Source organism: Pseudomonas sp. A-B-19 (assembly GCF_019947515.1).
Taxonomy (GTDB): domain Bacteria; phylum Pseudomonadota; class Gammaproteobacteria; order Pseudomonadales; family Pseudomonadaceae; genus Aquipseudomonas.
Window position 1 is genome coordinate 56,023 of sequence record NZ_JAGYGN010000007.1, and the last position, 57,671, is coordinate 113,693.

Sequence of the window (57,671 nt, forward strand, 5' to 3'; positions counted from 1 at the left end):
CCGGCGCGGCAATCCGACGCCGGTCGACGATGCCGCCCGCGTGATCATTTCAGTGCTCAAGCAACTCGATTGTGCCGCGCCGCTGTGGGGCACCTACCACTACGCAGGGCATGAGGCGACCACGCCGCTGGCGCTGGGGCAGGCGATTCTGACCGAAGCCCGCAGCCTGCATCCGCTGGCCATTGAGGCCCCGACCGCCCAGGCTCACGCCGCGCGTCCGGATGCTGCCGAAGAACCGCAGCACGCGGTATTGGCTTGCAAAAAAATTCTGCACACCTTCGGGATCAAACCGCGCGCCTGGCGTGCGGCGCTTCCCGGTCTACTGGACAGGTTCTATCGCCATGGCTGACGGTCCCGTTTTGATCACCGGCGGTGCCGGTTTCATTGGTTCGCACCTGACAGACGCCCTGCTTGCCAAGGGCCATGCGGTGCGGATTCTCGATGACCTGTCCACCGGCAAGCGCAGCAATGTGCCGCTGGACAATCCCAGGGTCGAACTGATCGTCGGCGACGTGGCCGATGCGGCCTTGGTCGTCCAGGCGATGGCCGGTTGCAGCGCCGTGGCGCACCTGGCCGCCGTGGCTTCTGTGCAGGCCTCGGTGGACGATCCGGTGCGCACGCACCAAAGCAACTTCATCGGCACGTTGAACGTCTGCGAAGCGATGCGCCAGACCGGGGTCAAACGCGTGCTGTTCGCCTCCAGCGCGGCAGTGTATGGCAACAATGGCGAAGGTGAGTCGATCGACGAAGACACGCCCAAGGCGCCGCTGACGCCGTATGCAGCGGACAAACTGGCCGGTGAGCACTACTTCGATTTCTACCGCCGCCAGCATGGGCTGGAGCCGGTGATTTTCCGCTTTTTCAACATCTTCGGCCCGCGCCAGGATCCGTCCTCGCCGTACTCCGGGGTGATCAGCATTTTCAGCGAGCGCGCACTAAAGGGCTTGCCGATCACCGTGTTCGGCGATGGCGAGCAGACCCGGGATTTTGTCTACGTCGAAGACCTGGTCGACTTGCTGGTACAGGCCATCGAAAAGCCCCGGGTTGAAGTCGGTGCGGTCAACGTTGGCTGGAACCAGGCGACGACCCTCAAGCAAATGCTCGAAGCGCTGGAAGCCGTGGTCGGCAAGCTGCCACCGGTGAGCTACGGCCCGGCGCGTTCCGGTGATATTCGTCACTCCCGGGCGAACAACCGGCGTCTGTTGGAACGCTTCACCACCGCAGAGCAGACGCCGATGCGTGTGGGGCTGGCGCGGTTGCTGGGGCGCTGAGGTTCTTGCGGCCACAAAAAAGGCGCCCATGAAGGGCGCCTTTTTTGTGGCCGGAATTTACTTACAACTTGTGCAATTCCTGTGGCGAGGGAGCTTGCTCCCGCTCGACTGCGTAGCAGTCGTCAATCCAGTCAATGCGGTTTTTCTGAGTCACCGCTTCTGCCTGGTCTGGGGCTGCTTCGCAACCCAGCGGGAGCAAGCTCCCTCGCCACAACAGCCAGGTTCACCACCACGTGAACATTCTGTCAGCAATGTCGCTTAGAACTTGTAACCCAAACCCACCATGTAGATAAACGGATCTACATCGACGTCCACTCGTGCCCGGGTGCCCGGTGCAATCGAGTTGTTCTCGACGGTGGCACGGGTATCGATGTCGATGTAGCGCACCTGGGCGTTGATCATGATGTTGTCGGTCAGCATGTAGTCAGCACCGACCTGCCACGCCAGACCCCAGGAATTTTCCGCCTTGAAGTTGCTGAAACCGGCGGATTGCGCTTGGCTGCCAACGTGTTCGTCATAGATATACGTGTAGTTGATGCCGCCGCCGACGTACGGCTGGAAGGCCGACTTCGGATCCAGCGGGTAGTACACCAGGCTCAAGGTCGGCGGCAGCTGCTTGAGGGTGCCGAGTTTGCCGTTGGCTGCGCTCAGAGCCGTGCCCTTGAGTTTCACGTCATGTTCGAACGGTGTGGCCGCCAGCAGCTCGATACCCACGTGGTTGGTGAGCATGTAGGCGAAGTTCAGGCCCAGTTGCGTGTCGCTGCTCATGGTCGCCTTGCCACCCAGGTCGGCACCCGCCAGAGGACCTTGATCGACCTTGACGCTGGAGCTGTCAGACTCGGGGTTGACGGTGATTGCACCAGCACGAATGAGAATATCGCCGGCCTCGAAGGCTTGGGCGAGCGGGGCTGCGAGCGCGAAGGCAACCAGCGAAGCGCTGAGCATGGACTTGTTCATGGGGGGCTCCAGAGGACGTTAAAAATGTTCGATGTCCAATGGTAAGGTGCCTAACGAGTCGGTCTTTTGATGCAGCTCAACGAAAGTGGTAAGGACGGGATTTTGTAGCGATTTCGATAGCCTCTTCGCGAACAGGCTCGCAGGTTCTGTGTCTGTCAGGCGATGGGGCCACGGGGGTAGCGCTTGAGCTTTTCGATCAGCTCATTGCCCGGGATCGGACGATCGAACAGATAGCCTTGGCCGACGTCGCAGCGGTGACGGCGCAGGAACGACAATTGCTCGGCGGTTTCGATGCCTTCAGCCACGACCTTGAGTTTCAGGTTGTGGGCCATGGCGATCACCGCGGAGGTGATTTCCATGTCGTCCTGGTTGTCCGGGATTTCGTGGATGAAGCTTCGGTCGATCTTGATGATGTCGATGGGGAATTTTTTCAAGTAACTGAGCGACGAGTAACCGGTGCCGAAGTCGTCCATGGCCAGGGTCAGGCCCAGGCGCTTGAGTTGGTCGAGTTGCAAGTGGGTGTCTTCGGTGGCTTCCAGCAGCAGGCCTTCGGTCAGCTCCAGCTCCAGCAAATGAGCTGGAAGGGCTTCTTCCTTGAGGATGTTGGCTATGGAGGCCACCAGGTCCGGATCGGAAAACTGCTTGGGCGACAGGTTGATCGCCACTTGCAGGTTGCCCAGGCCGGCGGCGGTCAGCGCTTTGCTCATGCGGCAGGCCTGGCGGGCGATCCATTTGCCGATCGGAATGATCATCCCGGTTTCTTCGGCGACGCTGATGAACTGATCCGGGCGGATCATGCCCTTTTCCGGATGGTCCCATCGCAGCAGTGCTTCCATGCCCAGCAGGCGACCGCTGCGCAGGCACAGCTTGGGTTGATAGAACACGTCGAGCTCGTTCTGGGTCAGGGCACGGCGCAGGTTGTTCTCGACGAACAACTTGTAGCTGGCCTCGGCGTTGAGCGCTTCGGTGAACACTTGCACCTGGTGTTTGCCATTGGCCTTGGCCTTGTGCAGCGCCAACCCGGCATTGCGCATCAGGGTTTGCGGGTCGCGTCCGTGCAGTGGCGCGCAGGCCAGGCCCACGGAGCCGGTGACGCTGATCAACTGGTTGTCGACGAACATCGGTTTGTCGAGGGTCGCCAGCAACTGGTTGGCCACTTGCTGGCCCGCCGTGAGGTCGCTGTTGTCCAGCAACACGGCGAATTCATTACTGGCGAATCGCGCCAGGCTGCCGCTCGGAACCAGGCTGTTGCGCAGGCGCCGGGCGAGGCTGATCAGCAGCTTGTCGCCAGTCTGGTGGCCAAGGCTGTCATTGATCCGCTTGAAGTTATCGATGTCCACCAGCAACAGGCTGATTGGCGCATCGCTGTCCCGGGCGAAGCGTTCATCGAGGTTGCGAATGAAGGCCGGGCGGTTGCCGAGATTGGTCAGGTTGTCGGTGTAGGCCAGGCGTTCGATACGTTGCTGAGCGAGCTTGGTCTGGGTGATGTCTTCGTAGATGCCGATGTAGTGGGTCAGTTCGCGGTTGTCGCCGTATACCTTGGAGATCGACAACTGGCCCCAATAGGGTTCGAGGTTTTTCCGGCGGCTCTTGAATTCGCCCTGCCAACTGTTGTTCTTGGCCAGCGCCGAAGGCGCATCGAACAGCAGTTCGCTGAGATTCTCCAGGGCTGGTAGTTCTGACAGGCACTGGCCGTGCACTTCTTCGGTGGAATATTGGGTGATCGCGGTGAAGCTCGGGTTGACGTATTCCACCACGCCATTGCAGTTGACCAGCAGAAAGGCGTTGGCACTTTGTTCGACCGCACGCTGGAACAGGTGCAGGGCGCTGGTGGCGGTCCGCCGGTTGTGGTTGCTGATGACCTGGGCAAACTGGTCCGCCAGTTCTCCGGCGAAGGCGATTTCATCCGACTGCCAGGCGCGGGTCGCACCGGTCTGCTCCAGGCACAAAACGCCGACCACCTGGCCATCGACGCGGATACTGGCGTCGAGCATTGCGTTAACGTCGCGCGGGCGCAGGCTTTCGGCCATCTCCCGGGTGCGTGGATCGCGCATGGCGTTATGGGCGTCAATGGCGCGGCCGGTGTGCAAGGCGTCGAGGTAATCGGGGAAAACGCTGACGTCGATTGGCTGCGGCAGCAGGTATTCCTGATTCGCGCGGTGATAGGCCGAGATCGGCACCAGCCTCGAGCCTTCGAGGTGCCACAGGCTGGCGCAGTCGATTTCGTAAATGTCGCAGGCGCTGCGGGTGATTAGCTCGGCGGCTTCCTGCAAGGAATTGTTGCTGCTGTAGCGTTGACGGGTGAGCAGCAGGATCAGGTCCTGTTGGGCACGCGCCCGGTCCAGATGCAGCAATTGCTCCTGCTGGGCACGTTGATTGAGTTCCAGGGCAATTTGCAGGCGCGAGTTCTGGGTTTCCAGATCCAGCGCCGATTGCAGCGGGTCGTCCTCGAACAGGCCGTCAATGACCAACAGGTAGCCGCGCAACAAGTGGCGATTGTGTTGTTTGTAGGCTTCGCCCAGCTCCAGCAGATTCAGGGAGCCCGAGGCGGTGTGCAGGGTGTAGCGGATCAGGTAATGCGGGCTTTCAGTCAGCTGCTGCTGGACCGCGTCGTGCAGTTGATAGCGCGCTTGTGGCTCCATCAGGCTGGCGTAGGGCGAGCCCACCAGCGCACACAACTCGACGGCTGGCAGACCGAACTGGCGTTCGCAATTGGGATCGAGAAACAGCAGCGCCCAGCTGGGTTCATTAAGCCGTTCGAAACGCAGCATGCCGAGCCGCGAGGGCACAGGCAACTGCGTCACTACCTCGGCCACCATACGGCTGGCGGCATCGGGTTGGCTTTTCATGGAGGGGAACTCGCTTCGAATATGCTGAACGCGCTGGGCTCTCGCCCTCTTTGCTGTTGCCTGCGGCAAGGTTGCATCATTGCGACACCGACTGACAAGAGAGATGAAGGCCAAGTGCTATAAGAATATGTCGGCAGGCGACGGGATTTCTTCAGTCGGTGGCAAAAAGTAATTTTGTTCGCTGAAAAGTCGCAGTTTTGCACGTGTTGCCAATGGCTGCGATCGGTTTCCAGTTCAGCGAATCGGGATGCCAATGGATTGCAAAAGCTTGCCCTCCCGGTCGTGGAAATTCACCTGAAGCTGCCCCGCCTCGACGACCAGGTGTGCAAAATTATCCTGGCTGATCACGTTGCTGGTCAGCACATGACGATAGTCGCCGGCGGCAGTGCGGAGCAGGGGTTGATCGAGAACGAACGTGGCGGCCGTGGCATAGGGCAGCAATCTGCTGTTGCACAGCGGTGACGACACAATGGTGTGTACCTCGAAGTCTGCGTCCTCGCTGTGGGTCAGCCGACTGGTCAGCGAACCGTGGATATCGCCGCAAATGAAGAAGACATTCTTGATGCGGTGTGTGCGAATGGTTTCCAGCAACCGTAACCGTTGTTCAGGGAAGGCCTGCCAGGCGTCACCATCCGGGCGTTTGCGGTCAGGGTAGAGCATGACACTGGTGACCACGAATTTGATCCGCGCCGGGCTTTGGATCAACCAATTGCACAAGGCCTGCTCCTGGGCTACGTCGAGAATGCGTCGGTCAGTGGCTGACAGATTGCGCCGGGTTCTACTGTCGGTAACAAACCACTCGATATCGCCTTCGGTAAATTGATACCAGTATTTGTCCAGTCGTTTGTTTAACAGACCTTCACTGCTTAGTTCATGGGTGGGACTATGGCTGGCTTGGTACAACTCATAGGCCCTGATTGCGTTTGCATATAAATAGTCATCGGACTTGCTTCTGTTGGCTGGCCAGTTGTCTTCTATCTCATGGTCATCAAGGATCATGTAAGTTGACAGGTTGGACATTAGCCTGGCGATATTTGTTTGCGAAAACGCTACACGGTATTTATGCAGGATTTCCTTGAACTCCCGATCCGGTGCAATGATGTTCAAGTCATCAACATAAATCTGGTCGCCCGTCATCAAAAGAGCGCTGACGGGCGGGGAGGCTTGCTCCACCAAACGTGAAATCGAAGCGAAAATCGTGTCGCCCAGGTGAGGGGCGAATGCGATGCCCGCGGTCATCTGCAGGTATCGGCAGGAACCGACAATATAGGCTCGTGGCAGGCCGGACTGACTGGAGCGGGTGCGCAGGCGGTAAACCTGTTGCGGCCATTGCAGCGGCAACTCCCTCACCGTGTCGACGCTGTGAGCCAGGCTCATCGGGCTGAACCACCCGGCCTGGTATTCATAGTCGGAGTCGGCGGACAGGTTGTTCAGTGCAAAGACTTCGCACATGTCGCGCTCGGGGTCTAGTCTCGCAAAGTTGCCCTTTGACCAGTGATCTTCGCCTTGTCGTCTGTAGCGAATGCCGGCAAATACCAAGGTGTTTGTTTTATGTTCGCCGCGCAAAAAAATACGGGCGTGATTAGTTGTGGTGTGGCCAATAATCGGGCCGACAGTTGGTTTAAGCATGTTTGAGTCCATTCGGCTGCTTGTGAATTGGTTAGATGATTGTTTCGGGTGTAATAAACAGGCTTTCAATCAAGGCTAGTTATTTGGCCCGAAAAAATATCTGGCAGAAATGGATTCGAGTTGTGGGCAATATCAGCCACAAATGTAGGAAGACGTTTTAAGCAAGAACTTCAGGCAAAAAAAGCCCCGCCAAATTGGCGGGGTTGAGGTACGAGCGTGGCGCTCGGAAACGTGGAACGCAACTGGCCCTCCGGTGAAGGAGGGCCGGTCGGTGTTACAGGAGCATGGTGCGGATGTCGCCCAGCAGGTCGCTCAGACGCTTGGTGAAGCGTGCCGCAGCGGCACCGTTGATCACACGGTGATCATAGGACAGCGACAGCGGCAGCATCAGTTTCGGCTGGAAGGCTTTGCCGTCCCAGACTGGCTGGATGGTTGCCTTGGAAACACCGAGGATCGCCACTTCCGGCGCGTTGACGATCGGCGTGAAGCCGGTGCCGCCAATGTGGCCGAGGCTGGAAATGGTGAAGCAGGCGCCTTGCATCTCGTCCGACGAAAGCTTCTTGGTCCGGGCTTTTTCAGCCAGGGAAGCCGCTTCGGCCGCCAGTTGCAGCAGGCTCTTCTGGTCGACGTTCTTGATGACCGGTACCAGCAGGCCATCCGGGGTGTCGACGGCGAAGCCGATGTTCACGTATTTCTTGCGGATGATCGCTTTGCCGCTTGGCGCCAGCGAGCTGTTGAAGTCCGGCAGCTCCTTGAGCAGGTGCGCACAGGTCTTGAGCAGCAATGGCAGGATGGTCAGCTTGACGCCGGCCTTCTCTGCAACGGCTTTCTGCGCAACGCGGAACGCTTCGAGTTCGGTGATATCCGCCGAGTCGAATTGCGTCACGTGCGGCACGTTCAGCCAGCTGCGGTGCAGGTTGGCGGCGCCGACCTGCATCAGGCGGGTCATCGGCACTTCTTCGATTTCACCGAAGCGGCTGAAGTCCACGACCGGAATCGGCGGGATGCCCGCGCCACCGGTTGCGCCAGCAGCAGCGGCTGGTGCTTCCTTGGCCTTCTGCATCATGGCCTTGACGTAAACCTGCACGTCTTCCTTCAGGATGCGACCGTGTGGACCGCTGGCGCCAACGGCGCTCAGCTCGACGCCGAATTCACGGGCCAGTTGACGCACGGCAGGGCCGGCGTGAACTTTCGCGCCAGGCTTGGCTGGCGCAGCAACCGGGGCAGCAACAGGTGCGGCGGCGGCAGGTGCAGCAACGGCTGGCGCCGGAGCGCTCGGAGCAGCAGCGGCAGGTGCCGCAGCAGCTGGAGCGGCGCCTTTGACTTTCAGCTTGAGGATCAGGTCGCCAGTACCGACTTCGTCATCGAGCTTGATGGAAACGCTTTCCACCACGCCAGCGGCAGGCGACGGGATTTCCATGCTCGCCTTGTCGGATTCCAGGGTGATCAGCGACTGGTCGGCGGCAACGGTGTCGCCGGCCTTGACCAGGACTTCGATGATCTTGGCTTTGCCCGACGAACCGATGTCCGGAACGTGGATGTCCTGAACGCTGTCGGCCACTGGAGCAGCCGGAGCTGCTGCGGGAGCAGGCGCGGCGGCGGCAGGAGCGGCAGCCTGGGGCGGAGCAGCAGCCGGTGCAGCAGCACCCGCCACTTCCAGATCCAGGATCAGGTCGCCGGTGCCGACTTCGTCGTTGAGCTTGACGCTGATGGCCTTGACCACGCCAGCGGCTGGCGACGGGATTTCCATGCTCGCCTTGTCGGACTCCAGGGTGATCAGCGATTGATCAGCCGCGACGGTGTCGCCGACCTTGACCTGGATCTCGATGATCTGGGCCTTGCCCGACGAACCGATGTCCGGCACGTGCACCTGCTGAACGCTGGCAGCAGCCGGCGCAGCAGGAGCAGGGGCGGCGGCAGGCGCAGCAGCCGGTTTGGCTTCAGCCTTGGCGGCTGCCGCAGGAGCCGCAGCAGCGGCACCTTCGACTTCCAGCTCCAGCAGTTCGTCGCCTTCTTTCAGGCGATCGCCCAGCTTCACTTTCAGGCTCTTGATGATACCGGCCTTCGGCGCAGGCACTTCCATGCTCGCCTTGTCCGATTCCAGCGTCAGGATGCTCTGGTCGGCTTCGATACGGTCGCCGACCTTCACAAACAGTTCAATTACTTCACCTTCACCGCTGCCGATGTCAGGTACGCGAATGAGTTCGCTCACAAAATCTCTCCTCAGCAGTCCAGTGGGTTGCGTTTTTCCGGGTTGATACCGAACTTGGCGATGGCCTCGGCCACCACTTTAGGTTCGATGTCGCCACGGTCAGCCAGTGCTTCCAGGGCTGCCAACACCACGAAATGACGGTCGACTTCGAAGAAATGACGCAGTTTCTTGCGGCTGTCGCTACGGCCGAAACCGTCGGTGCCCAGGACTTTGAATTCCTTGGACGGTACCCACTGACGGATCTGCTCGGCGAACAGTTTCATGTAGTCGGTTGAGGCGATGACCGGACCTTTACGGCCGTTCAGGCACTCTTCGACGTAGCTCAGCTTAGGCTTCTGGCCCGGGTGCAGACGGTTGGTGCGCTCAACGGCCAGGCCGTCGCGACGCAGTTCGTTGAAGCTGGTAACGCTCCACACGTCGGCGCCGACGTTGAACTCTTCACGCAGGATCTTCGCTGCTTCACGGACTTCACGCAGGATGGTGCCGGAGCCCATCAGCTGAACGTGGTGCGCCGCTTCGCGGTTGTCTTCCTCGAGCAGGTACATGCCTTTCTTGATGCCTTCTTCGGCACCGGCCGGCATGGCTGGCTGCTGGTACGACTCGTTCATCACGGTGATGTAGTAGAAGACGTCCTGTTGCTCTTCGGTCATCTTCTTCATGCCGTCCTGAATGATCACCGCCAGCTCGTAGCCGTAGGTTGGATCGTAGGTGCGGCAGTTCGGGATGGTCGCGGCCAGCAGGTGGCTGTGACCGTCTTCGTGTTGCAGGCCTTCACCGTTCAGGGTGGTACGGCCGGCGGTGCCGCCGATCAGGAAGCCACGGGTGCGGCTGTCGCCAGCGGCCCAGGCGAGGTCGCCGATACGCTGGAAGCCGAACATCGAGTAGAAGATGTAGAACGGCAGCATCGGCTGGTTGTGGCTGGAGTACGAAGTACCGGCAGCGATGAAGGAGCTCATGGCGCCCGCTTCGTTGATGCCTTCCTCGAGGATCTGGCCTTTCTGGTCTTCCTTGTAGAACATCACCTGGTCTTTATCGACTGGCTCGTAGAGCTGGCCGACGGAGGAGTAGATGCCCAACTGACGGAACATGCCTTCCATACCGAAGGTACGGGCTTCGTCCGGGATGATCGGCACGATGCGCGGACCGATTTCCTTGTCCTTGACCAGTTGCGCGAGGATCCGCACGAAGGCCATGGTGGTGGAGATTTCACGATCGCCCGAGCCGTCCAGGATCGCCTTGAGGGTGTCCAGTGGCGGAGTCGGGATGTTGAAGCTCTTGGCGCGACGCTGAGGCACGAAGCCGCCCAGTGCGGTACGACGCTCGCTCAGGTAACGGGCTTCGGCGCTGCCTTCTTCCGGTTTGAAGAATGGCAGGTGTTCCAGTTCATCGTCCTTGACCGGGATGTCGAAACGATCGCGGAACAGCTTCAGGCTTTCGACATCGACCTTCTTGGTGTTGTGCGCGGTGTTTTTCGCTTCGCCGGCACCGGTGCCATAACCCTTGATGGTCTTGGCCAGGATGACGGTCGGTTGTTCTTTGTGGTTGACCGCTTCGTGGTACGCCGCGTAGACCTTGTACGGGTCGTGGCCGCCACGGTTGAGCTTCCAGATCTCGTCGTCGGACAGGTCTTCGACCATTGCCTTGAGTTCAGGCGTGTTGAAGAAGTGTTCACGCACGAACGCGCCGTCTTTGGCTTTGTAGTTCTGGTACTCGCCGTCGATGACTTCGTCCATGCGGCGTTGCAGGATGCCGTCGACGTCCTTGGCCAGCAGTGGGTCCCAGAAACGGCCCCAGATGACTTTGGTCACGTTCCACTGGGCACCGCGGAACACGCCTTCGAGTTCCTGGATGATCTTGCCGTTGCCGCGAACCGGGCCGTCGAGGCGCTGCAGGTTGCAGTTGATGACGAAGATCAGGTTGTCCAGCTTCTCGCGGCCGGCCAGGGAGATTGCGCCCAGGGATTCCGGCTCGTCGCACTCGCCGTCGCCCAGGAAGCACCAGACTTTCTGTTTGCCCGGCTGGATGAAGCCACGGTGTTCCAGGTACTTCATGAAGCGTGCCTGGTAGATCGCCTGGATCGGGCCCAGACCCATGGATACGGTCGGGAACTGCCAGAAGTCAGGCATCAGCCAAGGGTGCGGGTAGGACGACAGGCCTTGACCATCGACTTCCTGACGGAAGTTGTTCATCTGGTCTTCGGTAATGCGGCCTTCCATGAATGCGCGGGCGTAAACGCCTGGCGAGGTGTGGCCCTGGAAGTAGATCAGGTCGCCGCCGTGTTCGTCGGTCGGGGCCTGGAAGAAGTAGTTGAAGCCGATGTCATACAGGGTCGCACTGGAAGCGAAGCTGGAGATGTGACCGCCGAGGTCGGAATCTTTCAGGTTCGTACGCATTACCATGGCCATCGCGTTCCAGCGTACCAGCGAGCGAATGCGGCGTTCCATGAACAGGTCGCCAGGCATGCGTGCTTCGTGGGTAACGGGGATCGTGTTGCGGTAAGGCGTGGTGATGGCGTAAGGCAACTGCGAACCGCTGCGGGTCGCGAGTTCACCCATACGGGTCATCAGATAGTGAGCACGGTCTTCGCCTTCTTTGTCGAGAACCGATTCCAGGGCGTCCAGCCATTCCTGGGTTTCGACGGGATCGAGGTCTTGCATGGCTTGCTCCAGGGCGGAAAGGCTACCAGAATCGGTTGCCTGAGTTAGCGACTGGCCTTGTGGGCAGACGTTATGAATTCTTGGATTGCCGACAGGTTGTTCCGGCGGCGTGTAGTTTTACTACAAATCTTCCGGCATTTCAGCCTGTCTAATGTATATACGAGTAGTAAAACTACAGATGAGCGGCTTGTGGCCCCCGGCTGCGTTGTGAGAATAATCGTTAAGGTTGGTCTTTTTCCAACTACAAAAGGTAATAGCTTGATGCTGGCTGCCAAAATTAAAGAAATTTCAGCTATTTCTAACTTTTGTTCGACAGTCCCTCAGGTAGTGGGTTTTCGAAAATCACTACATGCAGTCCGTTGTACGCCGATCAAGGATAGACCATGAGCCTCCCTTCGCTTGCCGAACTGCCCGCCATTCTCCTGCCGTTGGTCACCCGCGCCGAGCAGTCGTTCCGCGCTGCCGTCGCCGCCCTGGACGATGACCGCGGGCTGTCCACCTGGACGCCGGAACGCTGGGCACAATTTGCCCGCGTCACCGCCGCCAGCGATTTCGTGATTGAACAGTGTGTTCGTGACCCTTTGATGTTGCTGGAGCTGGTGCAGTCCGGCGAACTGGACCGCCGCTTCGCTCCCGGTGAGTTGTGCGCGCAGATTGCCACCGCCGTGAGCGTGGCCGAGACCGATGATCAGCTTGCCCGCGCCTTGCGCCGTCAGCGTGCACGCCATCAGGTGCGGATCATCTGGCGCGACCTGACCCGTCAGGCTGACCTGGTCCAGACCTGCCGCGACCTCTCGGATATGGCCGATGCCAGCATCGACCAGGCTTACCAGTGGTTGTACACAAGGCATTGCCAGCAGTTCGGCGTGCCGACCGGTCGACGCAGCGGCGAGCCGCAGCAGATGGTTATTCTCGGCATGGGCAAGCTCGGCGCCGTGGAACTGAACCTGTCCTCGGACATCGATCTTATTTTTGCCTACCCCGAGGGTGGCGAAACCGTCGGTGTGAAACGCGCGCTGGATAACCAGGAGTTCTTCATTCGTCTGGGCCAGCGGCTGATCAAGGCCCTGGACCCGATGACCGTCGACGGCTTTGTATTTCGCGTTGACATGCGCTTGCGACCTTACGGTTCGTCCGGCGCTCTGGTGCTGAGCTTCAACGCGTTGGAACAGTATTACCAGGACCAGGGCCGCGACTGGGAACGCTACGCGATGATCAAGTCGCGGGTGGTGGCCGGCGATCAAGTGGCCGGGGCGCAACTGCAGGAGATGCTGCGACCGTTCGTTTACCGGCGCTACCTGGACTTCTCGGCCATCGAAGCCCTGCGCACCATGAAGCAGCTGATCCAGCAGGAAGTACGGCGCAAGGGCATGGCCGACAACATCAAGCTCGGTTCCGGCGGTATTCGTGAAGTCGAGTTCATTGCCCAGGCGTTCCAGCTGATTCACGGCGGCCGCGATTTGAGCTTGCAGCAACGCCCGCTATTAAAGGTGCTGAGCACGCTGGAAGGTCAGGGTTACCTGCCGCCGGCCGTGATCGGCGAGCTGCGTGAAGGTTATGAATTCCTGCGTTACACCGAGCACGCGATTCAGGCGATTGCCGACCGCCAGACGCAAATGTTGCCCGATGGCGAGCAGGATCAGGCGCGTATTGCCTTTATGCTGGGTTTCGCCAACTGGACGGCCTTCCACGAACAATTGATGTATTGGCGCGGCCGCGTAGCCTGGCACTTCGGGCAGGTGATCGCCGATCCTGACGAAGAGCAGGGCGCCGAAAGCGAAGTGGTAGTCGGCGGTGAGTGGTTGCCGCTGTGGGAAGAGGCTCAGGACGATGAGGCGGCTTGCCGCCAACTGGAGGAGGGTGGTTTCAAGGATGCCCAAAAAGCCTTGAAAGCCCTGGCCAGCTTGCGCAGCAGCCCACAATTGAGGGCGATGCAGCGTCTGGGGCGCGAACGCCTCGATGCTTTTATTCCGCGTTTGCTGGCGCAGGCCGTGGAACACGACAATCCGGACCTGGTGCTGGAACGGGTGCTGCCGCTGGTTGAAGCCGTGGCCCGTCGTTCTGCGTACCTGGTGTTGTTGACCGAGAACCCCGGTGCGCTACGACGCTTGCTGACCCTGTGCGCGGCGAGCCCGTGGATCGCCGAGCAAATCACCCGTTTTCCGCTGCTGCTCGATGAACTGCTCAACGAAGGCCGCTTGTTCAAGCCGCCACTGGCGCCAGAGCTGGCGGCCGAGTTGCGCGAGCGCCTGACGCGGATTCCCGAGGACGACCTCGAACAGCAAATGGAGGCCCTGCGTCACTTCAAACTGGCGCACCGCTTGCGGGTGGCCGCCTCGGAAATCGCCGGCAGCCTGCCGCTGATGAAAGTCAGCGATTACCTGACCTGGCTCGCCGAAGCGATCCTGGAACAAGTGCTGGCACTGGCCTGGCGCCAGACCGTGGCCAAGTACGGCACGCCGCTGCGCACCGATGGCACCTTGTGCGATCCCGGCTTCATCATTGTCGGTTATGGGAAAGTTGGCGGTCTGGAACTCGGGCATGGTTCGGACCTGGACCTGGTGTTCATCCACGATGGCGATCCGCAGGCTGAAACCGACGGACCCAAACCCATCGATGGCGCACAATTTTTCACCCGCCTGGGGCAACGGATCATTCACTTGCTGACGGCGCAGACCAACTCCGGGCAGTTGTATGAAGTGGACATGCGTCTGCGGCCGTCCGGCGCATCAGGGTTGCTGGTGAGTTCCCTGGGGGCGTTTGCCCGTTATCAGGAGAATGAAGCCTGGACCTGGGAACACCAGGCTCTGGTACGGGCGCGAGTGCTGGTGGGCAGCCAGGATGTCGGCCAGGCATTCGAGAAAGTCCGCGCCGCGATATTGGGCAAGACGCGTGATTTGCCGACCCTGCGCCAGGAGGTCAGCGATATGCGCGCCAAGATGCGCGACAACCTCGGCAGCAAGAGCACGGCGGCCGGCACCGGGGCAAATGCCTTCGAAGCCACTGCGCCGTTCGATATCAAGCAGGACGCCGGAGGTATCGTCGATATTGAATTTATGGTGCAATACGCGACCCTGGCGTGGTCCGAAACACACCCGCCATTGCTGCGCTGGACGGATAATATTCGCATTCTGGAAGAGCTGGAGCATGAAGGGCTGATGCCCGTCGAAGATGCCGGCCTGTTGCGTGAAGTGTATAAAGCATACCGTTCCGCCGCCCACCGGCAGGCCTTGCAGAAAGACCCCGGGGTGATTCCGGGCGACCAGTTCGCAGACGAGCGGCAGCAGGTGATGCGGATCTGGCGTGAGCTGGGGCTGAGCTGAAACGGAATATTTGATAAGCCAATATCCCCTGTAGGAGCGAGCTTGCTCGCGATGGTCGTTAACGATAACGCGGCGAGCCTGACACCCCGCGGAGTTCTCAGGTTCATCGCGAGCAAGCTCGCTCCTACAGTAGATTTGCGTTGTTCTGTAGAATTTTCGAGGCGGGGAGGCGTAGGCCTCCCCGGTTCGTTTATGGAAACCACATGAAAATTCTGATCGTTGGGCCCAGTTGGGTCGGTGACATGGTGATGGCGCAGACACTGTTCCAGTGTTTGAAGCAACGCCACCCGCAATGCGAAATCGACGTGCTGGCCCCCGAGTGGAGCCGGCCGATCCTTGAGCGTATGCCCGAAGTCCGCCAGGCCTTGAGCTTTCCGCTCGGTCACGGTGTTCTGGAACTGGCTACGCGTCGGCGCATCGGCAAATCCCTGGCCGGCCAGTACGACCAGGCGATCCTGTTGCCCAATTCCCTGAAGTCGGCGCTGGTACCATTCTTTGCGGGTATCCCGAAACGCACGGGCTGGCGTGGCGAGTTTCGCTATGGCCTGCTCAACGACGTGCGCGCGCTGGATAAAGATCGTTATCCGCTGATGATCGAGCGCTTCATGGCCCTGGCTTATGAGTCGGGCGTCGAGTTACCAAAACCCTATCCGCGCCCGACGCTGCAGATCGACCCGGTCACCCGCGAGGAGGCTCTGGCCAAATTCGGTCTGACCCTCGACCGTCCGGTGTTGGCCCTGTGCCCTGGTGCCGAGTTCGGCGAGTCCAAGCGCTGGCCGTCCGAGCATTACGCCAAGGTCGCCGAAGCGAAGATCCGTGAAGGCTGGCAAGTCTGGCTGTTCGGTTCGAAAAATGATCACGCCGTGGGCGAAGACATCCGCGCACGGCTGATTCCAGGTCTGCGTGAAGAGTCGGTCAACCTCAGCGGTGGCACCTCGCTGGCCGAAGCCATCGACCTGATGTCCTGTGCAGATTCCGTGGTGTCCAACGATTCCGGCCTGATGCACGTCGCCGCCGCGCTGAACCGCCCGCTGGTCGCGGTCTACGGTTCGACGTCGCCGGGTTTCACGCCACCGTTGGCCGAGCACGTGGAAATCGTACGCCTGGGCATCGAGTGCAGCCCGTGCTTCGATCGCACCTGCCGTTTCGGCCATTACAACTGCCTGCGCCAGCTTATGCCGCAGGCCGTGAACGAAGCCTTGCAGCGGTTGCAAGGCACTGTGGTCGAGGTCAAATAGCTTGCGGGTTCTGTTGATCAAGACTTCTTCGCTGGGCGACGTCATTCACGCGTTGCCGGCGTTGACCGATGCGGCGCGGGCGATTCCCGGCATCAAATTCGACTGGGTGGTGGAAGAAGGCTTTGCCGAGATCCCGACCTGGCATCCGGCGGTGGGCAAGGTGATTCCGGTGGCGATCCGTCGCTGGCGCAAAAACATCTGGCAGACCATCAAGAGCGGTGAGTGGAAGCGCTTCAAGCAAAGCGTTCGCGCCACCCAATATGACTTGGTGATCGATGCCCAGGGCTTGCTGAAAAGCGCCTGGCTGACCCGTTACGTCAAGGCTCCGGTGGCCGGCCTCGATAAAAGCTCCGCACGCGAGCCCATTGCTGCGCGCTTTTATGATCGACGTCTGGCCGTTGCCCGTGGGCAGCACGCGGTGGAGCGAGTGCGTCAGTTGTTCGCCATTGCGTTGGGTTATGACTTGCCCAAAGGACTGGGCGACTACGGACTGAATATCGAGCGCCTGGTGGAATTGCCGCGCAAGAATCCTTACGTGGTGTTTTTGCACGGCACCACCTGGGACACCAAGCACTGGCCCGAAGCCTACTGGCGCGAGCTGACCGAACGGGTTGGCTACCTTGGCGTCGGGGTGAAGTTGCCCTGGGGCAATGCCCCGGAGAAAGCCCGGGCCGAGCGTATCGCTGCGGGTTTTAAACACGCCGAAGTGCTGCCAAGACTGAACCTGGCGGGTGTCGGCAAGGTGCTGGCCGGCGCGCAAGCCTGCGTGGCGGTCGACACCGGTCTTGGTCATCTGGCTGCCGCGCTGGACGTGCCGACGTTGTCGCTGTTCGGCCCGACCAACCCGGGCCTGACCGGCGCTTATGGCAAGGTGCAGATTCACATGGCCAGCGACTTCCCCTGCGCGCCGTGCCTGCAAAAGAAATGCACTTATCAGCCGACGGCTGAAGATGCCCGTCAGTTTGACCTGAAACGCGAGTGGCCCCTGTGCTTCACGCGTCTGAATCCCGAGCGTGTCGCCAGCCGACTGAGCACGTTGTTGATGGCTGAGGAGCTGCGCTGATGCAATTGGCATTTGTCCTGTACAAATATTTTCCGTTTGGCGGCTTGCAGCGCGATTTCATGCGAATCGCCCTGGAGTGTCAGCAGCGCGGCCATCAGATTCGCGTCTACACGCTGATCTGGGAGGGTGACGTGCCGCCGGGTTTCGAAGTGCTGGTGGCGCCGGTCAAGGCGTTCTTCAACCATCGACGCAATGAGAAGCTTAGCGATTGGATGGACGCGGACCTGACCAAGCGTCCGGTCGACCGCCTGATCGGCTTCAACAAGATGCCGGGCCTGGACGTCTACTACGCCGCCGACGGCTGCTTCGAAGACAAGGCGCAGAACCTGCGCAACTCGCTGTATCGCCGTTGGGGCCGCTATCGCCACTTCGCCGAATACGAGCGGGCGGTGTTCGCCAGGGACGCCAAGACCGAAGTGTTGATGATTTCCGAGGTCCAGCAGCCGCTGTTCATCAAGCATTACGACACGCCGCTGGAGCGTTTCCACCTGCTGCCACCGGGTATCGCCCAGGACCGTCGCCGACCGGCCGACGCCGATGAAATTCGTGCAGGGTTCCGTGCTGAATTCAATCTCAAGGATGAGGAGCTGCTGCTGGTGCAGATCGGCTCCGGGTTCAAGACCAAGGGCGTGGACCGCAGCCTCAAGGCATTGGCAGCATTGCCTGCCGAGTTGAGGAAACGCACCCGGCTGTTTGTAATTGGCCAGGATGACCCCAAATTATTCCAGATGCAGAGTGCGACATTGGGGCTGGGCGACAACGTCACGTTCCTCAAGGGGCGCAGTGATATCCCGCGTTTCCTGCTGGGGGCCGATCTGTTGATCCACCCGGCGTACAACGAAAATACCGGCACCGTGCTGCTCGAAGCGCTGGTGGCTGGCTTGCCGGTGCTGGTGAGCGCGGTGTGCGGGTACGCCCATTACATTGCCGAGGCCGATGCTGGCCTGGTGCTGGACGAACCGTTCGATCAGGCGCAGCTGACGCAGTACCTGACCGGCATGTTGAACGACCCTCAAGCAAGGGCGGCCTGGAGCCGCAATGGTCTGGCCTACGCCGAAACGGCCGACCTCTATAGCATGCCGCAGTACGCGGCCGATGTGATTCTGGCGGAGCACGCTTAAATGAAGTTGATGCTGGCTGAACCGTTCAAGAGCCTCTGGGCCGGACGTGACCCGTTCGCCGAAGTCGAGGGGCTCAAGGGCGAGGTGTACCGCGAGCTGGAAGCACGCCGGACCTTACGCACGGAAGTCGACGGCAACGGGTTTTTCGTGAAAATCCACCGTGGCATCGGCTGGGGCGAAATCTTCAAGAACCTGCTCACCGCCAAGTTGCCGGTTCTCGGCGCAGGTCAGGAGTGGCAGGCCATTCAGCGCCTGCAGCAAGTCGGCGTGCCGACCATGACCGCCGTCGCGTATGGCGAGAAGGGCAGCAACCCGGCCGACCAGCACTCGTTCATCGTCACCGAGGAGCTGGCGCCAACGGTCAGTCTCGAAGATTTCAGTATCAACTGGATCAGGCAGCCACCGGAGCCAAAGCTCAAGCGTGCGCTGATTGCCGAAGTCGCACGCATGACCGGCATGATGCACCGCGCCGGGGTCAACCACCGCGACTGCTACATCTGCCACTTCCTGCTGCACACCGACAAACCGGTGACCTTTGATGACTTCAAACTTTCGGTGATCGACCTGCACCGCGCCCAGACACGCCCGGCGATCACCTCGCGCTGGCGCAACAAGGATCTGGCGGCCCTGTACTTTTCCGCGCTGGACATCGGCCTGACTCGCCGCGACAAGCTGCGTTTCCTCAAAGGTTATTTCCAGCAGCCGCTGCGCCAGATTCTGATTGAAGAGGCGTCTTTGCTGGCATGGCTCGATGGCAAGGCCAACAAGCTCTACGAGCGTAAACAGCGATACGGGGATGCGCTCTGATGTCGGGTTGGAAACTGGAGCCGGCCTACAGCGAACTGGCCGATGACTTTGGCAGCCTCGAGGCTGTGTTTGCGCTGCAAGGCGAGCGTTTGACCAGCGATCTGCTTTCGGAGGTCATCCGGGTCGAGCGCAATGGCGTCAACTATTACGTCAAGCGCTACGTGGGTGCTGGCAAAGGCCTGCGGCGTTACCTGGGAAAGCCCCGGGTGAAGATGGAGTGGCAGAACCTCAAGCGCTTCGCCAAGTGGGGCATTCCCACTGCCGAAGTGGTGGCCTGGGGGCTGGAGCGGCGCGGTGCGGCCTACGCTCGCGGCGCGATGATTACCCGGGAACTGCCGCGTACCGAAGACTTGTCGGCACTGGCCGAGCGACGTGACCCGAAATTGTCGGATCGCGCCTGGGTCGATACCGTCAGTCGTCAGTTGGCCCAATACACCCGGACCATGCACGACCACCGTTTCACCCATAACGATTTGAAGTGGCGCAACCTGCTGATCGACGATGAAGCTCGAGTGTTTTTGATCGACTGCCCCAACGGCGATTTCTGGCGCGGTTTCTGGCTCAAGTACCGCATCACCAAGGATCTGGCGTGCCTGGACAAGGTCGCCAAGTATCAATTGTCGGCGACCCAGCGGCTGCGCTTTTACCTGCAATACCGCAACCGGACCCGGCTCAACGCTGCGGACAAAAAACGCATCCGGCATGTGGTGAGATTTTTCGAGGGGCGCGAATGACTGATTTTCTGGCCGCTGAAGACCGTGCCCTGCTTGAACGCCACGGTCTGGGCACATTCGAAGCACTCTGGGCCAGGCAGCTCGATGCGGTGGACGAACCCAACACCGGTCGCGGCGGCTGGAGCAGCGTGTTTCGGCTGGATCTGGAAGGTCATGGTTTCTACCTCAAGCGCCAAAGCAACTACCTGACCCGCACGTTGCGCGCACCGTTCGGCGAGCCGAGCTTCGCTCGCGAGTTCCGCAACATCTCCCGTTACCGGAAGATGGGCATACCGGCGCTAAAAGCGGTGTTTTACGGTGAGCGCAAGGTCGATGGTGAAGTCCGCGCGATCCTGATGACCCGTGCCCTGGACGGCTGGGACGACCTTGACTCGCTGTTGCAGCGCTGGGCTCAATTGAGCCCTGAGCAGCAATCGGAGATCCTCAAGGCCAGTGGCGAACTGGCCAGGCAGTTGCACGCTGCACGCCAGGTGCATGGGTGCTTTTATCCCAAGCATATTTTCATGCGCGCCACAGGCAACGGCTATCAGGCTCAATTGATCGACCTGGAAAAGACCCGACCACTGCTGTACGGGCAGCGTGACCGAATCAAGGACCTGGAGCCGCTGACGCGCCGCGCGCCCGAGTGGAGCGAGTCGCACCTGCGGCAATTGCTGGCCGCCTATCTGGATCAACCGCAGGACAGCTCGTTGATCGACAGCTGGCTGCTGCGTTTGACTGCGCGGCGCAGCCAAAAGAGGCCACGCTGATGCTTTTGTCCGAACTGAAGACCTCTGGCCGCAATCCGGTTTTACCGCTGAGCGTATCGCTGGCTGATGCCGCCGGCCCTGCCGATCTGCAACTGCTGAGCCTGTTGCGGGTGTTGCCGGGGCAGCGTTATGTCGGTGCCGGCATCTGGCGCGGTCGGCCGGTGTTGGCCAAATTACTGGTCGGCAGTAAGGCCGCACGGCATTTTCAGCGTGAACTGGATGGCGTGCGTTTGCTTGCCGCTCAAGGATTGACCACGCCGCAGCTGTTGGCCGATGGCCTGAAAGAGGGCGAGGGTGGTTGGCTGCTGTTCGAGTTTCTGGAGGGTGCCGAAAGCCTTGGTGATACCTGGAAACAGGTTGAGCAGCAACCGGTACTGTCCGATGGGCAAGGAGCAGTGCTGGCCGAGGCGTTAGGAGCGATCGGTCAGATGCACCGCAAAGGTCTGTGGCAGGAGGACCTGCACCTGGACAACCTGCTGCGTCAGCGTGGTCGTCTGTACTTGATCGACGGCGCCGGGATTTGCTCCGAAACGCCGGGCCAGCCGCTGTCGCGGCAGAAAGTCCTGGAAAACCTCGGGGTGTTCTTCGCCCAGTTGCCGAAGTCGATTGAACCCTTCATTGAAGAGTTGCTGGTGTATTACCTGCTCAGCAACGGCGAACACGCCCTGCCCATGGAAGCGTTGCAAAAGCAGATCGACAAGGTCCGCAGTTGGCGCCTCAAGGACTTCCTGATCAAGGTTGGCCGCGAGTGCACGTTGTTCAGCGTCCAGCGCGGGGCCTTCGGATTGCGGGCGATTCGCCGCGAGGAAGAGCCATCGATGGTGCCGGTGCTGGAGCAGGCCGATACCCTGCTCGATCAGGGGCATCTGTACAAGACCGGCGGTGCGGCGAGCGTCGGCAAGGTCGAGGTGGGTGGCCGCACGCTGGTGATCAAGCGCTACAACATCAAGGGCTTCGCCCACTGGCTCAAACGCTTCTGGCGCCCGAGCCGGGCCTGGCATTCATGGCGCGAAGGCAACCGACTGGCGTTCCTCGGGATTGCCACCCCCAAGCCGCTGGCATTGCTGGAAAAGCGTTTTCTGTGGCTGCGCAGCCGGGCGTACCTGATCACCGAGTATCTGGCGGGGCCGGACATCATCGAGCGTTTTGCGCCCTATATTGAAAACGGTGATGCGCCGGAAGTCGAGCTGGCGGCGCTGGATCATTTGTTTGCCGAGCTGATTCGCGAACGCATCAGCCATGGCGACTTCAAGGGACATAACCTGTTTTGGCAACAGGATCGATGGGCGTTGATCGATCTCGATTCGATGTGCCAGCACAGCTCCCTTGGCAGTTTCGCCCCGGCGTATGCCAGGGATCGCGCGCGGTTCATGCGCAACTGGCCTGAAGGCAGCGCCCTTTACCAGGTGATCGATCAGCGCTTGCCCAAAGACATCTCCAGCGCTGCTTAAACCGCTATCGCGAGCAAGCTCGCTCCCACAGGGATTGGTGGTGAACACAAAGCCTGTGAACACCTCAGTTCAAATGTGGAAGCGAGCCAGCTCGCGATGAGGTCGGAACTGCCACCGAGAAAGCAGACAAGTTCTTGTGAACCGTCCTACGCGATCTTGGGAAGTCATGAACTGTGGTCGAAATCGCCTCGATGCTAGTTTGCCTGACGTTCTCGGAGGGCAGGCTGTGACGATCAAAATGGCAGTTTCATCGGGTGTTTTATCGCTGTCTCTCATGGGGTGCGGGACCGCTGCTACAGTCCTGCAGGATGAAGCCGAAGCGGCGCAAGGGCTGCGTCGGCAGAAGACCTATTGCCAGTCCATCCCGCGAATCTACAGCGGCCTGGCTTACGACTTCTGCGTATTGAATGCACCGCCAGACCCTACGGGTATCCTTGTGCCGCTCGTATTGATGGACTTGGCCGTGTCTGGTGCGCTGGACACCGTTGTCTTGCCGTATACGATTTACCGGCAAAGCGTGGACGGCAATATTTCCATCTATTGGCGACCAGCGCGCGGATAAAAATGCCGCGAGGTCCCCGCCGCAGTCGCTGGCCGTTTGCGGCTAGAGGTTTGCCGCCGCTTTTACGCTATAATCCCGCCCTTTAGCTGTCTCTCGCCCCTTGCGAGGGCACATTAATTTTTGAGGCGCTTGCGCCTGCATGCAGACTAAAGAGGCTAGACCCCTGTGGCATTGACGATTCTTGGCCTGTCCGGCGCCCTTAGCCATGATCCTTCCGCAGCCCTGTACATCGACGGCAAGCTGGTCGCGGCGGCTGAAGAGGAACGCTTCGTACGCGATAAACATGCAAAGAACCGCATGCCCTACGAATCGGCGAAGTTCTGCCTGGAACAGGCCGGCATCAAGCCGTCCGACGTTGACGTGGTAGCGATTCCATTCGCACCGATCAGCCTGTTTGGCAAGGCTCGCTGGCAGTACGCCAAGCGTTACTGGTACGCCCCGGACCGTGCACTCGACGCGATCCTGATGGGCAACCGCCGCTACAAGCGCTATCGCAACAAGATCGTCTGGTGCCTGGAGCAACTGGGTTTTGATCCGAAGAAGATCAGGATCGAGCCGGTCGAGCACCACCTGGCCCACGCCTCCAGCGCTTATCACTGCTCCGGTTTCAAAGAGAAAACCGCGATCCTGGGTATCGACGGCAAGGGCGAGTACGCCACGACCTTCTTCGGTTACGGCGAAAACGGCAAGATCCACAAGATCAAGGAATTCTTCGATCCGGACTCCCTCGGCGGCCTGTACGGCGCGATCACCGAGTTCCTCGGATTCGATATGCTCGACGGTGAGTTCAAGGTCATGGGCATGGCGCCGTACGGCGACGCCAGCAAATACGATTTCTCGCGCCTGGCTTCGTTCGAAAACGGCGAGCTGGTGATCAACACCGACTACGCCAACGTTATCGGCCTGCGTCGCTACAAAGAGAAGGGCAAGGGTTACTACTTCTCGCCGAAGCTGATCGAGTGGCTGGGTCCAAAGCGCGAAGGCGACATCGCCGATGAGCCGTACATCCACTACGCTGCGAGCATTCAAGCGCTGTTCGAAAAAATTGCGCTGCAGATGATCGACTACTATCTGGGCGACGTGCTCAAGCAAACCGGCAAACTGGCCTACGCCGGTGGCTGTGCGTTGAACGTCAAGCTCAACCAGAAAATCATCGCTCGCGACGACGTCAAGGAGCTGTTTGTTCAGCCTGCCTCCGGCGACGCCGGTACCGCGGTGGGCGCGGCAGCCTATGTGTCCCACGCCCGTGGCGTGCCGGTCGAGAAGATGGAACACGTCTACCTCGGCCCGTCGTACAGCAACGAAGACGTGATCGCCGCGTGCGCCCGTCACGCCGACAAGCCGACGTGGCGCAAGCTCGACAACATGCCGGAGCAGATCGCCAAAATCATGGTCGATGGCAACCCGGTAGCCTGGTTCCAGGGCCGCATGGAGTTCGGTCCGCGTGCACTGGGCGGGCGTTCGATCATCGGTTGCCCGAGCGTGCCGGGCGTGGCCGACCGCATCAACCATCAGATCAAGTTCCGCGAGCGCTGGAGGCCTTTCTGCCCGTCGATGCTCGACACCGTGGCGCCGCAGATGATCAAGATCGATCACCCGGCTCCGTTCATGACCTTCACTTTCGAAGTGGCGGAAGAATGGAAGACCCGCGTGCCGGAAGTCGTCCACGAGGACGGCACCTCCCGCGCCCAGGTGCTCAAGCGCGAATACAACCCGCGTTACTACGACATGATGAAAGCGCTGGAAGTGCTCACCGGCAACGGTGTGTCGCTCAACACCTCGCTCAACCGTCGCGGCGAGCCGATGATCTGCTCGCCGACCGACGCATTGAACATGTTCTTCGGCTCCGATCTGCAGTACCTGATCATGGAAGACATCCTGGTGGTCAAAGAGGGCGCAAACGCTTATGACTCGCTCGGCTGAACGCCATGTGCTGCAGTTCTGCCACGGCTATGACGGGCCGTTCCTGGACTGCGCACGGCAGTATGCCAGCCTGTTCGCGGGCACCGGTTATCGGGTGACCACGGTCTTTCTGACCGGGGTTGCCGATAGCGAGGTGGCCGCAGCGTGTGCTTGCGATGAAGTGTTGTTCATGGAATACAGCTCCAAGGCCATCCGTGGCCTGAAGCTGGGCGCCATCGGCGATCTGCGCAAGATCGCCGCATCGCGCAATTTCAGTTTCTGCATCGCCCACCGCTTCAAACCGATCTATATCGCCTTGCTCGGCACGTCGTTGCCGGTAATTGGCGTGCATCACGCTTTTGACGATTACAAGCGTGGCAGCCGCAAACTGTTCGCGCGTATCTTTCGCAAGCGTCTGAGTCTGCTCGGTGTGTCCGACGCCGTGCGCGACGACATGCGCCAATGCCTGCCGAAGTGGCCGGCTTCGCGGGTCCAGACCTTGTACAACCGTATCGACGTGGATGCCTTGCAAGCCATGCAGGTGTCGGCTCGCGAGGCTCGGGAAACCCTCGGGCTGGCGGCGGATGCCTGGATCGTCGGCAACGTCGGACGGCTGCATCCGGACAAGGACCAGGCCACGCTGTTGCACGGTTTCGCCGAGGCGTTGCCGGGGTTGCCAGCCAACAGTCAGTTGGTGATTCTCGGTAAGGGGCGTCTGGAGGAAAACCTCAAGGCTCAAGCCCGGGAGCTGGGTATCGGTGACCGGGTGTTGTTTCTCGGTCAGGTGCCGAATGCGCGCAACTACTTCCGGGCCTTCGATGTGTTTGCCCTGAGCTCCGATCACGAACCGTTCGGCATGGTGCTGCTGGAGGCCATGGCCGCGGGTGTACCTTTGCTGGCAACGGCGTGCGGTGGCGCGAAAGAAGTGGTCGAAGGCGTGGGCATCCTGTTCCCGTTGGGCGATGCCGGGCGTCTGGCCCAAGGGCTGCAACATCTCGCTGGCATGGATGATCAGCAACGCCGACAGTGTGCCGAGTTAATGCTCGAGCGCTTGCGCGAACGCTTCTCCGATCACGCGGTGCGCGATGCTTTCTGGCATTTGCCACACGTTACCGAACTGGCACAGAGGGGCTGATGCTCAACCGATTTCAAGGCTGGCGCGAGCGTGGCTGGGCGGTAGTCGACGCCTCGACTTACGCCGAAACCTGGCAGCGTTATGGCGGCAGCGTCGCAACTCATCCCATGGTGGTCGAGCGGCTGGCGAAACTGGCCGAGATTCCAGTGCGTTACCTGGCCTGGGTCCAGGGTGACGAGGTCAAGGCGGCGATCCCGACCTGGGGGCGCGACCTGGCCTTGTCCAAGGACGTGCTCAAGCGTCGCGGCAAAAAAGGTCTGTTCGACCTGGGCAACGCCGAGATCATCCTGCCTGCCGCTGCCGATACCCAGGCGCCTTTGCGCCATCGCGCGCGGTATCTGTCGGCGCTGAGCGAAGGTCGTTTCACTGGCATCAAGTTGCAAGCCGAACAACTGGCCATGGCCCGCACACCCGAAGAGCTGTCGAAAAAATTTCGCTATAACCAGCGCCGCGAATTGCGCTTGCTGGAAGAGGCCGGTGGCGTGGTGCGGCCGGTGTCCGAATTTTCCAGCTTCGATCTGGCGGCGATTTATTGCGACCTGTTCCAGCGCCGCTGGGGTTTCCCGGCGACCGGTGCCGAACGCATGGCCGATGTCATCGAGTTGCTGCGCGAGTTGCTGATCGGTTCGGTGATTTTTCTCAACGATGCGCCGATTGCGATTCAACTGGTGTACCGCGTCGAAACCCCGCAGTGGATCAGCGTCGAGTACATCAACGGCGGGGTCGATCCCGAGACTCGCGAGTTCAGCCCTGGCAGTGTGCTGAGTTTTCTCAATACGCAAAGCGCCTGGGAGCATGCCCGGGCGCAGGACAAACCGTTGCGCTTTTCCTTCGGTCGCGCCGACCGTGAATACAAGGATCGCTGGTGCAACCCCGTGCCGGTCTTCACCGTATGAGCCAAGCCATAAGCCGCAAACAGCAACTGCTCAAGCGCCATCGGCGCAATAAACGTATCGTCTTGCTGATTGCTCTGGTGCTGTTGATCGTCATGGGCGTGCTGGTGGCCTGGTGGTTGCCGCTGGTGCTGGCGGTTCTGGGCTGGATTGCCCACGAAGCCTGGTTTGCCGACCATTTGTTCTACTCGCCGAAAGACGATTACCAGTACAGCTTTCCCCCGTATACGCCACAGCCCAAGGTGCACCTGAGCGGTGAACACTTGCGGCTGGACGAGGGCGTGATGCTGGTCGACGACGCGACGTTGGTGCTGGCTCTGCGGGTGAAAAGCACCTGGCTGGGTCGTTTTCTCGATCCGGTGGTCGAGTTGGAGGGAGGCGAAAACCCTGACCGACAAACCTTCGAGCGGGGCGTGAACGGCCTGCGCTACCTCAATCTCAGTGGTCAGGCTCAGGCGCTGTCCCGTGGTGACCTGCGCTTGCGCGGACGTTTCTGTCGCGTGTTCGGTGAGCCTGTGCTGTGGGCACTGGAGCATCCGGATTACCGGCGTCAGCGGGTGATGGTCATCGCTCCCCACGCCGATGACGCCGAGCTGGCGGCCTACGGTTTGTACAGCCAGGCCGACGAAACCTGGATCGTCACGCTGACCGCCGGTGAAATCGAAGCCGAACACTATCGGCAGATGGGCCTGAACAAGGTCGATGCGGCCCGCTTGAAAGGCCGGCTGCGCACCTGGGACAGCATCGCTGTGCCACGTTGGGCCGGTGTCCCCGAGGCTCGCTGTGTACAACTGGGTTATTTCTGCCTGCAACTGGCGAGCATGCAGGCCGCGCCTGCGGTTGCGGCGGGATCGCACGAAGCGGACCTGAGCGACACCCGGCTGTTCCGCCAATTGAATCCTTTTGCTCTACCGGGCGATGTCGATGGCGCACCGACCTGGAACAATCTGCTGGCGGATCTGCGCGAGCTGTTGCTGCGGGCCCGGCCCGAGGTCGTCGTCCTGCCGCATCCGACCCTGGATCCGCATCCCGATCATATCTGTGCCCAGGCGGCAGTCCTCGAAGCCTTGCAAGGCCTGGACTGGCAACCGACCATGCTATTGGGTTATGCCAACCACCTGCACGACAACGACCGCTGGCCGATGGGCGATACCGGTGATGGCATCGCCTTGCCGCCTGCCTTCGATCCGGCCCGACCGATGCAGCCTTATTGCCTGCCCTTGTCTCTGGAGCAGCAGCGAGACAAGGCCATGGCATTGGGCATGATGCACGACCTGCAACCGGCGATGCCGTTCAAGCGTCGCTTGCGCCGGTTGATCCAGCGGTTGTTGGCCGGCCGCTTGCCGCCAACCTATGGCCAGAACGAATTCTTTCGCAAGGCAGTCCGGCGCCACGAGCTTTTGTGGTCGCTCAAGCACACACCAGGCAACGTTTCTCAGCGGGGAGAGTTATGAGTCAGCGGTCAAAGGTCCTGCAACTGCAGCCTGACTACAACGTCAAAGCCCATGATTTCGCCGACCTCGCGGAGCAAATCGTCAAGGCCCTGCCCAGTGATCGCTATGAAGTGACCGCCGCGTTTCTGCGCGGCAAACCCGGGCCGGGCGAAGCGGTGAGTCGAGCCGACCATTCGGTGTACTTCGAATTTTCCGACAAGTCCCTCAAGGGCATGCGCCTGCGGGCCATGTGGCAGCTGTACAAGTTCTGCCGCCGGGAAAAATTCGATGTGGTGATCTGCAATCGCTTCAAGCCGGTCAACATGATGCTGGCCCTCAACCGCTGGTTGAAAGTGCCGTTGTGCATCGGCATTTCCCACGGCTTTGGCGAGTACGACCGTTTTTACCGGCGCCGCCAGACCCAACGCCTGATCGATCGTCACTGGCGCTTCGTTGGCGTGTCGCCTGCGGTGAAACAGTATCTGCTGGACTGTGACTGTGGTTTCACCGACCAGAATACCTACGCCATCACCAATGCCATCGACATCGAGCAAGCCGAAGGTCTGCAACACAGTCGTGAAAAAGCCCGTGAAATGTTGGGCATCGATCCGTCGGTGCGGCTGATCGGTGCGTTGGGGCGACTGGTGCCGGTCAAGGGCCATATCTATTTGCTGCAGGCTTTCGCGGCACTCAAGGACAAATACCCGAATACCCAACTGGCGATCATCGGAGCCGGCCGTGAAGAGTCGCGCCTGGCGGCGGAAATCGACCGCCTCGGCCTCAGCGGTCGCGCTCATCTGCTGGGGTTCAAGGAAATTGCCCTGCAGTACATTCGCGCTTTCGATATCTGGACCATGCCTTCCCTGGCCGAAGGCCTCGGGCTGGCGCTGCTCGAAGGCATGAGCGGGCATTTGCCGGTGATTGCCTCGAATGTGCCGGCCATGTTGCCGCTCATCGAAGGGGCTGGTGGCCTGGCGATTACGCCGAAGGATGTGCCGACGCTGCAGGCTGCGCTGGACACCTACCTGGGGCTGTCGGATGACGAGCTCAAGGCCAAGGGTGAGCAGGCCTTCCGTTATTTGCAGCAACACCATGACATCGAGGAGTTCCGTCGCGAATACCTCAGTCTGATCGACTCCGGCCTGGAACAGGCCCGCAAGGAACAGCCATGAACGACGCGCAACCCATCGTCACGGTCATCATCGCGTCGTATAACCATGCCCCTTACATCGAGGAAAGCATTCTCAGCGTCCTCAACCAGACCTATCGGAACATCGAGTTGCTGGTGGTCGACGATGGCTCGAAAGATGACAGCGTCGAGCGGATCAAGGCGCTGCAGGCCATCCATGGTTTCGATTTCCGGGTGCAGGAAAACCAGGGGCTGACCAACACCCTCAATGGTGCGATTGCCCGGGCCAAGGGCAGCCTGATCGTGCCGTTCGGTTCGGATGACATCATGTTGCCGGAGCGAATCGCCACCCAGGTGGCCCATATGGACGGCAAACCCGAGGTCGGCATTTGTGCCGGTAACATCGAACTGATCGATGCCGACGGCAATCTCTACCCCGAGAAGCGCCAGCGCCGGGATGTACCGTTCCGTCGCCTGGACTTCGAAGACATGTTCCTGGAGCGCAAGCCCTATCCCCCGGCACCGACCCTGATGATCCGTCGCGAAGCGCTGGAGAAGGTGGGCGGTTTCGACCCGACCATTCGCCTGGAAGACTTGCTGATCGAGTTGAAGGTGACCCATGCCGGTTACTTCATCGATGGTCTGAATGTGTTGATGGCTCGTTATCGCAAGCACGCCACCAACTCCTACAAGAATCACCGCTTCATGATCGACAGCATCCTGCGCACCTACGCGCTCTTCAGCGATCACCCGCTGTATGACGAGGTGCGCTACAAATTTCTCAACTCCATGTTCCTCAAGACCGCCAACCGTGATCGCAAGCTGGCGCGGGAGCTGCTGGCGCAGATTCCGTTCAAGGCCTGGAACAAAAAAACCTGGCGTGGGCTGGGGCGGATGTATTTCTCGCGGCTGGAGAAAGACTGAGCCAAGGGCTGGGTTCAGGAGGAGGCGGAGCATCGACCTCGGTGACATGTCCCGGTTGACGGCTCAACGTTGTTGAGCTGTCTCCTGCGCAAGCACTCTTCTCGGCTTCCTGTTCTGGCGCAACCAGCGCAGGGTTATCTTGCCGGCATTGATACCGGGCTTTTCGACGTACAGGTAAGTCAGGCTGCTGATGATGATCAGCAGGCAACTGCACACAGCCAGCAACGGCAGGAAAACCCAGGCTTGCCGGGCATCAAGATGCAATAGCGGCGGCAGTCGCTGCACCAGTACCCAGAGCACGAAACCGTGCAGCAAATACGTGCTGTAGCTGATTTCCCCCAGCCAGCGAATGCTGTGTGGTCTCAGGGCGCCGAACAAGGTGTTGCCGGACGCGACGATCACAAAGAACAGTGACAGCAGCAGCAGTGCTCCCAGGTTGAAAGCCCGGTTGAACGCCGTAAAGGCGATCGCCAATGCGAGCAGGGCGATGGTGCCCGCCAGCGGAGACTGGCTCCAGGCGACCCATTGTGGACGGCGAACCCAATACGCCGCAGCGATGCCGCCGAGGAAGCTGGCCAGGAAGTGCTTCTTCAGCGAGTGTTCCCAGCCGACCACCTGGTACAGCGCGTAGATGCCGATCAGGCACAGCACCGTCTGCATCCAGCCTGCGCGATAAATGAACACCATGGCAGCCAGTGGCAGGGCCAGGTAGAAGAACACCTCGTACCCCAGCGTCCAGGTGACGTTGGAGATCAGCATGCCGGTCTGGTGGTACTGGTTGACGTCTGGCCGGTCGAAGACCAGCCAGGCCAGGGTCTGGCCAATGAATTGGGTGGCGGAATCCTTGAGTTCCCAGTCCTGCAAATAGAACACGCAGACAAATACGGTCAACATCAGCGGCAGGTAGAGCGGGTAGAGGCGAAACAGTCGAGATATCGCAAATGCCAGCCAGTCGTGTTGCCGCCCGTGGGTGAGCAAGCGGTCCCAGAACAGAAAGCCGGTGATCATGAAAAAGAGGGCGACGCTGCCCTGGCCCAGCTGCGAGTAGAAGTTGCTCGGCGGAAAATCGGTCACACCGGTTTGCAGAAAGATCCAGGTAATGATCGAGTGATGGACGAACACGCCGAAGGCCAGATACCCGCGTAAGCCGTCGATGCTGGCAAAGCGGCTTTCGCCGCGATGCTCCAGCTCTCGGGTGAGTCTTGGCACGCTGCGCAACAGTAGTGCAGCAGTCGCGATGGCGAGCAGGTAGGCCGTCATCGCGATAAGCGGATTGGTTTCTATCATCGGTGAGCCTGGGCCGGAGGACTCCCGGCCAGCACGTGCCTGTGCAAATTATCCACGTCGGATTTCGAAGCCACCGCAGCGTATCCCTGCAGCAGCGCTTCGAAGTGATCCTCGAACAGCCAGTGCCGATCTGATGCGTAGCGCTGCATGTGGCGCAGATTGCGCCGACGCAGCGAAGGGCTCAATGATGAAGGGTAAATCCGCAGGTCGGCCAGGTCGATCAGGCCGAACTCGCCGTCCTCCAGCACCAGCACATTGCCCAGGTGCAGGGAGCGGAAGTAGACCCCTTGCTGATGCAGTTGGGCCATGAATTTGCCGAAGCGCTCCACCAGCGCCTGGCGCACAGCCGGGGCGGTGATGCCTTGCAGGATCTGGCGCAGCGTGTTGCCCGGCAAGGGAGAGTAGTGCACAGCGGTGCTGCCGTCTTCGAACCGGTAAAGGTCGAGGATATGCGGTGTCGGGATGCCCATGCTGCGCAGTTGCACGCTGTTGACGGCAAAACGATCGGAGTAGGGCGTGAAACTGCCCGAGGTGTACCAGCGGCGACGGCGGAACAGCTTGAGAAAGCTGCCATCGCTCAGGCGCAGGACTTTGGGGCCCAAACCATCTTCTTCGATGACCCGGGCATCGGCCGTCAGCTGTTGCAGGGCGCTTGGCGTCGCGGTCTTGATCGGTCTGTCCAGCAGGCGCCTGGCCCGTTGATTGATGCTCAATGCGGCAATCAGTGCCAACGGGATCCACAGCAGGAACCAGTGCTCCTTGGGGCGAGAGATAATCCCGCCGCCTTCGGTCAGCCCCGCACCGATACCGAAGGCCAGCCAGGTCGAGGCAATGATAAACAGCGGTTGCACGCGATGGCGCCGGCTGCTGATGAAGCTCCACACAAGGAAGAACAGCCATGGCAGCAGACCGATAATGCCGACGTAGTAGAGCACGCCCAGAGCGAAGCTATGGGGCTCCTGAAGGGGGGAGCCGGCGCCGGGGTCCAGGCTCAGTCCGGCGTTGTAGCCGTGCCCGATCCATGGATGTTCAGCGATCCTGTCCAGGGCCATTTGCCAGAGTTCGATACGGAAGGAACTGCCTCTTTCGAAGATCTTGTCCGCAAACAACGCGAAAGTCGCCGTTTCGGCGATGAACATGGAACCAAGCATGAAGACCGACTGTCGATTCCAGCAGATGTAACTCAGCCACAGCGCGGCCAGCGTCAGTGCAACCAGTGGAGTCCTTGAGCCGGTGGCCAGGACGGCGGCGAACATGATCACCATCGCCGGTATGCTCAACCAAAGTACCTGGTGTCGCTTGCAGGTCATGCTCAGGCTCAGCCAGTAGGTACAGAAAAAACCGAAAACGTGGGAGCTGAGCAGAGGGTTGTCGAACGCACCTACTCCGATCAGACGCATTTCCGGTTGGTAGATCAGGCCGAACCTGTACAGGTTGTAGACAGTGGCGACCAGCGCCACGATCGCGGCGCAGAACAGCAGGGGCTGAATGATTTCGCTGCGATAGCGCACCAGCAGGTAGCAGCCGACGAACAGAAACAGAGTGTGCAATGGGGGTTTGAACTGACCGAAGTCGATGTCGCCGCCCGGTCCCCAGCGCAGGCTGAGCAGTGCCCACCCCACAAACAGCAGGGCTGCAATGACGATCGGTTCGCGCAGCAGTTCTTTGCTGAACCGCGGACGCAGGCACAGCGCAATCAGTGCCGGAATGCTGAACAGGCCATAGTAAAGCTTGTGATGCGCACTGCGCCCAGGCAGGAAAAACAGCGCACAAAGCAGCAATAAGTAACCGAGCGGAAGGATCCACAAACAAATGAAATCGAAGATTCTATTGGACGTGCTGTTCAAAGCGTTTGATTGCATGCTGAGTAACTTATTCCTGAATTGAGCGAGCGTACCAAGGCAGGGACATCTGGTGGGTATTTGACGCGCCACAATACACAGACTGTATGCGATTGCCAGAACCCTGGGGAAGCTGTGCTAAAGTCAGCGTCCTTTTTATCGACATTCGCGTGATATGACCGACTCCAGTCTCAGTGCAAGCCCATCGAGCTTGAAAATCTATTTCCGTCTGCTCGGCTATGTCCGGCCGTACATCAGCCTGTTCCTGATCAGCATCGTCGGTTTTCTGATTTTCGCTTCGACGCAGCCAATGCTGGGCTACATCCTCAAGTACTTCGTCGACGGTCTGTCCAACCCTGAAGCGGCGCTGTTTCCAAACGTGCCCTACCTGCGGGATCTGCAACTGCTGCAGGCGGTGCCGTTGTTGATCATCCTGATCGCTGCGTGGCAGGGATTGGGGTCGTACCTGGGCAACTACTTCCTGGCCAAGGTTTCCCTGGGCCTGGTCCATGACTTGCGGGTGCAGTTGTTCAACAACCTGCTGGTGTTGCCAAACCGGTATTTCGACAAGCATAACTCGGGGCACCTGATTTCACGTATCACCTTCAACGTGACCATGGTCACGGGGGCGGCAACAGATGCAATCAAGGTCGTAATTCGTGAAGGCATGACGGTGATCTTCCTGTTTGCCTCGCTGTTGTTCATGAACTGGCGCCTGACGCTGGTCATGGTCGCCATCCTGCCGCTGATCGCCCTCATGGTGCGCACGGCCAGCAAGAAATTCCGCAAGCAGAGCAAGAAAATCCAGCTGGCCATGGGGGACGTGACGCATGTGGCGTCCGAAACCATCCAGGGCTATCGCGTGGTACGCAGCTTCGGCGGCGAAAAGTACGAAGAGAAACGCTTCTTCGACGCCAGTCAGGGCAATACCGACAAGCAGTTGCGCATGACTCGCACCGGCGCCATCTACACGCCGCTGCTGCAATTGGTGATCTATACCGCCATGGCCGTGCTGATGTTCCTGGTGCTGTTCCTGCGTGGCGATGCGTCAGCCGGCGACATGGTGGCCTACATCACCCTGGCCGGCCTGCTGCCCAAGCCGATTCGCCAGTTGTCCGAAGTCAGCTCGACCATCCAGAAGGGGGTGGCTGGTGCTGAAAGTATCTTCGAGCAACTGGATGTCGAACCTGAAGTCGATACCGGCACCGTCGAGCGTGACGTCGTCAGCGGTCGCCTGGACGTGCGCAACCTCAGCTTCACCTACCCTGATACCGAGCGTCAGGTGCTCAATGACATCAGTTTCTCGGTCGAGCCCGGGCAAATGGTGGCGCTGGTGGGCCGTTCGGGCAGCGGCAAGTCGACCCTGGCCAACCTGATTCCGCGTTTCTATCACCACGACAAGGGCGAAATCCTCATCGATGGCGTCGAAGTGGAGCAGTACAAACTGTTGAACCTGCGTCGGCATATCGCCCAGGTGACCCAGCACGTGACCCTGTTCAGCGATACTGTGGCCAACAACATCGCCTATGGCGACCTGGCTGGCGCCCCCCGTGAAGACATTGAAAAAGCGGCCAAGGATGCCTACGCAATGGACTTCATTGCCCAGTTGCCTGAAGGCCTGGACACCCAGGTCGGGGAAAACGGTGTGCTGTTGTCCGGTGGTCAGCGCCAGCGCCTGGCGATTGCCCGGGCGCTGTTGAAGAATGCTCCGCTGCTGATTCTCGATGAGGCAACCTCGGCACTCGATACCGAGTCCGAGCGGCATATTCAGGCAGCCCTGGATCAGGTCATGAAAGGTCGCACCACGCTGGTCATCGCTCACCGCTTGTCGACCATCGAGAAGGCCGACCTGATCCTGGTCATGGATCAGGGGAAAATCGTCGAGCGCGGTACCCATGATCAACTGCTGGCGCAAAACGGCTACTACTCGCGCCTCAACGCGATGGGCCTCGACGCCCCGGCCGAAGACATCGCCTGATCCCGAAAGGGCGAGCCTGGCTCGCCCTTTCAGGCGGGTGTCTGCATGTTGCAACGTTATCTCTGGAAACTGTTGCCCAAGCTACGAGATGCCTGGTTATGAATGAAGCCGATGCGTGTCGTCGTCTGGCGGGTTTGTGCTCAAAAAATGAGCAATAAATGCTGACGAATCATCCGGTTGCAGCCACCGCACAAGCCGACGCCAACCCTGTGCTAATATCGCGCCCCTGTTCATTCTGTATGTGGGTTGCACCATGAAGTTGTCCATGCCGCGATTCGATCAAGCCCCTGTCTTGGTAGTCGGCGATGTCATGCTCGACCGTTACTGGCATGGTGGTACCTCACGGATTTCTCCTGAGGCGCCGGTGCCGGTGGTCAAGGTTGATCACATCGAGGACCGTCCGGGCGGCGCTGCCAACGTTGCCTTGAACATTGCCGCCCTGGGGGCTCCGGCCTCGCTGGTCGGTGTCACCGGCGACGATGAAGCCGCCAACAGCCTGGTCAACAGCCTCAAGGGCGCTGGCGTGCGGGCCACCTTCCAGCGCATTGCGCACCAGCCGACCATCGTCAAGCTGCGGGTCATGAGCCGTCACCAGCAATTGCTGCGTATCGACTTCGAAGAACCCTTCGCCACTGACGCGCTGGCGCTGGCCGCGCAGGTCGATGAGTTGCTCGAAGGCATCAAGGTGCTGGTGCTGTCCGACTACGGTAAAGGCGCGCTGAAAAACCATCAGGCGCTGATCCAGGTCGCCCGTGCCCGTGGCATTCCGGTGCTGGCCGATCCCAAGGGCAAGGATTTCTCGATCTACCGCGGTGCGAGCCTGATCACGCCGAATCTCAACGAGTTCGAAACCATCGTCGGTGGTTGCGCCGATGAGCACGAATTGGTGAGCAAGGGCGCGCAGCTGATGCACGACCTGGACCTCGGTGCCTTGCTGGTGACACGTGGCGAGCACGGCATGACCCTGTTGCGTCCGGATCACCCGGCACTGCACTTGCCGGCCCGTGCCCGTGAAGTGTTCGACGTGACCGGTGCCGGCGATACGGTGATTTCCACTCTGGCGGCCGCGATTGCCGCTGGCGAAGAACTGCCTCACGCTGTGGCCCTGGCCAATCTGGCGGCCGGTATCGTGGTCGGCAAACTCGGTACGGCGGCCATCAGTGCGCCGGAACTGCGTCGTGCGATCCAGCGCGAGGAAGGTTCCGAACGCGGTGTGCTGGGTCTTGAGCAACTGTTGCTGGCGGTCGACGATGCCCGCGCGCACAAAGAGCGGATCGTGTTTACCAACGGTTGCTTCGATATCCTGCACGCCGGTCATGTGACCTACCTCGAACAGGCGCGGGCCCAGGGCGATCGTTTGATCGTTGCGGTAAACGACGATGCATCGGTCAGCCGCCTGAAAGGGCCGGGTCGTCCGATCAACAGCGTCGACCGGCGCATGGCGGTGCTGGCCGGTCTGGGGGCGGTGGACTGGGTCATCAGTTTCCCGGAAGGCACTCCGGAAAACCTGCTGAGCGCGGTCAAGCCGGATGTGCTGGTCAAGGGCGGTGACTACGGGATCGACCAGGTGGTCGGCGCGGGCATCGTGACGGCCTACGGCGGTACTGTGAAAGTGCTGGGTCTGGTGGAAAACAGCTCGACTACCGCGATTGTCGAGAAGATCCGCAAGTCCGAATAGCGCAGCTTTTGTAGGAGCGAGCTTGCTCGCGATGGAGTCAGGGCGCACGCGTTGAATCAGCAGATACGCGTCATCGTTAACGACCATCGCTGGCAAGCCAGCTCCTACAGGGTTATGTGCACGCTTTCAGGAACTGACTTTTTTACGCGGCACGATTTTTTTCAGCAACAGCCTGGCCTTGCCACGTAACCGCGCCAACCCCGAATCCTTCCCCGGCGGGGTCAATCCCTGCTGTCTCACCCAGTCCTTCCAGCGAATCCGCTCATCGCGCACCAACCAGCCTTCCTGTCGGGCAAAACTCTCGGCCAGGTACAGGCCGCGCGTGCTGGCCGGGTACAGTTGATCCTTTTTCAGGGTATAGAGCTCAGCCATCGGGTGGCCGTCCTGCAAGGGCATCAAGTACAGATCGGGTCGCTGGCGGTCGAGGCGGGCGACGAGTTGATCGCCTTCCAGTCTTTCATCGACATGGAACAGGCTCAGGGATTTGGCTTCCTTGGGAACGTCCAGGCGCAAGTCGTAAATCAATTGCAGCGACGCCGTCGGTAATTGTACGTAAGCCCGAGGACGCTCTATCAGCATCAGATTGGCGCAACGTACCGGCCGCGCCGAGCCGGACAGCGGCGACAAGCGAAACGGCAGAGCTTCACGGTAATGCAGGGCGGCCGAGTAGGGCGTCGGCAGCCAGGTGTTATTGAACCGCCCACCGAGCCAGCCTTCCGGAGTTTCCAGCAGGCATTCTTCGGCAATCTCCTGGATCGCCGTGTGCAAGGGCAGGTTCAGTTCATGGGCCGGCACGTAACCGGAGATCAGCTTGAGCACCACATCGCCACGGTCTTGCCGGCGTTGGCGCACCAGCACCCAATAGTCGCGATTCTGCCAATGCAGGGTCAGGCGTACCGAAACCCCTAGGTTGGCCAACTCCAGGGCAAACCGTTCGCTGTCGCCGACCGTCACCGGACGACGACGTTGCAGGGTCTGGGAGAAATTCAGCGGCCTGCCGACGCTCTGATAAGCCAGGCCTTCGGGGGTCGCTTCGACGAATAACGGCAGGGTCTTGAAGTTGCTCGGGTTCTTTCTGATGAGCGTACGCGACATGTCGGCTCCTGCTTAAGGCCGCGTGGGCGGCGTCAGTGGCTATGTAGGACCTGGGCAACGGTCGCGACATTGTGGGCGAGGTGCAGCGGATTGATGGTCCCGACAATAGCACTGGCAACACCCGGATGTTCAAACAACAGCTCGAAACTGGCGCGCACCGGATCCACGCTCGGACTCAGGCAGACATGACCACTGGCGAGGGCTTTCTTGACCAGAATGGCTTTGCCGTGTGCAGCAGCATAGTCAATGACGGCCTTCTCGTTTTGTTCGTTCAGATTGTAGGTGACCATCGCGCAGTCGCCTTGCTCCAGCGCCTTCAAACCGCCTTCGACGGTTTTGCCGGAAAAGCCGAAACCGCGAATCTTGCCTTCGGCCTTGAGCGCGGCGAGGGTCTCGTAGACTTCGCAGTCATTGAGGATCGCCAGATCGTTACCATCGGAATGTACCAGTACCAGGTCGATGAAGTCGGTTTCCAGACGTTGCAGGCTGCGCTCCACTGACATTCGCGTGTGCGCGGCGCTGAAATCGTGGCGGGACTGGCCGTCGGCAAACTCTTCGCCGACCTTGCTGACAATCACCCAGTCCTGACGCTGGCCGCGCAACAAAGGGCCAAGGCGTTCTTCACTGCGACCATAGGCCGGGGCGGTGTCGATCAGGTTAATGCCCAGGTCGCGGGTAAGCTTGAGCAACATGCGCGCTTCATTGTCATCGGGAATCCGGAAGCCATTGGGGTACTTCACTCCTTGGTCGCGGCCCAGTTTCACCGTGCCCAGGCCCAGGGGTGAAACCAGCAGGCCGGTGTTGCCCAGCGGGCGATGCAGGTCGTGCAGGGTCGGTTGGCTCATGGCAGCAGTTGCTCCCAGGCTGGTACGCCCATCGGCGGCTTCGGCAGTTCAGGCAGTGCTGCCGGGTGGCTTGGCTGGATACCGTCGCGGGTCAGGCTGGCGATCACGCGGTCGGCGAAGTCCGGCGCCAGGGCGAGCTTGGTCGGCCAGCCCACCAGCAGTCGGCCTTCCTCGGCAACAAAGGCGTTGTCGGGACGTGTCAGGCCTGATTGCAGCGGCTCGGCGCGATCTACGCGCAAGGTCGCCCATTGCACCGTGCTCAAGTCGATCCATGGCAGCAATTGGCCGAGTTCTTTCTGTGCGGTGGCGATCTGTTCGGCGGGCTCACGGGCCACGCCTTCAGATTCCGCGATGTCGCCGCCCAGGTACCAGACCCATTGGCCATCCGCCGCCGGGTGCGTGGTCACGGTGATGCGTGGTTTGGTGCCGCCACCCAGGCAATGGGCGTAAAGCGGTTTGAGGCTCGGCCCCTTGGCGATGATCATGTGCAGCGGGCGGCGCTGCATGGCGGGCTGGCTCAGGCCCAGTGCCTCAAGCAATGCCGCCGTCCCGGCACCGGCGCTCAGGACGATGCGCTGGGCACGGATCTCGCGCCCGTCCACCTTCAGGCCGACCAGCACGCCGTCTTCCAGCAATGGCTCGATCTTTTGCCCGGCGAGCAAACCATCGCCCGCCAGATCGGCCAGGCGCTGGATCAGGCTCGGCACATCGACCACCAGTTCCGCCAGGCGATAGACCTTGCCCTTGAAGCGCTTGTCTTGCAGGGCTGGCGGCAATTGTTCGCCCTTGACCTGATCGACGCGACCGCGCACGGCCTTGCTGGCAAAAAAACTGGTGAGGTTGCCGGCGAGGGTGCCGGGGGACCACAGGTAATGGGCCTCGGACAACAGGCGCACGCCGGACAGATCCAGCTCGCCGTCACCGGCCAGGGCTTTGCGCCAGCGGCGCGGCATGTCGGCGATGGCTTCCGAGGCGCCGGTCAGGGCGCCATGCAGCGCGTATTTGGCGCCGCCGTGGATGATGCCCTGGGACTTCACGCTCTGCCCGCCGCCGAGGCTGGCGCTCTCCACCAGCACGGTCGAAAAACCCTGGCGGCGCAGGCGTGCATTCAGCCAGAGGCCGGCGACACCGGCGCCGACAATCAGAACGTCGGTGGAAATAACGGATGGCATTCGGCGACCTCTGTGTTCAAGACGAGGGCGCAGTATACAGACTCGAAGATTGGAGGGGCTGACGTCAGTGCTCTCGAGCCAACGCGTAACCCTGTGGGAGCGAGCTTGCTCGCGATAGCGGTGGGTCAGTCAACATTGATGTTGAATGCCATACCGTCATCGCGAGCAAGCTCGCTCCCACAGGGGATTGCGTTTCAAATGTTAGTGACCTGCGGTTTTGGAGAAGAGCTGGATGACCACAACACCCAGCACAATCAACGCCATCCCCAGCATCGCCGGCACGTCCAGCTTTTGCCCGTAGATAAACAGCGCCGCAACGCTGACCATCACGATGCCCATGCCGGCCCACACGGCGTACGCCACACCTACCGGAACGCTGCGCACCACCAGGGTCAGCATCCAGAAGGCAATGCCGTAGCCGAGGATGACCAGCACCAGCGGCAGCGGGGTGCTGAGGCCCTTGACGGCTTTCATCGAAACAGTGGCAATCACTTCGGCGCAGATGGCAATGGCCAGGTAGTAGTAAGCGGTCATGGGTCAATCCTCGTGTGAAGTGTCGCTCTCTGAGGTCGGCATTCTAGTGATTCGCCAGATGCGGTAAAGTCATTACCTATCTGTTTAAAAGATGGGTTGAGCCATGAGCATGCAATGGAATCTGGAGCAACTGCGGTTGTTTGTCAGCGTAGCGGAGCAGCGTTCGTTTTCTGCCGTGGCGCGGGATCAGCGCAAGGCGCAGTCGGCGGTCAGCAGTTCGATAGCGTTGCTGGAGGAAGACCTGGGTGTCAGCCTGTTCGACCGTAGCAGCGGGCGTCAACCGAAGCTCACTGAAGCCGGTACCGCTTTGCTGGATGAAGCGCGGGAGGTGTTGCGCCAGTGCGAACGGCTCAACGGCCGGGCGCTGGCGATGATGCGCGGGCAGGAAGCGCGATTGCGTGTGGCCCAGGATGAGGCGATGCCGTATCAGCCGATCATCGAAAGCTTCGAGGCCCTGGCGGAAAAATTCCCCAGCCTTGAAGTGCAACTGACCAGCGCCGCCCAAGGCGATGTCGCGCGCAAGCTGGTGGAGCGGCGCGCCGATCTGGGGCTGCTGTTCTTTCATGATCAGATTCCCGAGGCACTTGAACGGCGGGTGCTGGGCAGCGTGGAAATGGTCACGGTGTGCGGCAAGGATCATCCGTTGGCGCGTAAAGGCGCAGTGGACAGCCAGCAATTGGCGCAACACCGGCAATTGCTGATGTCCACGGCGTCGAGCATTTATCCAGGCAGTGATCCCGCCAGCCCGCAAGTCTGGCGCGCCGACAGTTTCTATGTGATGGCCGAATGGCTGGTGCGTGGCCTCGGCTGGGCCTGGTTACCGCGCCACGTGGTGCAGTACCCGACTTATCAGAATCAGATGGTCGAGCTGGTCAGCGAATGGACCCCGCCGGCCCTGGTGGTGGAGCTGGTATGGCGCCGGGATGAGCCGCTCGGTCCGGCCGCGCGCTGGCTCGCCGAACGTTTTGCCGTGCACTTGCAGACGATTGGCGAAAAAAGCCGATAAACTCCGCCGCCATGAATAGAACTCTCTACACCGCGCTGTTTTATCTGGGGCTGCCATTGGTAGCGATTCGGCTTTGGCTGCGCGCACGCAAGTCTCCGGCCTACGCCAGGCGCATCGGCGAGCGCTTTTCCTTCGGGATGCCCGCGATGAAACCGGGCGGCATCTGGGTGCACGCTGTGTCGGTGGGCGAAAGCATTGCTGCCGCGCCGATGATCCGCGCCTTGCTGGCGCGTTATCCGAATCTGCCGATCACCGTGACCTGCATGACGCCGACCGGGTCGGAACGCATCCTGGCACTGTTCGCCAATGAGCCGCGCATCCAGCACTGCTACCTGCCTTACGATTTGCCGTGCGCCGCCCGGCGCTTCCTCGATCGGGTCCAGCCGAAACTGGCGGTGATCATGGAAACCGAACTGTGGCCCAACCATATCCATCAGTGTGCCAAGCGCGGGATCCCCGTGGCGCTGGCCAATGCGCGACTGTCCGAGCGTTCGGCCAAGGGCTACGGCCGGCTCCCCAGGCTGACCCGGCCGATGCTGGCCGAGATGAGCCTGTTCGCGGTACAGACCGAAGCCGAAGCCCGACGCTTGCGCGACCTGGGTGCTCGGGCGGAAACCGTCGAAGTGACCGGTTCGATCAAGTTCGATTTGACCATCGACCCGCAACTGCTTGAGCGCGCCAGCCAATTGCGCGGGCAGTGGCAGGCGCTGGAACGACCGGTGTGGATTGCGGCCAGTACCCATGACGGCGAAGACGAGGTGGTGCTGGCGGCCCATCGTCAGTTGTTGGCCGGTCATCCCGATGCCTTGCTGATTCTGGTGCCGCGTCATCCGGAACGCTTCAATTCGGTGTACGGGTTGTGCCAGCAACAAGGGTTTGCCACGGTCCGGCGTTCCAGCGGCGATGCGGTCAGTGCTAATACGTCGGTGCTGCTGGGCGACACCATGGGCGAGTTGCTGTTTCTCTACGCCCTGGCGGACAGTGCATTCGTCGGTGGCAGTCTGGTGCCCAATGGCGGGCATAACCTGCTGGAGCCGGCGGCCCTCGCTAAGCCGGTATTGAGCGGGCCGCATCTTTTCAACTTCCTCGAAATCGCCGCGCAGTTGCGCAGTGCCGGGGCGTTGCAGGAAGTGGAGGATGCCGAAGGGCTGGCGGTGGCGGTGCAGCGGCTGTTCGAACTGCCCCGTGATGCGCAGCGCATGGCAGAGGCCGGGTTGAACGTGATGCGCGCCAATCAGGGTGCGTTGCAGCGCTTGCTGGATGGATTGGGGCGGTTGATCGAGCGTTAGACCGAGTCGTCGGACAGAAAAAGATCGCAGCCTGCGGCCCCTCCTACAGGATGAACATCAATCCCGTGGTAGGAGCTGCCGCAGGCTGCGATCTTTTGCTTTTACTGATCAGGTCGTGCTTTCAACTGCTCAGCCGCCGCCTTGGCCAGATCCGGTGGCAGGAAATCCTTGTCCGGGTTGTAGTTCGGATTGAGCCAGCGCGCCAGGGTTTGCAGATCCCCCGGATTCAACGTCCCGGCCTGTTGCTTCAAGCGCAGGTTGTCGAGGATGTAGTCGTAGCGGGTGTTGTTGTAGTCGCGCACCGAGGTGTAGAGCTGACGTTGCGCATCCAGCACGTCGACGATGTTTCGCGTACCCACCTGATAGCCGATTTCGGTCGCTTCCACCGCGCTCTGGTTGGAGATGATCGATTGCTTGCGCGCCTGTACCTGCTCGACATCGGTGTTCACCGCGCGGTGCAGGTCGCGGGTGTTTTCCACGATCTGCCGGCGCAGGGATTCGCGTTGCTGCTCCGTCTGGTCCAGCTGTGCATAGGACTGACGCACCTGGGAGCTGATCAAGCCACCACTGTAGATCGGGATGTTCAGTTGCAGGCCAACGGTCGTTTGCTCGGCATTGCCACCGAACGGCACGGGCTGGTTGTTCGGGTTGCTGAAGCCCAGTGCATCGTTGTCGCCTTTCTCGTACTTGGCTACCGCATCAACCGTGGGCAAGTGCCCGGACTTGCGCTGCTTGAGGGTTTGCTCGGCGGCGCTGACGGCATAGTTGCTGGCCAACAGATTGAGGTTCTGCCTGCCCGCCGTTTCGACCCAGGCCTTGGCGTCGTTCGGTATTGGCGGCAGGATCGGCAAGTTATGGCTGATGCCCCAGATCGAGTTGTACTGGCGGTTGGTCAGGGTGATCAATGCCTCAAAGGCGTCGTCCACCTGGCGCTGCGCAACGATCCGGTTGGCGCGTGCGGTGTCGTAGCTGGCCTGTGAGTTCAATACGTCGGTCTTGTCCGAGAGGCCGACATCGAAACGCTCGTTGGATTGATCGAGCTGGCGTTTGAACGCCGCTTCTTCAGCCTTGGTCGAGGCCAGGTTGTCCTGGGTGCGCAGCACGTTGAAATAGCTGTCAGCGGTCTGCAGGATCAGGTTTTGCTCGGTCGCCGAGAGTTGCAGGGCGGCCTGTTCGTTGACTTCCTTGGCGGCCTGGAACTGGAACCAGCGATCAGCCCGGAACAGCGGCTGCGCCAAAGTGGCCTGGTAAGAATGAGCGTCGCGGTTGAGCGTGGCGGACGGCTGATCGAGATCCGTACGCACCTGGGACATATTCGCGCCGGCCGAGAGGTTCGGCAGCAGCCCGGCGCGGGCCTGGGGTACGACTTCCTTCTGCGCGCCATATTGGGCGATGGCAGCCGCCAGATCGGCGTTGTTGTTGACGGCTTCCTGATAAACGCTGACCAGGTCCGTCTTGTTCGATAAGGGCGCATCTGCTGCCCAGGCCATTCCGTTGGACGCACAAGACACGGCAAGGGCCAGTGAGAGTTTGCGCAGCATAGACGATCCCTAGAATTGATATTACGAAGGTAATTTGAGCGCCAAGGCTAAGGCCCCGCTTTGACAGCGTCAATGCGCGGCTCAGCGTAGCGAGTGTAGTTGTGCATTGGGGCAGCAACAATCCTGATACTGCGTGTAATTACGCCATTCATCATGGTGTTTGCCGTGGGGTTGGCGTTCTTTGCCAGTTGTGTCTAGACTGGCCGGGTTCTTGTCGGGGTGCCTTGCTATGAGGCTGAGATCGAATAATTTCGGATCCCGTTGAACCTGATCAGGTTAGCGCCTGCGTAGGGAACAAGATTTCTCGTCACCCGGCGAGTCCTCTTGTGCTTCGTCCGGGATGTTGTTCGACAATCGAACACCCCTCGAGCATCGAGCACAGCACAGCTGGTTTTCCAGCACCCGTGCGCCCATTCGTTTACAGGTTCGCTCCGACAAAAAATCCACTGCCTGGATGTGTGTCTGGAGAGCCCGTGATGACTACAAAATCAAAAATCGCAACCAATCTGAGTGACTCGGCCCAGGTCGATCAGCAATCGGTTCAGCCGTTTACCCGCTCGCAAAAAATCTATGTCCAGGGCACTCGCCCGGACATCCTCGTGCCGATGCGCGAAATCAGCCTTGACGTGACCCCGACCGACTTCGGTGGTGAGGTCAACGCGCCGGTGGTGGTGTACGACACCTCGGGCCCCTATACCGACCCCAATGTCATCATCGACGTGCGCAAAGGCCTGGCCGACGTGCGTTCGCCGTGGATCGAATCCCGTGGCGACACCGAGCGCCTGAGCGGCCTGAGTTCCAACTTCGGCCAGGAGCGCCTTGCCGATCCGGAGCTGACCAAACTGCGTTTCGCCCACGTGAACAACCCGCGCCGCGCCAAACCGGGTGCCAACGTCAGCCAGATGCACTACGCGCGCAAAGGCATCATCACCGCCGAGATGGAATACGTCGCCATCCGCGAAAACATGAAGCTGGAAGTGGCTCGCGCCGCCGGCCTGCTGGACCAGCAACACGCCGGTCACAGCTTCGGTGCCAGCGTGCCGAAAATCATCACCCCTGAATTCGTCCGTGACGAAATCGCCCGCGGCCGCGCGATCATTCCGGCCAACATCAACCACACCGAACTGGAACCGATGATCATCGGCCGTAACTTCCTGGTGAAGATCAACGGCAACATCGGCAACAGTGCCCTGGGTTCGTCCATCGAAGAAGAAGTGGCGAAACTGACCTGGGGCATTCGCTGGGGTTCGGACACGGTCATGGACCTGTCCACCGGCAAGCACATCCACGAAACCCGCGAGTGGATCATCCGCAACTCGCCGGTGCCGATCGGTACCGTACCGATCTACCAGGCCCTGGAAAAAGTCGGCGGCGTGGCCGAAGACCTGACCTGGGAGCTGTTCCGCGACACGCTGATCGAGCAGGCCGAGCAGGGCGTCGACTACTTCACCATCCACGCCGGCGTGCTGTTGCGCTACGTGCCGATGACCGCCAAGCGCGTGACCGGTATCGTCTCCCGCGGCGGTTCGATCATGGCCAAGTGGTGCCTGGCGCACCACAAAGAGAACTTCCTCTATACCCATTTCGAAGACATCTGCGAAATCATGAAGGCCTACGACGTCAGCTTCTCGCTGGGCGATGGCCTGCGTCCGGGCTCGATTGCCGATGCCAACGATGAGGCGCAGTTCGGCGAACTGGAGACCCTCGGCGAGCTGACCAAGATTGCCTGGAAGCACGACGTGCAGTGCATGATCGAAGGCCCGGGCCACGTGCCGATGCAGTTGATCAAAGAGAACATGGACAAGCAGCTGGAGTGCTGCGACGAGGCACCGTTCTACACCCTCGGCCCGCTGACCACCGACATTGCCCCAGGCTATGACCACATCACCTCCGGCATCGGTGCGGCGATGATCGGCTGGTTCGGTTGCGCCATGCTTTGCTACGTGACGCCCAAGGAGCACCTGGGCCTGCCGAACAAGGATGACGTGAAGACCGGGATCATCACCTACAAGATCGCCGCGCACGCCGCCGATCTGGCGAAGGGGCACCCGGGAGCGCAGATCCGCGACAATGCCTTGAGCAAGGCGCGTTTCGAATTCCGTTGGGAAGACCAGTTCAACCTGGGCCTCGATCCGGATACCGCTCGCTCGTATCACGATGAAACCCTGCCGAAGGATTCGGCCAAGGTCGCGCATTTCTGCTCGATGTGCGGGCCGAAATTCTGCTCGATGAAGATCACCCAGGAAGTCCGTGAGTATGCGGCTAACCAGCGGATCGAAGCGGTCGACGTGGACGTTGCCCAAGGCATGGCCGAACAGGCCGAGCGGTTCAAGAAGGAAGGCAGTCAGCTTTATCAGAAAGTTTGATCTGAGCTGAGGTCGGCGGTGCTTTCACCGCCGCCATCGCGAGCAAGCTCGCTCCCACAGTGGATTTGTGAACGACACAGTTCCCCTGTGGGAGCGAGCTTGCTCGCGATGGCGATCTTCACAACAACAAATGTCCCTCTGAGATAACACCCTTGAGTATTCAACCCAGCACTTATTCCCCCGATATCGCGGTGCCGAGCGACAAACGTGTCTTCGGCGGCCGCGACCTGTTTTCCCTGTGGTTCTCCCTCGGCATCGGCCTGATGGTGTTGCAGACCGGTGCATTGCTCGCGCCAGGCCTGGGCCTGTCCGGATCGTTGCTGGCAATTTTTCTCGGTACCCTGGTCGGCGTTCTGCTGCTGGCGGCGGTCGGCGTGATTGGCAGCGACACCGGCCTGTCGTCGATGGCCGCGCTCAAGCTCAGTCTCGGTACCAAGGGCGCGAGCCTGCCGGCGGTGCTGAACCTGCTGCAACTGATCGGCTGGGGTTCGTTCGAAATCATCGTCATGCGCGATGCCGCCAGCCTGTTGGGCGCCAAGGCCTTCAGCGAAGGCAGCCTGCTGTCCAATCCCGTGCTCTGGACGCTGTTCTTCGGAGCGTTGGCGACTTTGCTCGCGGTCAGCGGTCCGTTGACTTTCGTGCGGCAGATCCTGCGCAAATGGGGCATCTGGCTGCTGCTGGCCGCGTGCACCTGGCTGACCTGGAATCTGTTCGCCAAGGCCGACCTGGCCGCGTTGTGGGCCCAGGCCGGTGACGGTTCGATGCCGTTTGCCGTGGGTTTCGACATCGCCATTGCCATGCCGCTCTCGTGGTTGCCTTTGATCGCCGACTACTCGCGCTTCGGCAAGCGGGCGAAAAACGTCTTCGGTGGCACCGCCATTGGTTTCTTCATCGGTAATTTCTGGCTGATGAGCCTGGGCGTGGCCTACACCCTGGCGTTCGCGCCGAGCGGTGAAGTCAATGCCTTACTGCTGGCGCTGGCCGGTGCCGGCCTGGGGATTCCGCTGCTGCTGATTCTTCTGGATGAATCGGAAAACGCCTTTGCCGATATTCACTCGGCGGCGGTGTCCAGCGGGATTCTGTTGCGCGCCAAAGTCGAGCACCTGGCCCTGGCCATCGGCGTCATCTGCACACTGATTGCCCTGCTGGCGCCGTTGGCCCAGTACCAGAACTTCCTGCTGCTGATCGGTTCGGTGTTTGCGCCGTTGTTCGGCGTGGTGCTGGTGGACCACTTCATCCTGCGCAAGCGTAGCGGCCAGGTGGCCTCGGCCGCATTGCGCTGGCCGGCGCTGCTCGCCTGGCTGGGCGGGGTCAGCACCTATCATTTGCTGGCCAACCTGTATCCGGATGTCGGCGCCACCCTGCCGGCACTGGTAGTGGCAGGGCTGCTGCAGCTAGTGCTGGGCCGGGCCTTCAGTTACGGCCGGGAAACAGCTCGGGTTTGATGATGCCGTTCAGGCGAGGGTAGGGGATCTTCAGTTCGACATGGCCCAGCGCGAAAGGCGCGATGCTGCTGGTTTCGTACTTGAGGATCACCCCGCCGTAGGTCAGCGCCACGTTCTGGGTTTTCTGGAACGGCCAGCTCTTCACGAACTCCTGTTCCTGATCGAGCCTGGTGCTGATCAGCCAGCTGTTGTGCGCCACCTGCGCCGCTTTCCAGAACGCTTCCTCCTGTCCTGGCACCAGCATGTCCGACAACGTCAGCACTTTATGCTGCTGGCGCGAGTAGTTGATAAAACCTCGCCCCGGCGTGCCATGGGCACCGTCGGTGTCCAGGTAGCTGGACAATTCGACGATCACCAAGCCGTCATGCTGCTCGCGTACCTTTGCCTGTAAGTAGCTGCTGTTGCGCGGGCCTGCGGTGCGCAAAAACTCTTCGCGATAGGCCGCCAGGGTCGGTGCCACCGGCGCGTCGGGCGAGGTGCGGGTCATTTGCAGCAGGCGTTTTTCGATGATGGCGTCCAGTGCAGGCTCGGCCGGGAAGTGCAGGGTGTCGATGTTGACCAGCGGGCAATCCGGGTTGCTGCAACCGGGTTTGAGCTGCTCCGAAGCGTCACGGGTGGTTTCCAGCGGCGTCCGGTAGTTGGGCTGGAACAGACTCGCGCAAGCGCCCAGGGTCAGGGCGATAGCGGCCACGGAGGCGATTTTGAAAAGCGACATGAGCGTCCTTTCTGAAACAGGGGAAGGCAAAAAGTTACCGGCTTCGACTCTCAACAAAGCAGTCAGTTCGCCACTAAGCTAATTAGAGTGGGTTTCGTCCTCACCGTCCATCCCGCTGGCGGGAAAGAGGCTGCATCAAACATCACGGGCGCGTTAGGATGGCGCGAAGTCGAGGCCCGGGAAAAAAGCAGCCTCGAACAGGATGTGCAGTAAAGAGGATTGTCATGAAGGATTTTGCCAACACCATTCCGACCGCCGTTGATATCGTGCGGCGCGAAAAGTGCTACGAGGGTTTCTACAAACTCGAACGCGTGCATTTGCGTCACGAATTGTTCGCAGGCGGCATGAGCCGCGAGATCAATCGTGAAGTGTTCGTTCGTCATGATGCGGTGTGCATGCTGCCTTACGACCCGCAGCGCGATGAAGTGGTGCTGATCGAGCAGTTTCGCGTCGGTGCCATGGGCAAGACCGACAACCCGTGGCTGATCGAACTGGTCGCTGGTCTGATCGACAAGGACGAAGTGCCGGAAGCAGTTGCTCACCGCGAAGCGCAGGAGGAAGCTGGGCTGGTAATCGGGGCGCTCTGGCCGATACTCAAATATTTTCCATCGCCGGGCGGCAGCAACGAATTCGTGCATTTGTACCTGGGGCGTTGTGACACCACCGGGGTTGGCGGCCTGCATGGGCTGGAGGAAGAAGCAGAAGACATCCGCGTCACGGTCTGGGCTTTCGAAGATGCCCTGCAAGCCGTACGCGACGGACGTATTGCCAACGCGGCGAGCATCATTGCCTTGCAATGGCTGGCTTTGAACCGCGTTGAAGTGAGGGGGTTATGGTCGTAAACAAGCTGCGCGATCGCTATCGGGTGGATCTGGTGGGGCTGCAAGCGTCCTGCGAGGCGAACTACGCGCGCCTGATGCGACTGCTGCCGGACATGCGCAGCGAGCCTGCCGCGCGGCGCATCGCCGTGACCCATGGCGATCAGATGCTCGGCGTACTGGCGCTGGAAGTGCTGCTGACCTGTCCTTACACCACGACCCTGCAAGTGCGCCAGGAACACAGCCTGCCCTGGCTGCCAGTGCCGCAACTGGAAGTGCAGGTCTATCACGACGCGCGCATGGCCGAAGTGGTCAGCGCTGAACATGCGCGACGCTTTCGCGGCATCTATCCTTACCCGAACGCCGCGATGCACCAGCCGGACGAAAAAGCCCAATTGAACATGTTTCTGGGCGAATGGCTGAGCCATTGCCTGGCGCTGGGGCATGAGTACGAAGTAGTACGGTTGTGAAGCGCAGTTGTGAACCATGTCAGGTTCACAGGTTTCCCCTTTCGATCATCCCCCAGCATAATTGCGGCACTTACCCATCCCCGTGATCACGCCCTGGGAGAACGCCTTGCCGAGCGTATCCACATTGACCACCGCCGATCCGGCGTTGCTGGTGCAACTTTCCGACAGCCACCTGTTTGCCGAAACGGACGGCGCGTTGCTGGGCATGAACACCCGCGACAGCCTGCAAAAGGTCATCGAGCTGGTGCGCGCACAACAGCCGCGGATTGACTTGATCCTGGCCACGGGTGACCTGTCCCAGGACGGGACGCTGGAGTCTTACCAGCAGTTTCGCGACATGACCCGCCAGCTCGATGCGCCGGCGCGCTGGATTCCCGGCAATCACGATGAGCCGCAGTTCATGGCCGAGGCGGCGGTACAGAGCGCCTTGCTCGAACCGGTGGTGGATATCGGCAACTGGCGGGTCACATTGCTTGATTCGGCCGTGCCAGGCTCGGTGCCGGGTTATTTGCAGGATGAACAGTTGCAGCTGCTCGCCCGCGCGTTGAGCGAAGCGCCGGAGCGTCATCATCTGGTGTGCTTGCACCATCATCCGGTTTCAATTGGTTGCGCGTGGATGGAGCCTATCGGCCTGCGTAATCCCGAGGCGTTTTTTGAAGTGCTGGATCGTTTTCCACAGGTGCGTGCCGTGCTGTGGGGGCATGTGCACCAGGAAATCGATCAATTACGTAACGGCGTGCGTCTGATCGCCTCGCCATCGACCTGCATCCAGTTCGAGCCGGGCAGCGAGGATTTCAAGGTTGGGGAACAGGCGCCAGGCTATCGCTGGTTGCGGCTGCTGCCCGACGGGCGGCTGGAAACCGGGGTGGAGCGAGTCACCGGGTTCGATTTCACCGTGGATTACGGCTCCAACGGCTACTGATGTCCCAATCCCCTGTAGGAGCTGGCTTGCCAGCGAAGAGGCCATCAAATTCAACATATATGTTATTTGACAGTCCGCCTTCGCTGGCAAGCCAGCTCCTGCAGGGGGGCGTTCATTTCAATGGATGCTGGCCCAACACCCCCCGAGTCCCTGTAAACTCCGCCTCTTTAGCCGACGCACAGGGAGCTCAAATGTCCGGTTCGATCCTTTATATCCACGGCTTCAACAGCTCGCCGTTGTCGAAGAAGGCCTGTCAGTTGGTCGAGGTGATGGAGCGTCTGGGCCTGAGCGAACAGGTGCGCGTTCCAGCGTTGCACCATCACCCGCGCCAGGCTATCGCGCAGCTGGAACAGGCGATTGCCGAGCTGGGGCGGCCACTGCTGGTCGGCAGCTCGCTCGGCGGCTACTATGCCACTCACCTGGCTGAGCGCCTTGGTCTGAAAGCCCTGTTGATCAACCCCGCTGTCGGTCCGCACCGGATGTTCGACGGATTTCTGGGAACGCAGAAAAACCTGTATACCGATGAGACCTGGGAAATGACCCACGACCATGTGACGGCCCTGGCCGAACTGGAAGTCGCGGCGCCCCGGGATCCGCAACGCTATCAGGTATGGTTGCAGACCGGGGACGAAACGCTGGACTATCGCCTCGCCCAGCAGTATTACCGGGCCTGTGCCTTGCGTATCCAGGCCGGCGGCGACCATGGTTACCAGGGGTTTGCCGCACAGCTTCCGGCCATGCTGAGCTTTGCCGGCATTGGCGCAGATTTGTATCAGGCGATCGATTTCACGGCATTGTGAAATCTCGCCCATATTTTCAATGAAAGACTGACGACGAGACCCCATGGCCACTCCCAGCGCTAGCTCTTATAACGCAGACGCCATCGAAGTCCTCTCGGGCCTCGACCCGGTGCGCAAACGCCCCGGCATGTACACCGACACCAGTCGGCCGAACCACCTTGCCCAGGAAGTCATCGACAACAGTGTCGACGAAGCCTTGGCCGGGCATGCCACATCAGTGCAGGTAATCCTGCATGCCGACCACTCCCTGGAAGTCAGCGATGACGGCCGCGGCATGCCGGTGGATATTCACCCTGAGGAAGGTGTTTCGGGCGTCGAACTGATCCTCACCAAGCTTCATGCCGGTGGCAAGTTTTCCAACAAGAACTACCAGTTCTCCGGCGGCTTGCACGGGGTGGGTATTTCCGTGGTCAACGCCTTGTCCACCGAAGTGCGGGTGCGTGTAAAACGTGACGGCAACGAATACCAGATGACCTTCAAGGATGGCTACAAGGCCACCGAGCTGGAAATCGTCGGCACTGTCGGCAAGCGCAACACCGGCACCAGCGTGTTCTTCGCGCCGGATCCGAAATACTTCGATTCCCCGAAATTCTCCATCAGCCGCCTCAAGCACGTGCTCAAGGCCAAGGCCGTGTTGTGCCCGGGGCTGCTGGTCAGTTTTGAAGACAAGGCCACCGGCGAGAAAGTCGAATGGCATTACGAAGACGGCCTGCGTTCCTACCTGGTGGATGCGGTCAGCGAATTCGAGCGCCTGCCGGACGAGCCATTCTGTGGCAGCCTGGCCGGTAATAAGGAAGCGGTGGATTGGGCGCTGTTGTGGCTGCCCGAAGGTGGCGACGCGGTCCAGGAAAGCTATGTAAACCTGATCCCGACAGCCCAGGGCGGTACTCACGTCAACGGTTTGCGTCAGGGCCTGCTCGACGCCATGCGCGAGTTCTGCGAATTTCGCAGCCTGTTGCCGCGTGGTGTGAAGCTGGCGCCGGAAGATGTCTGGGAACGCATTGCTTTCGTGTTGTCGATGAAGATGCAGGAGCCGCAATTCTCCGGCCAGACCAAGGAGCGTCTGTCGTCCCGTGAGGCGGCGGCGTTCGTCTCCGGCGTAGTCAAGGATGCGTTCAGCCTGTGGCTCAACGCCAACCCGGAAACCGGCATGCTGCTGGCGGAACTGGCGATCAACAACGCCGGTCGTCGCCTCAAGGCCAGCAAGAAGGTCGAGCGCAAACGCATTACCCAAGGCCCGGCACTGCCAGGCAAACTGGCCGACTGCGCCGGCCAGGACCCGATGCGTTCCGAGCTGTTCCTGGTGGAAGGTGATTCCGCTGGCGGCTCGGCCAAGCAGGCGCGGGACAAAGAGTTCCAGGCGATCCTGCCGTTGCGCGGCAAGATCCTCAACACCTGGGAAGTCGACGGCAGCGAAGTGCTGGCCAGCCAGGAAGTGCACAACATCGCGGTGGCCATCGGTGTCGATCCGGGCGCGGCCGACATGAGCCAACTGCGCTACGGCAAGATCTGCATCCTCGCCGACGCCGACTCTGACGGTCTGCACATCGCAACCTTGCTGTGCGCCTTGTTCGTCCAGCACTTCCGCCCGTTGGTGGATGCCGGTCACGTTTACGTGGCCATGCCGCCGCTGTACCGCATCGACCTGGGCAAGGAAATCTACTACGCCCTCGATGAAGCCGAACGCGATGGCATCCTCGATCGTCTGGTGGCCGAGAAGAAACGCGGCAAGCCGCAAGTCACCCGATTCAAAGGTCTGGGCGAAATGAACCCGCCGCAGCTTCGCGAGACCACCATGGACCCGAACACCCGGCGCCTGGTGCAACTGACGTTGGGCGAGGATTTCGAGGCCACCTCGGAAATGATGGACATGCTGCTGGCGAAGAAACGCGCCGGCGACCGCAAGACCTGGCTGGAGTCCAAGGGCAACCTGGCCGAGGTACTGGGCTGATGCGTCTGGGCTTTGCCCTGGCCTGTGGGTTGCTGCTGACGTCAATCACGGTGTCCGCCGAGCCGGTGCCGCAGCTGCGCCTGTTGTCCGAACATGTCGTCGACGGCATGCGCGGCGGCAACCTGTCCGGGCTGGCGCAATGCGGCAATGATCTGTGGGCGGTTTCCGACCGCGACGATCATCAGATCTACCGCCTGGATACCCGCGAATCTGCCTGGCAGGCCGAAACGGTGCACATCGACGTACCGCCGGTGCCTGACAGTGGTTTGCCCTGGGGGCTGAAGTCTCGCGTCTGGGGGGCTTCTTTCGTGCGTGGCGGTGATCTGGACTTTGAAGGCATCACCTGCGACAGCGCCGGCAATCGCTACATCGTCAGCGAAGGCCATGCCGCAGTCTTGCAAGTGCCACCAACGGGGCCTGCCGCCTGGTTGAAAATTTCGCCGATGCTGGTTCGCGAGGCACGGGCCAGAGGCCTGTTATTGCAGTTCAATGCGTTGTTCGAAGGGTTGGCGGTCAATCCGGCGGGTGATCAGATGTGGTTCGCCGCCGAGCGTCAAGGCCGCGGATTGCTGATGATCAAACGCAAGCAGACGTTGTGGGATTGCGACGGTGGCTGCGTGCTGCTGAGCGAGGCGGGCATGGAAATGCAGCCCGAGCAGTTTCCTGACGCCAAAGCCGTACCGCGGGATTTCTCTGACCTGTCGCTGTTCAACGGCAAGCTGTTTACCCTTGAGCGCAATGCCTACCAGATCTGCCGCCGGGACCCGCAGACGGCCAAGGTCGAGCGCTGCTGGTCGTACGCCGCCCAGTTGCTGCAGGCAAACCGTCGTTATCCACAGAACTACGGGTTGGAAGAAGCATTGATCGTGGATGCCGATGGCGCCTGGATCGGCGTCGACAATAACTTCGGCGCACGGGCCGATGGCGAAGTCCGTCCGGTGGTCTGGCGCTTCGCCGCACCGGAAGGTGGCTGGAGTGCCAGGCCATGAGACAACAAAGCCCGGGGCAGCGCATCGGTCGGGTATTCATGGTGCTGGCCTGGTGTGCGGCGCTGTTTCTGGCCACGCGTTTTTTCGCCCAGTGGGAAGCGCGTCAGCAAAATCCGAATGTGGTGGTCAGTTCGGAGCAGGGCGAGGGTTTCATCGAGGTAAAGCTGGCGAGCAATGCGCAGGGGCATTTCGTTGCCAGCGGCCAGATCAACGGCCAGCCGGTGGACTTCATGCTCGATACCGGTGCGACCGATGTGTCGATTCCGGCGGACCTGGCCAGGCGCTTGAAGCTCGAAGAAGGATTCGGCGTGACCCTGAGCACGGCCAATGGCCTGAGCCAGGGCTATCGCACCCGTATCGAACGCCTGCAACTGGGCGACATCGTGCTGCGGGATGTACGCGCACTGGTGGCCCCGGGGCTGCATGGCGATCAGGTGTTGCTCGGCATGAGCGCACTGAACAAACTTGAATTTACCCAGCGCGGTGGCACCATGCTGCTGCGCCAGACAACGAACTGATGAGGCCCGCATGAGCGACTCCCTTGATCTCAGCCTGGACGGTGTAGAACGCCGCTCGCTGGCTGACTTCACCGAAAATGCCTACCTCAACTACTCCATGTACGTGATCATGGACCGTGCCTTGCCGCATATCGGCGACGGCCTGAAACCGGTACAGCGGCGTATCGTCTACGCCATGAGCGAGCTGGGGCTGGACGCCGACTCCAAACACAAGAAATCGGCGCGTACCGTCGGTGACGTGCTCGGTAAATTCCACCCCCACGGCGATTCGGCCTGCTACGAAGCCATGGTGCTGATGGCCCAGCCGTTCAGCTATCGCTACACGCTGGTCGACGGCCAGGGCAACTGGGGTGCGCCGGATGATCCCAAGTCCTTCGCCGCCATGCGTTACACCGAAGCGCGGCTGTCGCGTTATTCCGAAGTGCTGCTCAGTGAGTTGGGCCAGGGCACGGCGGACTGGGGCCCGAACTTCGACGGCACGCTGGACGAACCGCTGGTCTTGCCGGCCCGTCTGCCGAACATTCTGCTCAACGGCACCACCGGTATCGCCGTGGGCATGGCCACCGACGTTCCGCCGCACAACCTGCGGGAAGTCGCCACGGCGTGCGTGCGTTTGCTCGATGAGCCCAAGGCCACGGTCGAACAGCTCTGTGAACACATCCAGGGCCCGGACTACCCGACCGAAGCGGAAATCATCACCCCGCGTGCCGACCTGCTGAAAATCTACGAAACCGGTCGCGGATCGGTGCGCATGCGCGCTGTGTATCACATCGAAGACGGCGACATCATCGTCACCGCGTTGCCCCATCAGGTCTCGGGCGCCAAGGTGCTGGAGCAGATCGCCGCGATGATGCAGGCCAAGCCATCCAAGGCGCCACAAATTGCTGACCTGCGTGACGAGTCCGACCACGAAAACCCGTGCCGGATCGTGATCATTCCGGGGGCACGGAAAAATTTCGACCACGATGCGCTGATGCAGCACCTGTTCGCCAGCACCGAGCTGGAGTCGAGCTACCGGGTCAACATCAACATCATCGGGCTGGATGGCAAGCCGCAGCTGAAAAACCTGCGCGCGCTGCTGGTCGAATGGCTGGAATTCCGGGTGCAGACTGTGCGTCGTCGCCTGCAATTCCGCCTCGACAAGGTCGAGCGTCGCCTGCACCTGTTGGATGGTTTGTTGATTGCCTACCTCAACCTGGATGAAGTGATCCACATCATCCGTACCGAGGAGCATCCACGGGCCAAACTGATCGAGCGTTTCGCCCTGAGCGAAATCCAGGCCGACTACATCCTCGACACCCGTCTGCGTCAGTTGGCGCGACTGGAAGAGATGAAGCTGCGTGCCGAGCAGGATGAACTGCTCAAGGAACAAGCCAAGCTGCAAGCCCTGCTGAGCAGCGAAGCCAAGTTGAAAAAACTGGTGCGCAGCGAACTGATCAAGGACGCGGAAACCTACGGTGATGACCGCCGGTCGCCTATTGTCGAGCGCGCCGAGGCCAAGGCCCTGACCGAGCACGATCTGCTGCCGAACGAGAAAGTGACGGTCGTGCTGTCGGAAAAAGGCTGGATTCGTTCAGCCAAAGGCCACGAGATCGATGCCACCGGGCTTTCCTACAAGGCCGGGGACGGCTTCAAGGCGCTGGCAGCCGGGCGCTCCAACCAGTTCGCCGTGTTTATCGACTCCACCGGTCGCAGTTATTCAGTGGCCGCCCACACCCTGCCGTCGGCCCGTGGCCAGGGCGAACCGCTGACCGGTCGCCTGACGCCGCCGCCAGGGGCAAGTTTCGAATGCGTGCTGATGCCGGAAGACGATGCGCTGTACGTGATCGCCTCCGACGCCGGCTACGGCTTCGTGGTCAAGGGTGAAGACCTGCAGGCCAAGAACAAGGCGGGCAAGGCCTTGTTGAGTCTGCCGAACAATGCGAAGGTCATGCTGCCGCGCCCTGTGGCCGATCGTGAGCAGAACTGGCTGGCGTCGGTGACGACCGAAGGTCGCCTGCTGATCTTCAAGATCAGCGACCTGCCACAATTAGGTAAGGGCAAAGGCAACAAGATCATCGGGATTCCTGGTGAGCGAGTGGCCAGTCGCGAAGAGTATGTGACGGACATCGCCGTATTGCCGGACGGTGCAACACTGGTGTTGCAGGCCGGCAAACGTACCCTGTCACTGAAAGCGGACGACCTCGAGCACTACAAGGGTGAACGTGGTCGTCGTGGCAACAAGTTGCCGCGTGGTTTCCAGCGGGTAGATGCGTTGCTCGTCGAAAACCTCAATTAGGCGACTTAGAAGCGCCGATCTACGATTTAACTCGTAGTTCGGCGCTTTGCGCTGGAGTCGGAACGCATATTCACGGATGATATGGCCTTTCAAG

At 60.6% G+C, this 57,671-nt stretch carries 44 protein-coding genes and 1 riboswitch (1 of these 45 running past the window's edge); of the genes, 31 read left to right on the forward strand and 13 right to left on the reverse strand.

The features are described from left to right. Window positions 1–349, forward strand: partial view of a sugar nucleotide-binding protein gene (locus KGA81_RS10045; protein ID WP_223545662.1) — the 3' portion only. Its footprint begins 536 nt before the window's first position; only the last 349 of its 885 coding nucleotides appear in the window; the start codon falls outside the window, past its left edge; it ends in the stop codon at window positions 347–349. Continuing rightward, complete coding sequence (locus KGA81_RS10050; protein ID WP_223545663.1) at window positions 342–1,271, forward strand: NAD-dependent epimerase/dehydratase family protein; 930 nt, start codon at window positions 342–344, stop codon at window positions 1,269–1,271. Before KGA81_RS10045 ends, KGA81_RS10050 begins: the two co-directional genes overlap by 8 nt. A 258-nt stretch (window positions 1,272–1,529) precedes the next feature. Here the strand turns inward: KGA81_RS10050 and KGA81_RS10055 are convergent, their stop codons facing one another. From KGA81_RS10055 to aceE, 5 genes are all read right to left on the reverse strand, one after another. Continuing rightward, window positions 1,530–2,228, reverse strand: coding sequence for an OmpW/AlkL family protein (locus KGA81_RS10055; RefSeq protein ID WP_223545664.1), 699 nt, complete (start codon window positions 2,226–2,228; stop codon window positions 1,530–1,532). Between the two features lie 155 nt (window positions 2,229–2,383). Beyond that, complete coding sequence (locus tag KGA81_RS10060) at window positions 2,384–5,077, reverse strand: GGDEF and EAL domain-containing protein (protein WP_223545665.1); 2,694 nt, start codon at window positions 5,075–5,077, stop codon at window positions 2,384–2,386. A gap of 234 nt (window positions 5,078–5,311) precedes the next feature. Next, window positions 5,312–6,706 carry an alkaline phosphatase D family protein gene (locus KGA81_RS10065; protein WP_223545666.1) on the reverse strand — a complete coding sequence of 465 codons (1,395 nt, stop codon included), beginning with the start codon at window positions 6,704–6,706 and terminating at the stop codon, window positions 5,312–5,314. A 274-nt stretch (window positions 6,707–6,980) separates the two neighbouring features. Beyond that, on the reverse strand, window positions 6,981–8,918 hold the full coding sequence (aceF, locus tag KGA81_RS10070; RefSeq protein WP_223545667.1) for a dihydrolipoyllysine-residue acetyltransferase: 1,938 nt from the start codon (window positions 8,916–8,918) through the stop codon (window positions 6,981–6,983). An 11-nt stretch (window positions 8,919–8,929) separates the two neighbouring features. Beyond that, a complete protein-coding gene (gene aceE, locus KGA81_RS10075) occupies window positions 8,930–11,575 on the reverse strand; it encodes a pyruvate dehydrogenase (acetyl-transferring), homodimeric type (RefSeq protein ID WP_223545668.1) in 2,646 nt (881 codons plus the stop codon). Between the two features lie 383 nt (window positions 11,576–11,958). On the opposite strand from aceE, the gene glnE reads away from it, so the two are divergent. From glnE to KGA81_RS10155, 15 genes are all read left to right on the forward strand, one after another. Next, entirely contained in the window at window positions 11,959–14,898 is a 2,940-nt protein-coding gene (gene glnE / locus KGA81_RS10080; RefSeq protein WP_223545669.1) for a bifunctional [glutamate--ammonia ligase]-adenylyl-L-tyrosine phosphorylase/[glutamate--ammonia-ligase] adenylyltransferase, read from the forward strand. Between the two features lie 203 nt (window positions 14,899–15,101). Further along, a complete protein-coding gene (gene waaF / locus KGA81_RS10090) occupies window positions 15,102–16,136 on the forward strand; it encodes a lipopolysaccharide heptosyltransferase II (RefSeq protein WP_223545670.1) in 1,035 nt (344 codons plus the stop codon). 1 nt (window position 16,137) lies between these two features. Beyond that, window positions 16,138–17,199: a lipopolysaccharide heptosyltransferase I gene (gene waaC, locus KGA81_RS10095; RefSeq protein WP_223545671.1), complete on the forward strand. Its 1,062-nt coding sequence runs from the start codon at window positions 16,138–16,140 to the stop codon at window positions 17,197–17,199. Further along, on the forward strand, window positions 17,199–18,320 hold the full coding sequence (locus KGA81_RS10100; RefSeq protein WP_223545672.1) for a glycosyltransferase family 4 protein: 1,122 nt from the start codon (window positions 17,199–17,201) through the stop codon (window positions 18,318–18,320). Before waaC ends, KGA81_RS10100 begins: the two co-directional genes overlap by 1 nt. Beyond that, window positions 18,321–19,127: a lipopolysaccharide core heptose(I) kinase RfaP gene (gene rfaP, locus KGA81_RS10105; RefSeq protein ID WP_223545673.1), complete on the forward strand. Its 807-nt coding sequence runs from the start codon at window positions 18,321–18,323 to the stop codon at window positions 19,125–19,127. It begins immediately after the preceding gene. Continuing rightward, a complete protein-coding gene (locus KGA81_RS10110) occupies window positions 19,127–19,861 on the forward strand; it encodes a lipopolysaccharide kinase InaA family protein (protein WP_108218370.1) in 735 nt (244 codons plus the stop codon). The genes rfaP and KGA81_RS10110 overlap by 1 nt, the downstream gene beginning before the upstream one ends. Next, window positions 19,858–20,610, forward strand: coding sequence for a lipopolysaccharide kinase InaA family protein (locus KGA81_RS10115; protein WP_223545674.1), 753 nt, complete (start codon window positions 19,858–19,860; stop codon window positions 20,608–20,610). The genes KGA81_RS10110 and KGA81_RS10115 overlap by 4 nt, the downstream gene beginning before the upstream one ends. After that, window positions 20,610–22,061 carry a lipopolysaccharide kinase InaA family protein gene (locus KGA81_RS10120; RefSeq protein WP_223545675.1) on the forward strand — a complete coding sequence of 484 codons (1,452 nt, stop codon included), beginning with the start codon at window positions 20,610–20,612 and terminating at the stop codon, window positions 22,059–22,061. Before KGA81_RS10115 ends, KGA81_RS10120 begins: the two co-directional genes overlap by 1 nt. 226 nt (window positions 22,062–22,287) lie before the next feature. Further along, window positions 22,288–22,623: a YceK/YidQ family lipoprotein gene (locus KGA81_RS10125; protein ID WP_223545676.1), complete on the forward strand. Its 336-nt coding sequence runs from the start codon at window positions 22,288–22,290 to the stop codon at window positions 22,621–22,623. A 165-nt stretch (window positions 22,624–22,788) separates the two neighbouring features. Next, a complete protein-coding gene (locus KGA81_RS10130; protein ID WP_223545677.1) occupies window positions 22,789–24,546 on the forward strand; it encodes a carbamoyltransferase in 1,758 nt (585 codons plus the stop codon). Then, window positions 24,530–25,660, forward strand: coding sequence for a glycosyltransferase (locus KGA81_RS10135; protein WP_223545678.1), 1,131 nt, complete (start codon window positions 24,530–24,532; stop codon window positions 25,658–25,660). The genes KGA81_RS10130 and KGA81_RS10135 overlap by 17 nt, the downstream gene beginning before the upstream one ends. Beyond that, entirely contained in the window at window positions 25,660–26,556 is an 897-nt protein-coding gene (locus KGA81_RS10140; protein ID WP_223545679.1) for an antimicrobial resistance protein Mig-14, read from the forward strand. Before KGA81_RS10135 ends, KGA81_RS10140 begins: the two co-directional genes overlap by 1 nt. An 8-nt stretch (window positions 26,557–26,564) precedes the next feature. Next, on the forward strand, window positions 26,565–28,007 hold the full coding sequence (locus KGA81_RS10145; protein ID WP_223545816.1) for a PIG-L deacetylase family protein: 1,443 nt from the start codon (window positions 26,565–26,567) through the stop codon (window positions 28,005–28,007). Further along, the gene (locus KGA81_RS10150) at window positions 28,004–29,158 is read left to right on the forward strand and encodes a glycosyltransferase family 4 protein (RefSeq protein ID WP_223545680.1); all 1,155 of its coding nucleotides are present in this window, start codon (window positions 28,004–28,006) and stop codon (window positions 29,156–29,158) included. Before KGA81_RS10145 ends, KGA81_RS10150 begins: the two co-directional genes overlap by 4 nt. Beyond that, window positions 29,155–30,039 (forward strand): glycosyltransferase, encoded by an 885-nt coding sequence (locus tag KGA81_RS10155; protein ID WP_223545681.1) that lies wholly within the window; start codon window positions 29,155–29,157, stop codon window positions 30,037–30,039. Before KGA81_RS10150 ends, KGA81_RS10155 begins: the two co-directional genes overlap by 4 nt. Before the next feature lie 63 nt (window positions 30,040–30,102). Here KGA81_RS10155 and KGA81_RS10160 read toward each other — a convergent pair whose 3' ends face one another. Together KGA81_RS10160 and KGA81_RS10165 are read right to left on the reverse strand one after the other, a co-directional pair. Beyond that, window positions 30,103–31,326 (reverse strand): acyltransferase family protein, encoded by a 1,224-nt coding sequence (locus tag KGA81_RS10160; RefSeq protein WP_223545682.1) that lies wholly within the window; start codon window positions 31,324–31,326, stop codon window positions 30,103–30,105. After that, window positions 31,323–33,188: a bifunctional O-antigen ligase/aminoglycoside phosphotransferase family protein gene (locus KGA81_RS10165; protein WP_223545683.1), complete on the reverse strand. Its 1,866-nt coding sequence runs from the start codon at window positions 33,186–33,188 to the stop codon at window positions 31,323–31,325. Before KGA81_RS10165 ends, KGA81_RS10160 begins: the two co-directional genes overlap by 4 nt. A 154-nt stretch (window positions 33,189–33,342) precedes the next feature. Between KGA81_RS10165 and msbA the strand changes: the two genes are divergently transcribed. After that, window positions 33,343–35,145: a lipid A export permease/ATP-binding protein MsbA gene (gene msbA, locus KGA81_RS10170; RefSeq protein WP_223545684.1), complete on the forward strand. Its 1,803-nt coding sequence runs from the start codon at window positions 33,343–33,345 to the stop codon at window positions 35,143–35,145. A 253-nt stretch (window positions 35,146–35,398) separates the two neighbouring features. After that, window positions 35,399–36,823 (forward strand): bifunctional D-glycero-beta-D-manno-heptose-7-phosphate kinase/D-glycero-beta-D-manno-heptose 1-phosphate adenylyltransferase HldE, encoded by a 1,425-nt coding sequence (gene hldE / locus KGA81_RS10175; protein ID WP_223545685.1) that lies wholly within the window; start codon window positions 35,399–35,401, stop codon window positions 36,821–36,823. 126 nt (window positions 36,824–36,949) lie between these two features. Here hldE and KGA81_RS10180 read toward each other — a convergent pair whose 3' ends face one another. The 4 genes from KGA81_RS10180 to KGA81_RS10195 all read right to left on the reverse strand — a co-directional run bounded on the left by KGA81_RS10180 (window position 36,950) and on the right by KGA81_RS10195 (window position 40,469). After that, the gene (locus tag KGA81_RS10180) at window positions 36,950–37,918 is read right to left on the reverse strand and encodes a metal ABC transporter ATPase (RefSeq protein ID WP_223545686.1); all 969 of its coding nucleotides are present in this window, start codon (window positions 37,916–37,918) and stop codon (window positions 36,950–36,952) included. A 32-nt stretch (window positions 37,919–37,950) separates the two neighbouring features. Then, window positions 37,951–38,763 (reverse strand): aldo/keto reductase, encoded by an 813-nt coding sequence (locus KGA81_RS10185; RefSeq protein WP_223545687.1) that lies wholly within the window; start codon window positions 38,761–38,763, stop codon window positions 37,951–37,953. Further along, window positions 38,760–39,935, reverse strand: coding sequence for an NAD(P)/FAD-dependent oxidoreductase (locus KGA81_RS10190; RefSeq protein ID WP_223545688.1), 1,176 nt, complete (start codon window positions 39,933–39,935; stop codon window positions 38,760–38,762). Before KGA81_RS10190 ends, KGA81_RS10185 begins: the two co-directional genes overlap by 4 nt. A gap of 201 nt (window positions 39,936–40,136) precedes the next feature. Continuing rightward, on the reverse strand, window positions 40,137–40,469 hold the full coding sequence (locus tag KGA81_RS10195) for a DMT family transporter (RefSeq protein ID WP_007977444.1): 333 nt from the start codon (window positions 40,467–40,469) through the stop codon (window positions 40,137–40,139). Between the two features lie 103 nt (window positions 40,470–40,572). Here KGA81_RS10195 and KGA81_RS10200 point away from each other — a divergent pair, with 103 nt between their 5' ends. Both KGA81_RS10200 and waaA read left to right on the forward strand, forming a co-directional pair. Beyond that, window positions 40,573–41,475 carry a LysR family transcriptional regulator gene (locus KGA81_RS10200; protein ID WP_177413258.1) on the forward strand — a complete coding sequence of 301 codons (903 nt, stop codon included), beginning with the start codon at window positions 40,573–40,575 and terminating at the stop codon, window positions 41,473–41,475. A gap of 11 nt (window positions 41,476–41,486) precedes the next feature. Continuing rightward, window positions 41,487–42,764, forward strand: coding sequence for a lipid IV(A) 3-deoxy-D-manno-octulosonic acid transferase (gene waaA / locus KGA81_RS10205; protein WP_223545689.1), 1,278 nt, complete (start codon window positions 41,487–41,489; stop codon window positions 42,762–42,764). A gap of 101 nt (window positions 42,765–42,865) precedes the next feature. Here waaA and KGA81_RS10210 read toward each other — a convergent pair whose 3' ends face one another. Next, window positions 42,866–44,305 (reverse strand): TolC family outer membrane protein, encoded by a 1,440-nt coding sequence (locus KGA81_RS10210; protein WP_223545690.1) that lies wholly within the window; start codon window positions 44,303–44,305, stop codon window positions 42,866–42,868. A 205-nt stretch (window positions 44,306–44,510) separates the two neighbouring features. Further along, window positions 44,511–44,616: riboswitch (TPP riboswitch) on the forward strand. Window positions 44,617–44,781: 165 nt separating this feature from the next. On the opposite strand from KGA81_RS10210, the gene thiC reads away from it, so the two are divergent. Then, the gene (thiC, locus tag KGA81_RS10215) at window positions 44,782–46,671 is read left to right on the forward strand and encodes a phosphomethylpyrimidine synthase ThiC (RefSeq protein WP_223545691.1); all 1,890 of its coding nucleotides are present in this window, start codon (window positions 44,782–44,784) and stop codon (window positions 46,669–46,671) included. Window positions 46,672–46,823: 152 nt separating this feature from the next. Further along, window positions 46,824–48,116: a putative hydroxymethylpyrimidine transporter CytX gene (cytX, locus tag KGA81_RS10220; RefSeq protein WP_223545692.1), complete on the forward strand. Its 1,293-nt coding sequence runs from the start codon at window positions 46,824–46,826 to the stop codon at window positions 48,114–48,116. On the opposite strand, the gene KGA81_RS10225 is transcribed toward cytX, so the two are convergent. Further along, window positions 48,085–48,831 carry an RsiV family protein gene (locus tag KGA81_RS10225; protein ID WP_223545693.1) on the reverse strand — a complete coding sequence of 249 codons (747 nt, stop codon included), beginning with the start codon at window positions 48,829–48,831 and terminating at the stop codon, window positions 48,085–48,087. The two genes, cytX and KGA81_RS10225, sit on opposite strands and share 32 nt — an antisense overlap. A gap of 224 nt (window positions 48,832–49,055) precedes the next feature. On the opposite strand from KGA81_RS10225, the gene KGA81_RS10230 reads away from it, so the two are divergent. From KGA81_RS10230 to parC, 8 genes are all read left to right on the forward strand, one after another. Then, window positions 49,056–49,673 carry an NUDIX domain-containing protein gene (locus KGA81_RS10230; protein WP_223545694.1) on the forward strand — a complete coding sequence of 206 codons (618 nt, stop codon included), beginning with the start codon at window positions 49,056–49,058 and terminating at the stop codon, window positions 49,671–49,673. Beyond that, window positions 49,664–50,119 (forward strand): DUF1249 domain-containing protein, encoded by a 456-nt coding sequence (locus KGA81_RS10235; protein WP_223545695.1) that lies wholly within the window; start codon window positions 49,664–49,666, stop codon window positions 50,117–50,119. The genes KGA81_RS10230 and KGA81_RS10235 overlap by 10 nt, the downstream gene beginning before the upstream one ends. Before the next feature lie 106 nt (window positions 50,120–50,225). Further along, window positions 50,226–51,041: a 3',5'-cyclic-AMP phosphodiesterase gene (cpdA, locus tag KGA81_RS10240; protein ID WP_223545696.1), complete on the forward strand. Its 816-nt coding sequence runs from the start codon at window positions 50,226–50,228 to the stop codon at window positions 51,039–51,041. 191 nt (window positions 51,042–51,232) lie between these two features. Beyond that, the gene (locus KGA81_RS10245) at window positions 51,233–51,841 is read left to right on the forward strand and encodes a YqiA/YcfP family alpha/beta fold hydrolase (RefSeq protein WP_223545697.1); all 609 of its coding nucleotides are present in this window, start codon (window positions 51,233–51,235) and stop codon (window positions 51,839–51,841) included. Window positions 51,842–51,884: 43 nt separating this feature from the next. After that, window positions 51,885–53,792: a DNA topoisomerase IV subunit B gene (gene parE, locus KGA81_RS10250; protein WP_223545698.1), complete on the forward strand. Its 1,908-nt coding sequence runs from the start codon at window positions 51,885–51,887 to the stop codon at window positions 53,790–53,792. Further along, window positions 53,792–54,781, forward strand: coding sequence for an esterase-like activity of phytase family protein (locus KGA81_RS10255; protein WP_223545699.1), 990 nt, complete (start codon window positions 53,792–53,794; stop codon window positions 54,779–54,781). Before parE ends, KGA81_RS10255 begins: the two co-directional genes overlap by 1 nt. After that, window positions 54,778–55,299: a TIGR02281 family clan AA aspartic protease gene (locus tag KGA81_RS10260; protein ID WP_223545700.1), complete on the forward strand. Its 522-nt coding sequence runs from the start codon at window positions 54,778–54,780 to the stop codon at window positions 55,297–55,299. The genes KGA81_RS10255 and KGA81_RS10260 overlap by 4 nt, the downstream gene beginning before the upstream one ends. Window positions 55,300–55,309: 10 nt before the next feature. Next, window positions 55,310–57,577 (forward strand): DNA topoisomerase IV subunit A, encoded by a 2,268-nt coding sequence (gene parC / locus KGA81_RS10265; RefSeq protein WP_223545701.1) that lies wholly within the window; start codon window positions 55,310–55,312, stop codon window positions 57,575–57,577. The last annotated feature ends 94 nt before the right edge of the window (window positions 57,578–57,671 follow it).

Coding starts and splice junctions, on each gene's coding strand:
- KGA81_RS10200 (WP_177413258.1), top strand. CDS start 40,573: ATGAGCATGCAATGGAATCTGGAGCAACTGCGGTTGTTTGTCAGCGTA.
- rfaP (WP_223545673.1), top strand. CDS start 18,321: ATGAAGTTGATGCTGGCTGAACCGTTCAAGAGCCTCTGGGCCGGACGT.
- KGA81_RS10050 (WP_223545663.1), top strand. CDS start 342: ATGGCTGACGGTCCCGTTTTGATCACCGGCGGTGCCGGTTTCATTGGT.
- KGA81_RS10180 (WP_223545686.1), bottom strand. CDS start 37,918: ATGTCGCGTACGCTCATCAGAAAGAACCCGAGCAACTTCAAGACCCTG.
- KGA81_RS10100 (WP_223545672.1), top strand. CDS start 17,199: ATGCAATTGGCATTTGTCCTGTACAAATATTTTCCGTTTGGCGGCTTG.
- hldE (WP_223545685.1), top strand. CDS start 35,399: ATGAAGTTGTCCATGCCGCGATTCGATCAAGCCCCTGTCTTGGTAGTC.
- KGA81_RS10190 (WP_223545688.1), bottom strand. CDS start 39,935: ATGCCATCCGTTATTTCCACCGACGTTCTGATTGTCGGCGCCGGTGTC.
- KGA81_RS10235 (WP_223545695.1), top strand. CDS start 49,664: ATGGTCGTAAACAAGCTGCGCGATCGCTATCGGGTGGATCTGGTGGGG.
- KGA81_RS10230 (WP_223545694.1), top strand. CDS start 49,056: ATGAAGGATTTTGCCAACACCATTCCGACCGCCGTTGATATCGTGCGG.
- msbA (WP_223545684.1), top strand. CDS start 33,343: ATGACCGACTCCAGTCTCAGTGCAAGCCCATCGAGCTTGAAAATCTAT.
- glnE (WP_223545669.1), top strand. CDS start 11,959: ATGAGCCTCCCTTCGCTTGCCGAACTGCCCGCCATTCTCCTGCCGTTG.
- KGA81_RS10185 (WP_223545687.1), bottom strand. CDS start 38,763: ATGAGCCAACCGACCCTGCACGACCTGCATCGCCCGCTGGGCAACACC.
- KGA81_RS10150 (WP_223545680.1), top strand. CDS start 28,004: ATGAGTCAGCGGTCAAAGGTCCTGCAACTGCAGCCTGACTACAACGTC.
- KGA81_RS10140 (WP_223545679.1), top strand. CDS start 25,660: ATGCTCAACCGATTTCAAGGCTGGCGCGAGCGTGGCTGGGCGGTAGTC.
- KGA81_RS10160 (WP_223545682.1), bottom strand. CDS start 31,326: ATGATAGAAACCAATCCGCTTATCGCGATGACGGCCTACCTGCTCGCC.
- KGA81_RS10165 (WP_223545683.1), bottom strand. CDS start 33,188: ATGCAATCAAACGCTTTGAACAGCACGTCCAATAGAATCTTCGATTTC.
- parC (WP_223545701.1), top strand. CDS start 55,310: ATGAGCGACTCCCTTGATCTCAGCCTGGACGGTGTAGAACGCCGCTCG.
- KGA81_RS10225 (WP_223545693.1), bottom strand. CDS start 48,831: ATGTCGCTTTTCAAAATCGCCTCCGTGGCCGCTATCGCCCTGACCCTG.
- KGA81_RS10120 (WP_223545675.1), top strand. CDS start 20,610: ATGCTTTTGTCCGAACTGAAGACCTCTGGCCGCAATCCGGTTTTACCG.
- KGA81_RS10245 (WP_223545697.1), top strand. CDS start 51,233: ATGTCCGGTTCGATCCTTTATATCCACGGCTTCAACAGCTCGCCGTTG.
- KGA81_RS10060 (WP_223545665.1), bottom strand. CDS start 5,077: ATGAAAAGCCAACCCGATGCCGCCAGCCGTATGGTGGCCGAGGTAGTG.
- KGA81_RS10135 (WP_223545678.1), top strand. CDS start 24,530: ATGACTCGCTCGGCTGAACGCCATGTGCTGCAGTTCTGCCACGGCTAT.
- KGA81_RS10065 (WP_223545666.1), bottom strand. CDS start 6,706: ATGCTTAAACCAACTGTCGGCCCGATTATTGGCCACACCACAACTAAT.
- KGA81_RS10115 (WP_223545674.1), top strand. CDS start 19,858: ATGACTGATTTTCTGGCCGCTGAAGACCGTGCCCTGCTTGAACGCCAC.
- KGA81_RS10260 (WP_223545700.1), top strand. CDS start 54,778: ATGAGACAACAAAGCCCGGGGCAGCGCATCGGTCGGGTATTCATGGTG.
- waaF (WP_223545670.1), top strand. CDS start 15,102: ATGAAAATTCTGATCGTTGGGCCCAGTTGGGTCGGTGACATGGTGATG.
- parE (WP_223545698.1), top strand. CDS start 51,885: ATGGCCACTCCCAGCGCTAGCTCTTATAACGCAGACGCCATCGAAGTC.
- KGA81_RS10110 (WP_108218370.1), top strand. CDS start 19,127: ATGTCGGGTTGGAAACTGGAGCCGGCCTACAGCGAACTGGCCGATGAC.
- thiC (WP_223545691.1), top strand. CDS start 44,782: ATGACTACAAAATCAAAAATCGCAACCAATCTGAGTGACTCGGCCCAG.
- KGA81_RS10255 (WP_223545699.1), top strand. CDS start 53,792: ATGCGTCTGGGCTTTGCCCTGGCCTGTGGGTTGCTGCTGACGTCAATC.
- KGA81_RS10155 (WP_223545681.1), top strand. CDS start 29,155: ATGAACGACGCGCAACCCATCGTCACGGTCATCATCGCGTCGTATAAC.
- KGA81_RS10195 (WP_007977444.1), bottom strand. CDS start 40,469: ATGACCGCTTACTACTACCTGGCCATTGCCATCTGCGCCGAAGTGATT.
- KGA81_RS10055 (WP_223545664.1), bottom strand. CDS start 2,228: ATGAACAAGTCCATGCTCAGCGCTTCGCTGGTTGCCTTCGCGCTCGCA.
- KGA81_RS10210 (WP_223545690.1), bottom strand. CDS start 44,305: ATGCTGCGCAAACTCTCACTGGCCCTTGCCGTGTCTTGTGCGTCCAAC.
- waaA (WP_223545689.1), top strand. CDS start 41,487: ATGAATAGAACTCTCTACACCGCGCTGTTTTATCTGGGGCTGCCATTG.
- aceE (WP_223545668.1), bottom strand. CDS start 11,575: ATGCAAGACCTCGATCCCGTCGAAACCCAGGAATGGCTGGACGCCCTG.